At 70.8% G+C, this 55912-nt stretch carries 52 protein-coding genes, 6 pseudogenes and 3 riboswitches (1 of these 61 cut by a window edge); of the genes and pseudogenes, 19 read left to right on the forward strand and 39 right to left on the reverse strand.

The window, feature by feature from the left end:
• Window positions 1-122: 122 nt before the first annotated feature.
• Together ACZ69M_RS34745 and ACZ69M_RS34750 are read right to left on the reverse strand one after the other, a co-directional pair.
• Window positions 123-998 carry a CbtA family protein gene (locus ACZ69M_RS34745; protein WP_470056219.1) on the reverse strand — a complete coding sequence of 292 codons (876 nt, stop codon included), beginning with the start codon at window positions 996-998 and terminating at the stop codon, window positions 123-125.
• Between the two features lie 25 nt (window positions 999-1023).
• Window positions 1024-1239 (reverse strand): CbtB domain-containing protein, encoded by a 216-nt coding sequence (locus tag ACZ69M_RS34750; protein WP_470056221.1) that lies wholly within the window; start codon window positions 1237-1239, stop codon window positions 1024-1026.
• A gap of 39 nt (window positions 1240-1278) precedes the next feature.
• A riboswitch (cobalamin riboswitch) is annotated at window positions 1279-1410 on the reverse strand.
• A 271-nt stretch (window positions 1411-1681) separates the two neighbouring features.
• On the opposite strand from ACZ69M_RS34750, the gene ACZ69M_RS34755 reads away from it, so the two are divergent.
• Window positions 1682-2050 carry a hypothetical protein gene (locus tag ACZ69M_RS34755; RefSeq protein WP_470056223.1) on the forward strand — a complete coding sequence of 123 codons (369 nt, stop codon included), beginning with the start codon at window positions 1682-1684 and terminating at the stop codon, window positions 2048-2050.
• Between the two features lie 43 nt (window positions 2051-2093).
• On the opposite strand, the gene ACZ69M_RS34760 is transcribed toward ACZ69M_RS34755, so the two are convergent.
• From ACZ69M_RS34760 to ACZ69M_RS34785, 6 genes and pseudogenes are all read right to left on the reverse strand, one after another.
• The gene (locus ACZ69M_RS34760) at window positions 2094-2876 is read right to left on the reverse strand and encodes an enoyl-CoA hydratase (RefSeq protein ID WP_470056225.1); all 783 of its coding nucleotides are present in this window, start codon (window positions 2874-2876) and stop codon (window positions 2094-2096) included.
• On the reverse strand, window positions 2873-3754 hold the full coding sequence (mmsB, locus tag ACZ69M_RS34765) for a 3-hydroxyisobutyrate dehydrogenase (protein ID WP_470056227.1): 882 nt from the start codon (window positions 3752-3754) through the stop codon (window positions 2873-2875). Before mmsB ends, ACZ69M_RS34760 begins: the two co-directional genes overlap by 4 nt.
• The gene (locus ACZ69M_RS34770) at window positions 3751-4827 is read right to left on the reverse strand and encodes an enoyl-CoA hydratase/isomerase family protein (protein ID WP_470056229.1); all 1077 of its coding nucleotides are present in this window, start codon (window positions 4825-4827) and stop codon (window positions 3751-3753) included. The genes mmsB and ACZ69M_RS34770 overlap by 4 nt, the downstream gene beginning before the upstream one ends.
• On the reverse strand, window positions 4824-5972 hold the full coding sequence (locus ACZ69M_RS34775) for an acyl-CoA dehydrogenase family protein (RefSeq protein ID WP_470056231.1): 1149 nt from the start codon (window positions 5970-5972) through the stop codon (window positions 4824-4826). The genes ACZ69M_RS34770 and ACZ69M_RS34775 overlap by 4 nt, the downstream gene beginning before the upstream one ends.
• Window positions 5969-7501, reverse strand: coding sequence for a CoA-acylating methylmalonate-semialdehyde dehydrogenase (locus tag ACZ69M_RS34780; protein WP_470056233.1), 1533 nt, complete (start codon window positions 7499-7501; stop codon window positions 5969-5971). The genes ACZ69M_RS34775 and ACZ69M_RS34780 overlap by 4 nt, the downstream gene beginning before the upstream one ends.
• A 216-nt stretch (window positions 7502-7717) precedes the next feature.
• A riboswitch (cobalamin riboswitch) is annotated at window positions 7718-7891 on the reverse strand.
• A 59-nt stretch (window positions 7892-7950) separates the two neighbouring features.
• Window positions 7951-8256: pseudogene (locus ACZ69M_RS34785) on the reverse strand (ECF transporter S component); the annotation flags it as partial.
• Here ACZ69M_RS34785 and cobJ point away from each other — a divergent pair.
• Window positions 8249-9036 (forward strand): annotated as a pseudogene (gene cobJ / locus ACZ69M_RS34790) (precorrin-3B C(17)-methyltransferase); the annotation flags it as partial. The pseudogenes ACZ69M_RS34785 and cobJ overlap by 8 nt on opposite strands.
• Before the next feature lie 47 nt (window positions 9037-9083).
• On the opposite strand, the pseudogene nicT (ACZ69M_RS34795) reads toward cobJ, so the two are convergent.
• From nicT (ACZ69M_RS34795) to cbiE, 3 pseudogenes are all read right to left on the reverse strand, one after another.
• Window positions 9084-10257 (reverse strand): annotated as a pseudogene (gene nicT / locus ACZ69M_RS34795) (Nickel transporter NicT).
• Window positions 10258-10367: 110 nt separating this feature from the next.
• Window positions 10368-10634, reverse strand: a pseudogene (locus ACZ69M_RS34800) (precorrin-6A/cobalt-precorrin-6A reductase); the annotation flags it as partial.
• Between the two features lies 1 nt (window position 10635).
• A pseudogene (gene cbiE, locus ACZ69M_RS34805) lies at window positions 10636-11127 on the reverse strand (precorrin-6y C5,15-methyltransferase (decarboxylating) subunit CbiE); the annotation flags it as partial.
• 161 nt (window positions 11128-11288) lie between these two features.
• Between cbiE and tsaD the strand changes: the two are divergent.
• From tsaD to ACZ69M_RS34855, 10 genes are all read left to right on the forward strand, one after another.
• Complete coding sequence (gene tsaD / locus ACZ69M_RS34810; protein ID WP_470056235.1) at window positions 11289-12341, forward strand: tRNA (adenosine(37)-N6)-threonylcarbamoyltransferase complex transferase subunit TsaD; 1053 nt, start codon at window positions 11289-11291, stop codon at window positions 12339-12341.
• On the forward strand, window positions 12341-12907 hold the full coding sequence (locus tag ACZ69M_RS34815) for a GNAT family N-acetyltransferase (RefSeq protein ID WP_470056237.1): 567 nt from the start codon (window positions 12341-12343) through the stop codon (window positions 12905-12907). Before tsaD ends, ACZ69M_RS34815 begins: the two co-directional genes overlap by 1 nt.
• Window positions 12908-13065: 158 nt before the next feature.
• Window positions 13066-13407 carry an antibiotic biosynthesis monooxygenase family protein gene (locus ACZ69M_RS34820; RefSeq protein ID WP_470056239.1) on the forward strand — a complete coding sequence of 114 codons (342 nt, stop codon included), beginning with the start codon at window positions 13066-13068 and terminating at the stop codon, window positions 13405-13407.
• A gap of 132 nt (window positions 13408-13539) precedes the next feature.
• Window positions 13540-13737 carry a hypothetical protein gene (locus ACZ69M_RS34825; RefSeq protein WP_470056241.1) on the forward strand — a complete coding sequence of 66 codons (198 nt, stop codon included), beginning with the start codon at window positions 13540-13542 and terminating at the stop codon, window positions 13735-13737.
• Window positions 13730-14266, forward strand: coding sequence for a GNAT family N-acetyltransferase (locus tag ACZ69M_RS34830; RefSeq protein WP_470056243.1), 537 nt, complete (start codon window positions 13730-13732; stop codon window positions 14264-14266). The genes ACZ69M_RS34825 and ACZ69M_RS34830 overlap by 8 nt, the downstream gene beginning before the upstream one ends.
• Before the next feature lie 85 nt (window positions 14267-14351).
• Window positions 14352-15857, forward strand: a complete 1506-nt coding sequence (locus tag ACZ69M_RS34835) for an ABC transporter substrate-binding protein (protein ID WP_470056244.1) — start codon at window positions 14352-14354, stop codon at window positions 15855-15857.
• 41 nt (window positions 15858-15898) lie between these two features.
• Window positions 15899-17746 carry an ABC transporter permease subunit gene (locus ACZ69M_RS34840; protein ID WP_470056246.1) on the forward strand — a complete coding sequence of 616 codons (1848 nt, stop codon included), beginning with the start codon at window positions 15899-15901 and terminating at the stop codon, window positions 17744-17746.
• Window positions 17743-19035 (forward strand): MDR family MFS transporter, encoded by a 1293-nt coding sequence (locus tag ACZ69M_RS34845; RefSeq protein ID WP_470056248.1) that lies wholly within the window; start codon window positions 17743-17745, stop codon window positions 19033-19035. The genes ACZ69M_RS34840 and ACZ69M_RS34845 overlap by 4 nt, the downstream gene beginning before the upstream one ends.
• Before the next feature lie 267 nt (window positions 19036-19302).
• A complete protein-coding gene (locus ACZ69M_RS34850) occupies window positions 19303-19932 on the forward strand; it encodes a DUF5134 domain-containing protein (protein ID WP_470056652.1) in 630 nt (209 codons plus the stop codon).
• A 122-nt stretch (window positions 19933-20054) separates the two neighbouring features.
• Window positions 20055-20333 carry a hypothetical protein gene (locus ACZ69M_RS34855; protein WP_470056250.1) on the forward strand — a complete coding sequence of 93 codons (279 nt, stop codon included), beginning with the start codon at window positions 20055-20057 and terminating at the stop codon, window positions 20331-20333.
• Window positions 20334-20446: 113 nt separating this feature from the next.
• On the opposite strand, the gene ACZ69M_RS34860 is transcribed toward ACZ69M_RS34855, so the two are convergent.
• The 6 genes from ACZ69M_RS34860 to ACZ69M_RS34885 all read right to left on the reverse strand — a co-directional run bounded on the left by ACZ69M_RS34860 (window position 20447) and on the right by ACZ69M_RS34885 (window position 24769).
• Window positions 20447-20662, reverse strand: a complete 216-nt coding sequence (locus tag ACZ69M_RS34860) for a heavy-metal-associated domain-containing protein (RefSeq protein ID WP_470056252.1) — start codon at window positions 20660-20662, stop codon at window positions 20447-20449.
• A gap of 199 nt (window positions 20663-20861) precedes the next feature.
• Window positions 20862-22181: a PepSY-associated TM helix domain-containing protein gene (locus tag ACZ69M_RS34865; RefSeq protein ID WP_470056254.1), complete on the reverse strand. Its 1320-nt coding sequence runs from the start codon at window positions 22179-22181 to the stop codon at window positions 20862-20864.
• A gap of 101 nt (window positions 22182-22282) precedes the next feature.
• Window positions 22283-22864 (reverse strand): copper resistance CopC family protein, encoded by a 582-nt coding sequence (locus ACZ69M_RS34870; RefSeq protein WP_470056256.1) that lies wholly within the window; start codon window positions 22862-22864, stop codon window positions 22283-22285.
• The gene (locus ACZ69M_RS34875; RefSeq protein WP_470056258.1) at window positions 22843-23436 is read right to left on the reverse strand and encodes a superoxide dismutase family protein; all 594 of its coding nucleotides are present in this window, start codon (window positions 23434-23436) and stop codon (window positions 22843-22845) included. Before ACZ69M_RS34875 ends, ACZ69M_RS34870 begins: the two co-directional genes overlap by 22 nt.
• 204 nt (window positions 23437-23640) lie before the next feature.
• On the reverse strand, window positions 23641-24408 hold the full coding sequence (locus ACZ69M_RS34880; RefSeq protein ID WP_470056260.1) for a hypothetical protein: 768 nt from the start codon (window positions 24406-24408) through the stop codon (window positions 23641-23643).
• A gap of 145 nt (window positions 24409-24553) precedes the next feature.
• Window positions 24554-24769, reverse strand: coding sequence for a hypothetical protein (locus ACZ69M_RS34885; protein WP_470056262.1), 216 nt, complete (start codon window positions 24767-24769; stop codon window positions 24554-24556).
• A 295-nt stretch (window positions 24770-25064) separates the two neighbouring features.
• Here ACZ69M_RS34885 and ACZ69M_RS34890 point away from each other — a divergent pair, with 295 nt between their 5' ends.
• Window positions 25065-25676, forward strand: coding sequence for a DJ-1/PfpI family protein (locus ACZ69M_RS34890; protein WP_470056264.1), 612 nt, complete (start codon window positions 25065-25067; stop codon window positions 25674-25676).
• A gap of 18 nt (window positions 25677-25694) precedes the next feature.
• On the opposite strand, the gene ACZ69M_RS34895 is transcribed toward ACZ69M_RS34890, so the two are convergent.
• From ACZ69M_RS34895 to nicT (ACZ69M_RS34995), 21 genes are all read right to left on the reverse strand, one after another.
• Window positions 25695-26522: an ABC transporter ATP-binding protein gene (locus ACZ69M_RS34895; protein ID WP_470056266.1), complete on the reverse strand. Its 828-nt coding sequence runs from the start codon at window positions 26520-26522 to the stop codon at window positions 25695-25697.
• Window positions 26523-26525: 3 nt separating this feature from the next.
• Complete coding sequence (locus tag ACZ69M_RS34900) at window positions 26526-27491, reverse strand: FecCD family ABC transporter permease (protein ID WP_470056268.1); 966 nt, start codon at window positions 27489-27491, stop codon at window positions 26526-26528.
• 56 nt (window positions 27492-27547) lie between these two features.
• Window positions 27548-28588 (reverse strand): ABC transporter substrate-binding protein, encoded by a 1041-nt coding sequence (locus tag ACZ69M_RS34905; RefSeq protein WP_470056654.1) that lies wholly within the window; start codon window positions 28586-28588, stop codon window positions 27548-27550.
• Window positions 28589-28680: 92 nt separating this feature from the next.
• Complete coding sequence (locus tag ACZ69M_RS34910) at window positions 28681-33021, reverse strand: amino acid adenylation domain-containing protein (RefSeq protein ID WP_470056270.1); 4341 nt, start codon at window positions 33019-33021, stop codon at window positions 28681-28683.
• Window positions 33008-33265, reverse strand: a complete 258-nt coding sequence (locus tag ACZ69M_RS34915) for a phosphopantetheine-binding protein (RefSeq protein ID WP_470056272.1) — start codon at window positions 33263-33265, stop codon at window positions 33008-33010. Before ACZ69M_RS34915 ends, ACZ69M_RS34910 begins: the two co-directional genes overlap by 14 nt.
• Before the next feature lie 114 nt (window positions 33266-33379).
• A complete protein-coding gene (locus ACZ69M_RS34920) occupies window positions 33380-34966 on the reverse strand; it encodes a long-chain-fatty-acid--CoA ligase (protein WP_470056274.1) in 1587 nt (528 codons plus the stop codon).
• Window positions 34967-34987: 21 nt separating this feature from the next.
• On the reverse strand, window positions 34988-35536 hold the full coding sequence (gene scoD, locus ACZ69M_RS34925; protein WP_470056276.1) for a (2E)-enoyl-ACP glycyltransferase: 549 nt from the start codon (window positions 35534-35536) through the stop codon (window positions 34988-34990).
• The gene (scoE, locus tag ACZ69M_RS34930) at window positions 35533-36423 is read right to left on the reverse strand and encodes a (3R)-3-[(carboxymethyl)amino]fatty acid oxygenase/decarboxylase (RefSeq protein ID WP_470056278.1); all 891 of its coding nucleotides are present in this window, start codon (window positions 36421-36423) and stop codon (window positions 35533-35535) included. Before scoE ends, scoD begins: the two co-directional genes overlap by 4 nt.
• A gap of 22 nt (window positions 36424-36445) precedes the next feature.
• Complete coding sequence (locus tag ACZ69M_RS34935; RefSeq protein WP_470056280.1) at window positions 36446-36685, reverse strand: acyl carrier protein; 240 nt, start codon at window positions 36683-36685, stop codon at window positions 36446-36448.
• Window positions 36682-37731 (reverse strand): beta-ketoacyl-ACP synthase III, encoded by a 1050-nt coding sequence (locus ACZ69M_RS34940; protein ID WP_470056282.1) that lies wholly within the window; start codon window positions 37729-37731, stop codon window positions 36682-36684. The genes ACZ69M_RS34935 and ACZ69M_RS34940 overlap by 4 nt, the downstream gene beginning before the upstream one ends.
• Before the next feature lie 58 nt (window positions 37732-37789).
• On the reverse strand, window positions 37790-39163 hold the full coding sequence (locus ACZ69M_RS34945; RefSeq protein ID WP_470056284.1) for an MFS transporter: 1374 nt from the start codon (window positions 39161-39163) through the stop codon (window positions 37790-37792).
• 220 nt (window positions 39164-39383) lie between these two features.
• Window positions 39384-40139, reverse strand: a complete 756-nt coding sequence (locus ACZ69M_RS34950; protein WP_470056286.1) for an aspartyl/asparaginyl beta-hydroxylase domain-containing protein — start codon at window positions 40137-40139, stop codon at window positions 39384-39386.
• A 126-nt stretch (window positions 40140-40265) separates the two neighbouring features.
• A complete protein-coding gene (locus ACZ69M_RS34955) occupies window positions 40266-40463 on the reverse strand; it encodes a hypothetical protein (protein ID WP_470056288.1) in 198 nt (65 codons plus the stop codon).
• A 204-nt stretch (window positions 40464-40667) separates the two neighbouring features.
• Window positions 40668-41270, reverse strand: coding sequence for a sigma-70 family RNA polymerase sigma factor (locus ACZ69M_RS34960; protein WP_470056656.1), 603 nt, complete (start codon window positions 41268-41270; stop codon window positions 40668-40670).
• Between the two features lie 227 nt (window positions 41271-41497).
• On the reverse strand, window positions 41498-42247 hold the full coding sequence (locus tag ACZ69M_RS34965) for a hypothetical protein (protein WP_470056290.1): 750 nt from the start codon (window positions 42245-42247) through the stop codon (window positions 41498-41500).
• 134 nt (window positions 42248-42381) lie between these two features.
• Complete coding sequence (locus ACZ69M_RS34970) at window positions 42382-42924, reverse strand: copper chaperone PCu(A)C (protein WP_470056291.1); 543 nt, start codon at window positions 42922-42924, stop codon at window positions 42382-42384.
• Window positions 42921-45224, reverse strand: a complete 2304-nt coding sequence (locus ACZ69M_RS34975) for a heavy metal translocating P-type ATPase (RefSeq protein ID WP_470056293.1) — start codon at window positions 45222-45224, stop codon at window positions 42921-42923. Before ACZ69M_RS34975 ends, ACZ69M_RS34970 begins: the two co-directional genes overlap by 4 nt.
• Window positions 45224-45511: a hypothetical protein gene (locus tag ACZ69M_RS34980; protein ID WP_470056295.1), complete on the reverse strand. Its 288-nt coding sequence runs from the start codon at window positions 45509-45511 to the stop codon at window positions 45224-45226. The genes ACZ69M_RS34975 and ACZ69M_RS34980 overlap by 1 nt, the downstream gene beginning before the upstream one ends.
• Window positions 45512-46032: 521 nt before the next feature.
• Window positions 46033-46776 carry a YcnI family copper-binding membrane protein gene (locus ACZ69M_RS34985; RefSeq protein WP_470056297.1) on the reverse strand — a complete coding sequence of 248 codons (744 nt, stop codon included), beginning with the start codon at window positions 46774-46776 and terminating at the stop codon, window positions 46033-46035.
• A gap of 37 nt (window positions 46777-46813) precedes the next feature.
• Entirely contained in the window at window positions 46814-47407 is a 594-nt protein-coding gene (locus tag ACZ69M_RS34990) for a hypothetical protein (RefSeq protein WP_470056299.1), read from the reverse strand.
• Between the two features lie 162 nt (window positions 47408-47569).
• A complete protein-coding gene (gene nicT / locus ACZ69M_RS34995; protein ID WP_470056301.1) occupies window positions 47570-48661 on the reverse strand; it encodes a Nickel transporter NicT in 1092 nt (363 codons plus the stop codon).
• Window positions 48662-48689: 28 nt separating this feature from the next.
• A riboswitch (cobalamin riboswitch) is annotated at window positions 48690-48899 on the reverse strand.
• An 80-nt stretch (window positions 48900-48979) separates the two neighbouring features.
• On the opposite strand from nicT (ACZ69M_RS34995), the gene ACZ69M_RS35000 reads away from it, so the two are divergent.
• The 3 genes and pseudogenes from ACZ69M_RS35000 to ACZ69M_RS35010 all read left to right on the forward strand — a co-directional run bounded on the left by ACZ69M_RS35000 (window position 48980) and on the right by ACZ69M_RS35010 (window position 51115).
• Complete coding sequence (locus ACZ69M_RS35000; RefSeq protein WP_470056303.1) at window positions 48980-49339, forward strand: ArsR/SmtB family transcription factor; 360 nt, start codon at window positions 48980-48982, stop codon at window positions 49337-49339.
• A gap of 860 nt (window positions 49340-50199) precedes the next feature.
• Window positions 50200-50397 (forward strand): annotated as a pseudogene (locus ACZ69M_RS35005) (CorA family divalent cation transporter); the annotation flags it as partial.
• Window positions 50398-50515: 118 nt separating this feature from the next.
• The gene (locus ACZ69M_RS35010) at window positions 50516-51115 is read left to right on the forward strand and encodes a GNAT family N-acetyltransferase (RefSeq protein ID WP_470056305.1); all 600 of its coding nucleotides are present in this window, start codon (window positions 50516-50518) and stop codon (window positions 51113-51115) included.
• A 447-nt stretch (window positions 51116-51562) separates the two neighbouring features.
• Here the strand turns inward: ACZ69M_RS35010 and ACZ69M_RS35015 are convergent, their stop codons facing one another.
• Window positions 51563-54334: an FAD-dependent oxidoreductase gene (locus ACZ69M_RS35015; protein WP_470056307.1), complete on the reverse strand. Its 2772-nt coding sequence runs from the start codon at window positions 54332-54334 to the stop codon at window positions 51563-51565.
• A gap of 258 nt (window positions 54335-54592) precedes the next feature.
• Between ACZ69M_RS35015 and ACZ69M_RS35020 the strand changes: the two genes are divergently transcribed.
• The 3 genes in view from ACZ69M_RS35020 to ACZ69M_RS35030 are tightly spaced (at most 50 nt apart) and all read left to right on the forward strand, a layout consistent with a single transcriptional unit that may run on beyond the window.
• Window positions 54593-55312 carry an alpha/beta fold hydrolase gene (locus ACZ69M_RS35020; RefSeq protein WP_470056309.1) on the forward strand — a complete coding sequence of 240 codons (720 nt, stop codon included), beginning with the start codon at window positions 54593-54595 and terminating at the stop codon, window positions 55310-55312.
• 50 nt (window positions 55313-55362) lie between these two features.
• Window positions 55363-55572: a 2TM domain-containing protein gene (locus tag ACZ69M_RS35025; protein ID WP_470056311.1), complete on the forward strand. Its 210-nt coding sequence runs from the start codon at window positions 55363-55365 to the stop codon at window positions 55570-55572.
• Window positions 55573-55606: 34 nt separating this feature from the next.
• Window positions 55607-55912, forward strand: partial view of a DUF4188 domain-containing protein gene (locus ACZ69M_RS35030; protein WP_470056312.1) — the 5' portion only. Its footprint extends 186 nt past the window's final position; the window shows 306 of its 492 coding nt (coding positions 1-306); the start codon lies at window positions 55607-55609; its stop codon lies off the right edge, out of view.

A 55912-nucleotide genomic window follows, 5' to 3' on the forward strand; every position in this document is an offset into this window, starting at 1 on the left:
CGGCTCGCCGTCGACCCCGACCGGCGCACGTACGTTCCCTATCCTGTCGAGACCCGCAACCCCTGACAGAACAGCGGCGAGGCCGCGCCCTGTTCCAGCGGCGCGGCCCTCGGGAGAGTCGGTCAGGCCGCGGCGACCGGCTCCGGGTGTCCGCCCGGTGCGGGCGCGGCGGCGGCCCTGGTCGCCGGGTCGAGGAGCCGCTCGGCCATGGGGCCGAAGACCAGCCCCACGGCGGCCCACAGCAGGGCCTGGGCGGCGACGGAGTAGAAGCGGAAGGAGAACAGGACGTCCGCCGGGAAGCCCGGGTAGACGATGGTGCCCTTGGAGTTGGTCAGGGGCAGCGGGGTCTCCGTGGCGTGGTGGCCGTACTGCTGGACGTTGACGGAGAGTTCGCCGAGCTGCGGCAGCAGTGCCATGACGATGCCGATCGCGACGACGTACGCACCGGCGCCCAGGAGGGTGGCGTTCCAGTTGCCGAAGCGCGGCTGGAGGCGTTTTCCCAGCCAGACGGCCCCGACGAGGAAGACCACCGAGCACAGGACCATGACGAGGTAGAGGTTGCCGCGGTCCCTGATGGTGTCCGGGTGGCCGATGGAGGGCGGGTTGGCCGGGTACTTCAGGAACGGCACGCAGTACATGCCGAGGAACCCGCCGAGGGCCACCAGCAGGGCCAGGGCGCGGGGGCGCAGCTTGCCGACCCGGCCGAGGCAGATGGTGTAGGCGACGGCGAACAGGGCGCCCATCGCGATGCCGAAGAAGACCATGCCGACGCCGATGCCCACGTTGGCCTGGATGGTCCGGCTGAAGATGTCGGGGCCGGCGGCCTCGGGGGTCAGTCCGGCGGCCTTGTCGAGGGCGGACTGTGCGGCGTCGCGTCCGCTCTCGTAGTCGATGGCCTTGGCGATCTGGGGCTCGGCGAAGATACGGGCGAAGACGAAGGCGAGCAGACCAGCGAGTGCGCCGGCGATGACGCCGCGCAGGATCAGTTTCTTTTCCATGTTCGGATGTCCGGGCCGGTTCTCGTCAGTGGCAAGGGAAGCCGAGGAAGTGACGGGCGTCGTGCACGAACTCGTGGACGTGCATGTCCTTGCCGAACACCGAGTAGGCGCCCTGGTCGACACCGATGAAGTAGTAGATGGCCAGCGCGATCAGCGCGGTGCCGACCAGCCAGAGCACCGCCTTCGTGGCGGGCAGGACGACCGGGGTGGGAAGCGCGGCGTGCGCGGACATGCTGCTCATGGGGTGAGCCTCCTTCGGGGATCGTGCGTCCCTCGGTTCCATGGGGCGTCATGACGGCCAAGTGTCTGACTCCAGCCCCATCTCCACAGGGGCTGTCACAGTGGCGCGACCGCGCTGGACTCTCACCAGCTTCCTTATGCCGTCACTACAAGCCGAGCGTACGAACACCCTGGAAGTGTGGTCAATCAAGCAATGACCAAGGGAAGGTCTGCACGACCCCTATCCCCTTGTCCTGGGCGACTCAGGTCAACGAATGTTGCCGGAAGGCCGCCGAAGCCACGTCCAGGCGAGGGATTTCGGTCGCGGTCTGCATCGTTCAGGACAGCGCCGAGCCGCCTGGAACCAACCGCCGCCTCTGTCGCGTTTTCCGGACACCACAGGCATCGCGTGAGCAACCGGCCGGTGACATACGGACCACCCAGGGGACGAGCGAAGGAATCCAGTGGCCAGACGTCTCAATCCACGCCGGATCACCCTCGGCGGCAACGAGGCGGTCGCCCTCACCCTTCAGGAGTACGAGCAGCTCGTGGCCACCCGGCGGCAGATCGGAGGGCAGAGCGCCCGGGTGCGGGTGCTCGCCGCGGAGGCCAAGCGCACCGAGCAGCTTCTCCAGGACCTGGAGAAGCTGGTGGCGACGCCGGGGAACGAGTGCCTGGGGCAGTCCGGTACGGCATCCGGTACGCCGGCGGTCGCATGCTCGGTGTCATGTCCCGACGGTGCACCGGCCGAGGACAGCGCCGACTCCGACTCCGAGTGCCTGCGGTGTGCGGTCGCGGCGCTGCTGCGCCGGCACAGGCACACCGCCGCCTGAACCGGAGATCCTTTCTCCGGCCCGGCGGCCATGCCCATCGAGGTCAGCGGTGCCGGAACTCGGCGGCCCGCTTCTCGGTGAAGGCGCTCATGCCCTCCTTCTGGTCGGCGGTGGCGAACACCGCGTGGAAGAGCCGCCGTTCGAAGCGGACACCCTCGGCGAGCGTGGTCTCGAAGGCCCGGCCGACCGCCTCCTTCGCCATCATCGCGACCGGCAGCGACATACTCGCCACCGTCTCGGCTACCGCGAGGGCCTCAGCAAGCAGTTCGTCGGCGGGCAGCACCCGGGAGACGAGCCCGGCCCGCTCCGCCTCCTCGGCGTCCATGGTGCGTCCGGTCAGGCACATCTCCATGGCCTTGGCCTTGCCGACCGCCCGGGTCAGCCGCTGCGAGCCGCCGATACCGGGGATCACCCCGAGTTTGATCTCGGGCTGGCCGAAGACGGCGGTGTCGGCGGCCAGTGCAATGTCACACAGCATGGCAAGTTCGCAGCCGCCGCCCAGTGCGTACCCGGCGACAGCGGCAACCGTGGGCGTGCGCAACTGCCCCAGCCGGTCCCAGGCCGCGAACCAGTCGGCGAGGTACATGTCCAGGTAGCCCTGCGGCTGCATCTCCTTGATGTCGGCGCCCGCCGCGAACGCCTTCGCCGACCCGGTGATCACGATGCAGCCGCAGTCCGGATCGCGGTCGAGAGCCTCGGTGGCGGCGACCACCTCGCTCATCACCTGGAGATTGAGCGCGTTGAGGGCCTTGGGCCGGTTGAGGGTGAGCAGGGCGGTACGCCCCTTGCGCTGGACGAGGATCGTCTCGAACTCGGTCTCGGTCATGCCTGCCCCTCGCTCTGCTCCCGGATGGTTCGCACGATTCCGGAGAAGTCCTCCGTCGTGCCGACCTGTTCGGCGTAGGTGGCGTACAACTCGGCTGCCTTTAGCCCGAGTTCCGCGTGGACACCGCCCGCACGGACCGCGTTCGCGGCGAGCCCCAGGTCCTTGGCCATGAGGGACGCGGCGAAGCCCGGCCGGTAGTCACGGTTGGCGGGGCTGGCCGGAACCGGGCCGGGCACGGGGCAGTTGACGCTCAGCGCCCAGCACTGGCCGGAGGCGGTGGAGGCGACGTCGTACAGCGCCTGGTGAGACAGTCCGAGGCTCTCGCCGAGGACGAACGCCTCGCTCACGGCGATCATGGAGACCCCGAGGATCATGTTGTTGCAGATCTTGGCCGCCTGCCCGGCACCCGGGCCGCCGCAGTGCACGGCCTTCTTCCCCATGGCCTCCAGCAGCGGCCGGGCCTCGGCGAACTCGGTCTCTCCCCCGCCTGCCATGAAGGTGAGGGTGGCGGCCTCGGCTCCGACGACACCGCCGGAGACCGGGGCGTCCAGCGCCCGCATCCCGGCCGTGACGGCGCGCTCGTGTGCCGTGCGGGCGTCGGCGACGTCGATGGTGGAGCAGTCGACGAAGAGGGTGCCGGGGCGGGCGGCGGGCAGGATCTCGTCGTAGAGGCCGAGGACGTGGCGGCCTGCGGGCAGCATGCTGATCACGACGTCCGCGTCCGCGACGGCCTCCGGGGCGGAGGCGGTCGCCTCCAGGCCGGGGCCGGGGGTGACGACGAGGTCGTGGCCGCGCACCCGGTGGCCGGCCTTGGCGAGGTTGGCGGCCATGGGGGCGCCCATGTGTCCGAGTCCAATGAACGCGACGGTACTGCTCACCAGGCCACCTCCTCGGTGGTATCGGGTCCGGCGAGCCCGAGTTCGCGCTCGCCGAGGGGGGTGAAGAAGCGCTTCACGTCGGTGTCGGTGACCTCGGCGAGGGTGGCCGGGGCCCAGTGCGGGTCGCGGTCCTTGTCGATGACCTGGGCGCGGATGCCCTCCACCAGGTCGGGGGAGGTCAGGGTCCGGCAGGAGACGCGGTACTCCTGGTCCAGGACCCGCTCCAGCGGGCCGAGGTGCCGGGCGCGGCGCAGGGCGGCGAGGGTGACCTTGAGGGCGGTGGGCGACTTGGTGAGCAGGGTCTCCGCCGCCTCCTTCGCCGCCGGGTCGCCGTGGGCGAGCAGCCGCTGGACGGTCTCCTCGACGGTGTCGGACGCGTAGCAGGTGTCGATCCACTCCCGGTGGCGGGCCAGTTCCCCTTCCGGCGCGGGGCGCACGTGCCAGGTGAGCACCTCGTGAACGGGCAGTTCGGCGAGGTCGGAGATCAGCCGCGGGATCTCGTCCGACGGAACGTAGTGGTCGGCAAGGCCGCACAACAGCGCATCCGCGGAGCCGATCTGAGTTCCCGTCAGGGCGAGATGGGTACCCAGTTCGCCCGGCGCCAGGGCGAGCAGATAGGTGCCGCCGACGTCGGGGACGAATCCGATACCGGTCTCCGGCATGGCGATCCGGGAGCGCTCGGTGACGATACGGACGCTGCCGTGTGCGGAGACGCCGACGCCGCCGCCCATCACGATGCCGTCCATGAGGGCGACGTAGGGCTTGGGGTAGCGGGCGATGCGGGCGTTGAGGCGGTACTCGTCGCGCCAGAAGGCGGCCGAGGCGGTGCCGTCTCCGTCGCGGGCGTCGTCGTGGATGGCGCGGATGTCGCCGCCCGCGCACAGGCCGCGTTCCCCCGCGCCATTGATGACGACGGTCTCGACGGCCGGGTCGTCCTCCCAGGCGGTGAGTGCCTCGTCGATGCGGTGCACCATGGCGTGAGTGAGGGAGTTGAGGGCCTTGGGACGGTTGAGGGTGATACGGCCCGCCCGCCCGTTGGTGCGGAGCAGGACCGTCGGATCGGTGTCGGTCATCCGAACGCCTCCGTCAGACCGCGGGCCACGATGACGCGCATGATCTCGTTGGTTCCTTCCAGGATCTGGTGGACCCGCAGGTCACGGACGATCTTCTCGATGCCGTACTCGCTCAGGTAGCCGTAGCCGCCGTGCAGTTGAAGGGCCCGGTCGGCGACCGAGTAGCCGGTGTCGGTGGCGAAGCGCTTGGCCATGGCGCACAGGTACGGCGCCTGCGGGTCACCCCGGTCGAGGGCCTGGGCGGCCTGCTGGACCAGGGCCCTGGCGGCGGCGAGTTCGGTGGCCATGTCGGCGAGTCGGTGGCGCAGCGCCGGTTCGTCGAGGAGCCGCCCGCCGAACGCCTGACGGTCGGCGAGGTGGGCCAGGCTGCGGTCGAGGGCGCTGCGGGCGCCGCCGAGCGAGCAGGCGGCGATGCCGAGCCGGCCGCCGTTCAGGCCGTTCATCGCGATGCGGAAGCCCTCCCCCTCCCGGCCGAGGAGCCGGTCGGCGGGCACGCGGACACCGTCGAGGACGACCTGACGGGTGGGCTGCGCGTTCCAGCCCATCTTGCGTTCGTTCGGGCCGAAGGCGACGCCTTGGTCGTCCTTGTCGACGACCAACGCGGAGATCCCCTCGGGTCCGGGGCCGCCGGTACGGGCCATCACCACGTACAGCTGGGAGACGCCCGCGCCGGAGATGAACTGCTTGACCCCGGTGAGGATCCAGTCGTCGCCGTCGCTGACGGCCCGGGTGGTGAGGGCCGCCGCGTCGGAGCCCGCGCCGGGTTCGGTCAGGCAGTAGCTGGCGAGGTCCTCCATGGCGCACAGGCGGGGCAGCCAGCGGTCGCGCTGGGCGTCGTCGCCATAGCGGTCGATCATCCAGGCGACCATGTTATGGATGGAGAGGTATCCGGCGATGGACGGGCAGCCGGAGGCGAGGGTCTCGAAGACGAGGACGCCGTCGGCGCGGCTGAGGCCCGAGCCGCCGGACTCCTCCCGGACGTAGACACCGCCGAGGCCGAGCCCGGCCGCCTTGCGCAGGACGTCGACGGGGAAGTGCTTGTCGCGGTCCCAGTCGAGGGCGTGCGGGGCGAGGTGGTCCTGGGCGAAGTCGAGTGTGGTCTCTACGAGGGCCTGCTGGTCCTGGGTGAGGAGCATGGCGCTCACCCCATGGTGGGGATCGTGAAGCTGGCGCCCTCGCGCAGACCGGCGGGCCAGCGTGAGGTGACCGTCTTCGTACGGGTGTAGAAGCGGATCGCGTCCGGGCCGTGCTGGTTGAGGTCACCGAAGCCGGACCGCTTCCAGCCGCCGAAGGTGTGGTACGCCACCGGTACCGGGATGGGTACGTTGACGCCGACCATGCCGGTGTTCACGCGCCGGGTGAAGTCGCGGGCGGTGTCGCCGTCCCGGGTGAAGATCGCGACGCCGTTGCCGTAGACGTGCTCGCTGGGCAGGCGCAGCGCCTCCGCGTAGTCGGCGGCGCGGACGACGGCCAGGACCGGGCCGAAGATCTCCTCCTGGTAGATCCGCATCGCCGGGGTGACCCGGTCGAAGAGGGAGGCACCGGCGAAGAAGCCGTTCTCGTGCCCGGGGAGGGTGAAGTCCCGTCCGTCGACGACGAGTTCGGCGCCCTCCTCGACACCGAGGTCGACGTACGAGCGGACCCGGTCGAGGGCGTCGCGGCCGACCAGCGGGCCGAAGTCGGCCTCGGGGTCGTCGCTGCGGCCGATGCGCAGGCTGCCGATGCGCTCCTTCAGGCGGGCCACCAGCGCGTCGGCGGTGTCCTCGCCGACCGGGACGGCGACCGAGATCGCCATGCAGCGTTCGCCGGCCGACCCGTATCCGGCGCCGATCAGGGCGTCCACGGCCTGGTCGAGGTCGGCGTCCGGCATCACGATCATGTGGTTCTTGGCACCGCCGAAGCACTGGGCGCGCTTGCCGTGCGCGGCGGCGGTGGCGTAGATGTGCGCGGCGACCGGCGTGGAGCCGACGAAGCCGAGGGCTTCGACCCGCGGGTCTTCGAGGAGGGTGTCGACGCTGTCACGGGCACCGTTGACGACGTTGAGGACGCCGGGCGGCAGTCCCGCCTCCAAGAACAGCTCGGCGAGCCGCAGCGGCACGGACGGGTCGCGCTCGGACGGCTTGAGGATGAAGGCGTTGCCGCAGGCCAGCGCCGGGGCGGCCTTCCAGAGCGGGATCATCGCGGGGAAGTTGAACGGGGTGATGCCGGCGACCACGCCGAGGGGGGAGCGCAGCGAGTGGACGTCGATGCCGGTGCCGGCGTTGTCGGTGAACTCACCCTTGAGCAGATGCGGGATGCCGGCGGCGAACTCCACGACCTCCAGGCCGCGTTGGAGATCGCCGTGCGCGTCGGCGACGGTCTTGCCGTGCTCGGAGGAGAGGAGCCGGGCAAGGGAGTCCTTCTCCCGCTCGGCCAGGTCGAGGAAGCGCAGCAGGACACGGGCGCGGCGCTGCGGGTTCCACTCGCCCCACTCGCGCTGGGCCTCGGCGGCGACGGTGATCGCCGCCTCGGTCTCGGCGCGGTTCGCCAGCGGCACGAGGGCCTGGACCTCGCCGGTGTTGGGGTCGAAGACGTCGCCGTAGGCCCCCGAGGTGCCCGGGGTGTGCTTGCCTCCGACGAAATGGGTCAGTTCTCTAACAGGTCGGACAGGGGTGTGTTCTTGTGCGCGGACCATGGGTGCCTGCTCTCGTCAGGTGATCCGAGGATGGCGCGACGGCCCGGCACCCGGGCGGACGCGGTGGCGTGCGCGGGCGTGACGGGGTCACGTGAGAACGCGTGGGGCGTGGGACCTCAGGCGGTGCCGCTCGGGCACCCGACAGGACGTGGCGCCGGCCGGGCGGGGTCGTGAACGCACATCGGTGCCATGCGTGTCAGCTCCATCCTCGTGGAAAACACGGAACATCCCACGGCCGGTATCCTGACTCCCGGATCAGCGCGCGCCGTCCGCCTTCCCGACTTCCAGCTCGTCAGTGGCGTCCTGCTCGACGGCGTACTCCCCGGTCACAGTGGCGGGACCGTGCCGGAATCACACCGGCTTCCCTGCACCGCGGGCTTACCCCACGAATATATACTTGGACGTCCTAGTAAATCCAGTGAGACGCACCGGATGGCGCAATCCGTGGCCTACCGGCGTTCCGCGAAGCGCACCGGCGCCCGGAATCGCGCCCGGCGGGCGGCCCGCCGGAAGGTCGTCAGCACGGCGGGCCCTGCCAGCAGGACGCACACGAAGTTGGTGACGGCCCGCCCGGTGTCCCAGCCCAGCGAGGTGGCCAGGTCGAAGGCGACGTAGCGGTGCCACTGCTCGGTGAAGGGCAGGCCCGGCAGGTAGGCGATGGAGCTGTTCGGGTCGAGGGAGAACGGCCAGAAGGAGAGGTTGAGGAGGAAGCCGAAGAGGTAGCCGGAGAGCGAGCCGTAGCCGGCCAGCATCACCGTGCTGCCCAGCCAGGCCGACGCCGAGCGGCCCGTGCCCCGGCAGCGGGGCGAGGTGGTCGTGGTCGGGACCGGGCCCGCCGGTCCGCTCTGGCTGACGCCCGAGACGCGGGGTGCGCTGGCCGCCGCGGACGACCTGGTCGGCTACACCACCTACCTGGACCGGGTGCCCCGGCGCGGCACGGCTCGGACAACCGTGTCGAGGCCGAGCGCGCCGAGTTCGCACTGCAACTGGCCCAGCGGGGACGGCGGGTGGCCGTGGTCTCGGGCGGCGACCCCGGCGTCTTCGCCATGGCGACCGCCGTGCTGGAGGCCGCGTCGATGAAGTACCTGGACGTCCCGGTGCGGGTGCTGCCGGGCGTGACCGCCGCCAACGCGGCAGCCGCCCGCGTCGGCGCCCCGCTCGGCCACGACTACGCCGCCATCTCCCTCTCCGACCGGCTCAAGCCCTGGGAGGTCGTTGCCGGGCGACTGCGTGCCGCGGCCTCGGCGGATCTGGTTCTGGCGCTGTACAACCCCGTTTCGAGCAGCCGTACTTGGCAGGTGGGCAAGGCCCGGGAGCTGCTGCTGGAGCTCCGGTCGCCGGAGACTCCGGTCGTGGTCGCCCGGGACGTGGGCGGCCCCGGCGAGCGCGTGCGGATCGTGCGCCTGGCCGACCTCGACCCGGCCGAGGTCGACATGCGCACGATCCTGCTGGTCGGCTCCTCGCAGACACAGGCCGTGCCGCGGGCGGGCGGCGAGGAGATCGTCTGGACGCCTCGCCGGTATCCGGAGGGGTGAGCATGTGCGGCGCCTCTTCGTCGGCCGAGGAGGCGCCGCAACCGGATCTACTCGGCGCCCTGCTCGGCGGGGGCGGGCCCCTGTGCCAGCCCCGCCGTCCACTTCTCCTCGATGCGGCCGACCTTCCACACCAGCAGGGCCACCGCCCAGGTGGCGAAGAACAGGCCGACGATGACGTAGCCGATGACGTTCAGGTCCAGGCCCGACACCCAGTCCCAGAACGGGCCGTGCAGGTCCGCCTTCTCGGCGATCAGACCGAGGAGTTCGACCGTGCCGATGATGAGGGCGACGGCGACGGACAGGCCGGTGATGGTGAGGTTGTAGTAGACCTTGCGGACGGGCTTGGAGAAGGCCCAGCCGTAGGCGAAGTTCATGAACGAGCCGTCGATGGTGTCGAGCAGGGACATGCCGGCGGCGAACAGGATCGGCAGGCAGAGGATCGCGTACCAGGGCAGGCCGGAGGCGGCGCCCGAGCCGGCGAGCACGAGGAGCGCGATCTCGGTGGCGGTGTCGAAGCCGAGGCCGAAGAGGACGCCCAGGGGGGTACATCTGCCACGGCTTGGTGATCGACTTCATCAGGCGGCCGAGGATGCGGTTCATGAAGCCGCGGTTGTTGAGCTGCTCCTCCAGGGCGGCCTCGTCGAAGTGGCCGGAGCGCATGTCGCGGAAGACCTTCCAGATACCGGCCATGATCACGATGTTGATGATCGCGATGGCGTAGAGGAAGGTGCCCGAGACCGTCGTACCGATCCAGCCGGTGACGCTGTGCAGTGTGGAGTCGTCGTTCTCGACCGGTCCGGCCAGCGCCTTGACGCCGAGGGAGAGCAGGAAGGCGAGGGCGAAGACGATGGTGGAGTGGCCGAGGGAGAACCAGAAGCCGACCGAGAGCGGGCGCTGGCCGTCGTTCATCAGCTTCCGGGTGGTGTTGTCGATGGCGGCGATGTGGTCGGCGTCGAAGGCGTGCCGCATGCCGAGGGTGTAGGCGGTGACGCCGATGCCGATACCGAAGGTCTTGGTACCCAGGCTGTAGTGCTCAGGAGCGACGATCGCCACGAGCGTGAACCAGCCGATGACATGCAGCGCCAGGATGAACGCGGCCATTCCGCCGAGGCTCGCCCATTCCTTGCGGGTCATGGACGTGCGTATGCGGTGCCACGAGAAACCGCCTTCCGTGCCCGGAGCGGCCGGGCGTGCGGAGGCGGAATCGGGAGCGGAGGTCATGGGGACGTGGGCCTTACTGCTGGGCGAGTGGCTGTTTTCAGCTGCACCCTTCAGGTTTCTGCCAATGAGTTGCAAGAACAAGTCATGTGCAGTAAAGCCCATGTCAGGATTCAGTCAGGGACACGGAAAATGCGCAGGTCGAGGCGTTCCCCGAGCCAGCGGGCCGCCCGCTCCGGGCCGGGCACGGACGGAACGCCCCCGGGAACCGCGGGCCGCCGGACCACGACCACCGGCACTCCTGCCTCCCGGGCGGCGACCAGCTTCGGCGCGGTCGCCGCTCCCCCGCTGTCCTTCGTCACCACGACGTCGACGCGATGCCGGCGCAGCAACTCGCGCTCGCCGTCGAGGGTGAAGGGGCCCCGGCCGAGCAGCACCTCCGGCGACCTCGTCGGGCGTGCTGGCGTCCGCGCTGAGCACAAGGAGCCGTCTGCCGTGGTGCAGGGCGGCGGCCAGGCCGGCCGTGGGGCGGCCGACGAGGGTGACGACCTCGATGTCCTCCAGGGGCCAGCCGAGTCGGGCGGAGGCGTAGGAGACGGAGGAGGGGGGCGGGAGGACGTGCAGGGTGCCGAGTTCCTCGGCGAGGGCGCGTCCGATGCCGTAGAACATCGGATCCCCGCCGGCCAGGACCGCGATGCGGCGTCCGGCGTGGGCGGCCGGCAGACCGGGGACGGCGGGCCGCAGAGGTGAGGGCCAGGTGATCCGCTTCCCGGCACACTGCGGCGGCAGCAGGTCCAGCTGGCGTGAGCCGCCGATCAGGACCTCGGCATCGCGCAGCGCGCTGCGGACGGTGTCGGGGAGTGCTTCCCAACCGTCGGCCCCGATCCCGACGACGGTGACAGCAGGGGTCGTTCCTGGTCGTGCGGGGTTCACTGCTCGGTACCTCGGGATTCAGGGCGGCTGCCGGGACGGCAGGGGCGCACTCTACTGGCCGGGGGCCTGGAACATTCACGCGCGGGTACACACCGACCTCGACCTTATTGCACACTACTTGCAATAACTTACTCAGTGCAGCAAGTAGGAAAGGGGTGGGCATGGGCTCTCCGATCGTGCTGGGCATCGAGTCGTCGTGCGACGAGACCGGTGCCGGGCTGGTCCGGGACGGACGGCTGCTCGGCCACGTGGTTGCGTCGAGCATGGACGAGCACGCCCGCTACGGCGGTGTCGTGCCGGAGATCGCCGCCCGGGCGCACGTGCACGCCCTGCGCCCGGTGATCCGGCAGGCCCTGGACGAGGCCGGGCTCGCCCTCTCCGACATCGGCGCGGTCGCCGTCACCACCGGGCCGGGCCTGTCCGGCGCGCTCCAGGTGGGACTGGCCGGGGCGAAGGGCATCGCGTACGCGCTGGGCGTCCCGCTGTACGGCGTCCACCACCTCGCCGGCCATGTCGCCGCCGACACCCTGGAACACGGCCCGCTCCCCAACCCCTGCATGGTGCTGATCGTCTCCGGCGGCCACACCTCGCTCCTGCTCGTGCGTGATCTCGCCCGCGACCCGATCCGCCATCTCGGCGACACCCTCGACGACGCCGCCGGGGAGTGCTTCGACAAGGTCGCGCGGGTCTTCGGGCTGCCGTATCCCGGCGGTCCGTCCATCGACCGGGCAGCGCGTGTGGGGGATCCGCGCGCTGTCCCCTTTCCCCGTCCCCTGCCCGGCTCGTACGACTTCTCCTTTTCGGGCCTGAAGACGGCCGCCGCCCGCTGGGCGGAGGGGCACGCGGGCCGCGAGGTGCCGGTGGCGGACGGTGCGGCCTCGCTCCAGGAGGCGGTGGCGGACGTACTGACCCGTAAAGCGGTTGCAGCCTGCCGCGAGCACGGCGTCGGCACGCTGGTCGTGGTCGGCGGAGTGGCCGCCAACTCACGGGTGCGGTCGCTCGCCGAGGAGCGGTGCCGGGCCGCCGGCGTGGAGCTGCGCGTCCCACCGCTCAGGCTGTGCACGGACAACGGCGCGATGATCGCCGCGGTCGGCGACCTCCTGGTCCGTGCCGGGGCCGAACCCGCCCCGCTGGACGTGTCGATCGACCCGTCGGCGCCTCTGGACCACGCGGCGCTGCACCCCGTCGCGGCGGCACGGGCGGTGGCGGCCTGATGGACATCCGGATCTTCAGGGACGACAGACTGTGCGCCCACACCGCCGCCCTGCACTCCGTGTACGTGGACGCCTTCTGCGACCCGCCCTGGAACGAGGACGAGGAGAAAGCGGTCGAGTTCGTCGGGCAGCTGACGACAAACGTACGACGGCCGGGCTTCACCGCCGCCCTCGCCTTCGCCGGCGAGGGGCTCGTCGGCTTCACCACCGCGTGGACCACCCTCGCCCCCTTCCCCACCGACCGCTGCTACCCCCAAGCAGCCGCCGGCCTCGGCCCGGACCGCACGGTGGAGTGGCTGTGCGGCGCCCGCGAGATCGACGAACTAGCCGTCCGTCCCGAGGCTCGTGGCACCGGCCTCGCCGCCGACCTCCTCGAAGCGGTCACCGCCGACGCCCCCGAGGGCCGTTCGTGGCTGCTCACCTCGGTCCAGTCGGGCCGGGCCATGTCCTTCTACCGCCGCCAGGGCTGGACCCAGGCCACGCACCCCTCTCCCGAAGGCAAGGGCATCGTCGTCTTCCTCGGCCCCCGCCACCCGGCCAAGGCCCTCGCCTCCCAGCCCCTGTAAGCATCCGAACCCTTCGTGCGCACCGCCGAGATCCGTCGCCGCTTCCTCGACTCGGCATCGTCACCGGCACACAGGGCCGAGCGCGGGCTCGCGTCCGATCAGGGGAATGCGGACGCTTGCCCGCTGTCTACACCGCCCGTAAGGGGAGGATGGGAAGTATGACCGTTACCGCACAGATCAACAACGCTCGCCCGGTGGCGACGCTCATCAACGTCTTCACCGTCTCCCCGGAGCGCCAGATCGAGCTCATCGAACTGCTCGCCCGCGCCACCGAGGAGACGATGAAGCATCAACCCGGCTTCATCTGCGCCAACTTCCATGCCTCCCAGGACGGCGAGCGTGTCATCAACTACGCCCAGTGGGAGTCCGAGGAGCACTACCGGGCGATGCTCGCCAACCCCGAGGCCCGTGTCCACATGGACCAGGCAGCGACGATCGCAACCGACGTGCAGCCGCGGCTGTTCCAGGTGCGGTCGACGCACGGCAAGGGCACGCGGTGACCGGTCCGAACATAGGCGAGGGCGACCGGTACGGGTCGGCATCCCGACTTCGGTCGCCTGATCCACGACGAGGCAGCGGACACCGTGGTCTGCCATGTGTGCGGGCGGGCCTTCCACTCGCTGGGCGCTCATGTGAAGGTGCACGACTTGACTGCGGCGGAGTACTGGCAGGAGTTCGGACTGCTGCGCACCCGGGCCCTGAGTGCGCGGTCCTTCGCCTGCTCCACTGACCGGAATCACGCCGCTGTCAGCGCCCCGCCTCGTGCCAGTCCGATCTGTGCAACCACGCCGCCACACAGAGACTATTGCATATGCTTTGCAGGTGCTTGACTATCGCATCAGAACAGCCACCACGGCCCACCTCGACGAGGCGCGGGCCGTGATGCTCGACACCGTCTACCGGGACTTCGGGACCGGCTACGTGCCGCGCTGGCACGCGGACATCGTCGATCCGGAGTCGTTCTACGTCACCCCGCCCCGGCACACGCTGCTGGTCGCGGTGGACGAGAAGGACGGGACGGTGGCCGCCACGGCCGCGCTCGACGCACGGGGGCCCGCCCATCCGCCCAACCCCCGGTGGCTGGCTGAGCGCTATCCGTCGGGCGCGACCGCGCAGTTGCGGCGGGTGTACGTGCGCCCCGAGCACCGGCGGCGCGGGCTGGCCCGGCGGCTCGTGAACGGGTTGCTGGACTTCGCACGGGCGGACGGGAGTTACCAGGCCGCGTATCTGCACACCTATCCGCACTCGCCCGGCGCGATGGGGCTGTGGCAGGCGCTCGGTGAGGTCGTCTGCGACGAGCGAGAAGAGGCGCCCGGCGGCGGCAGCGGTGTCGTGCACTTCGAGATCCCGCTTGCTTGAATGAAAATCATGTTCATATGATGCCGGTCGGTGTCGGCCTAGACGCCCGCCCTGGGAAAGGGCCCCGAAAGACAGAACGAGGACCATGAGATCTCCCCGCCTTCGGCTGATAGCCGGTCTGCTGCTCGCCCCCCTGCTCTCCGGCTGTTTCTCCTCCTCCGGCGACGACTCGTCCTCGGACTCCTCCGACTCCGGCGAGGGCGGGCGCCTACGGGTGGCGCTCGCCTTCCCGCCCGCCGAGAACTACTCCTCCTACGGCCAGGACGCCATCGCTCTGTCCCGGCTCGGTGTCGTCGAGGGACTGACCCGGCTGGACGCCAACGGCACCGCCGTACCCGCGCTCGCCGCGTCCTGGAGCAGCGAACAGGGTGCAAAGAGCTGGCTGTTCACCCTGCGGGACGCCAAGTTCCAGGACGGCACCGACGTCACCCCGAAGGCCGTCGCCGCCGCGCTCACCCACGCCGCCGCGGCCGACCCCGCCCCGGCCGCCATCTCCGGTGTGAAGCTGAGCGCCGAGGCCGTCGGCGACGACCAGGTGAAGGTCAGCACCGCCACCGCCGACCCGGTGCTGCCGCTGCGGCTGACCAACCCCAACCTGGCGGTGTTCTCCCCGAAGGCGTATGGCAAGAACGGCAAGGTCAACCCCGTCGGTACCGCCACCGGCCCCTTCGAGCTCACCAGGATCACCGGCGACACCGCGGCCGCCCTGGACCGTTTCGACGACTACTGGGGCGGTCGCGCCCAGGCGTCCGGCATCGACGCGAAGTACGTCTCCGACGGCACCGCCCGCGCCAACGCCCTGCGCACCGGTGACGTGGACATCGCCGAGGCGCTCCCTGTCGCCCAGGTCGCCTCTCTGGACAAGGACACCGTCCACGAGAACAACACCGCCCGGAACACCAGCCTGTACCTCAACACCCGGACCGGCGTGTTCAAGGACGCCGGCCTGCGTGCCGCCGCCCGCCAGGCGATCGACACTTCCGCGGTCGCCAAGGGCGTGTACGAGGGATACGCCAAGCCCGCCCAGGGTCTGTTCGGCCCCGCCTTGACCTGGGCGTCCGGCAAACGGACCGAGCCGACCGGCCGGGCAAAGGCCGCCGACGCCAACGGAAAGAGCATCACCATCGCCACCTACAACGACCGGCCCGAGCTGGCAGAGGCCGCCCAGGTGCTCCAGCAGCAGCTGGAGAAGGCCGGCTTCACTGTGAAGCTGGAGGTGCGCGCCTACGCCCGTCTCGAAAGCGACCTGCTGGCAGGGAAGTTCGACGCCTCCGTCGTCTCCCGCAACATGATGCTGGACACCGGCGACCCAGTCACCGTCCTGGCCGGCGACTACACCTGCGACGGATCCTTCAACCTGTCGCTCCTGTGCGACAAGAACGTCGACAAGCTGGTCGCCGACGCCCAGGCCGAGTCCAACCCCGCCAAGCGCCAGGACGCCGCGATGAAGGCGGAGGCCGCAATCCTCGGCACCGACGCGGTGGTCCCCCTCGTCCACCTCAAGGTCGTCACCGGCATCGGAACGTCCGTCAAGGGCGCCGTACTCGACCCTTACGAGCGGGAGTTCGTCGGCACCGGGACCCGGCACTGAAGCCCGCAGCCGCACCCGTAGCGACCAAAGGCGCCGCCGCCTTGCGCGGCTTCGCGCGAGGCGGCGGCCCCACGCTGCTGTGGCGGGCTCTGCTCACGGCCGCCCTCGTCGGCGCGATCGGCCTGCTGCCCTGGCTCTCACGCACCGACCCGGCGCTCACCGTGCTCAAGGCCCGCTCGGCCGAACGGACCCCAACCCCCGAAACGCTTCGCGCCATTCGTAACGGAATCGGCCTGGACGACGGTCCGTTGGCACTTCTCGGGCGCTGGCTCGGTGGGCTGCTGCGTGGTGACGCGGGCCGGTCCTGGGTGTCGGACACCGAGGTGCTGCCCGCCACTGTGCAGGCCCTCGGTGTGTCCCTGCTACTGATGGCCGGTGCCCTCGTCGTCGCCCTGGCCACGGTCGCGGTGGTGTGTGCCCGCACCCTGTGGCTGGGCTCACGGCGCCGCCCCGGCGCTCGCGGCCCCGGCGGCACCGGGGCGGCGGTCCTGGCCGCGCTGCCCGAGTTCCTCGTCGCCTCCGTACTGGCCTCGGTCATCGGCGTGCAACTCGGCTGGCTGCCCGCGCTCGGCTGGTACGGCCCGCAGTGGATGATCCTGCCCTCCCTCGCGCTCGGCCTGCCCGCCGGGGCGGTCCTCGGGCGGATGCTGGACGACCTGCTGCCCGCCGCGTTCGCCGAGCCGTGGGCGCTGGCCGCCGCCGCGCGCGGCATCCCGCCCACACCGATCGCCCGGCAGGCGCTGCACCGCTGTGTGCCCGGACTCCTGCCCAACCTGGGCCTGTTCGTGGTCGGCCTGACCGGCGGATCGGTCGCCGTCGAGCAGATCTTCGACATCCCCGGCCTCGGACGGCTCACCCTGCGCTCCGCCCTCGCACAGGACCTGCCCGTCCTGCAGACCGGCAGCCTCGCCCTCGTCGTGCTCGCGGCCGTGACCGCGCTGCTCGCCCGGCTCGGTGTGCGGTGGCTGACCGGGCCCGCGCTGCGCGACGGCGCCCTGCACTCCCTGCACCGCCCCGCCCCGCCCGCACCACGTGTCGTACCCCTCGTCTACGGCCTGCTGCTCGCCGCCGTCATCACGCTCGGCATACCCCGCGACCCGCTCGCCCTCGACACCACCGCCCGGCTTCAAGCCCCGTCCTGGGCACATCCGTTCGGCACCGACTCGCTCGGCCGGGACGTGCTGGCCCGTATCTCGCACGGCGCTCTCAGCACCCTCGGCATCGCTCTGGCGGTGAGCGCCGCCGCCCTGGTGACCGGCGTCCTGCTGGGTCTGCTGCCCCGCCTGTCCGGGCCGCTGGTCGACACGGTGAACGCCGTACCGCCCGTGCTGGCCGCCCTCCTCGTCACCGGCATCGCGGGCAGCGGCCCGTGGACGCCGACCCTGGCGGTGGCCGTCGTGGCCTGGTCGCCGCTGGCCACCCATACCTCGGCCCTGCTGCGGCAGGAACGCGCCACCCTCCATCTGACCGCGACCCGGGCACTGGGCGCCAGCCGTGGTTACCTGCTCCGGCACGAACTGCTCCCAGCGGTCCTGCCGCCCGTGGTCCGGCACGCCCTGCTCCGGCTGCCCGGCATCACGCTGAGCCTGGCCGCGCTCGGCTTTCTCGGCCTGGGCGCACAGCCGCCGTCCCCCGAGTGGGGCCTGCTGCTCGCGGAGAACCGGCCCTACGTCGAACGGGCCCCGTGGGCCGTGCTGGCCCCTGCCGCCGTCCTCGCCCTCCTCGGCGCGCTGGCGGTGACGGCGGCAGGAGGGATGCGCCTGCCCCGGCGGAAGCGGACACCGGCGCCGCCACCCGCGACGCGCCGCGGTCCAACACCGCCAAACGCGCCCGAGCCGCCCCGTCCCGCCATCACCGCCGCACTCACCGCCCCGACGGACACCGCATGACAGAACCCACCTCCGGCAGCCCGACGCGCCCGGTCACCCCCGCCGCGAAACGCCCACGCGAGCGCGTCTGGAAGCATCTCTCGCCGCTGCTGCGCCTGCTGATCCTGACCCAGCTCGCCTTCAACATCGGCTTCTTCGCCGTGCTGCCGTTCCTCGCCGAACACCTCGGCACCGCCATCGGCATGGCCGGCTGGCTGGTCGGGTTCGTGCTCGGCCTGCGCACCTTCAGCCAGCAGGGACTGTTCGTGGTCGGTGGCTGGCTCGTCGACCGGTACGGCGTACGCCCGGTCGTCCTGACCGGATGCGCGCTGCGGATCGCCGGGTTCGCCTGGCTCGGGTACGCGCAGGCCCCCTGGGCGGTGATCGGCTCGGTGCTGTGCATCGGCTTCGCCGCCGCGCTGTTCTCCCCCGCGGTGGAGTCCGAGGTGGCCCGACAGGCGGTGCTGTGGGAGGAGCAGGGCCACGGTCCCCGCACCCGGGTCCTGGCCCTGTTCTCCGCCGCGGGCCAGGCAGGCGCGTTCGTGGGCCCCCTCGTGGGCGGTCTGCTGCTCGCCGTGGACTTCCGCGCCGCCTGCCTCGCCGGGGCCGCGGTATTTGTACTCGTCCTCGCCGGGCACGCCCGGCTGATGCCGCGGCACATCCCTGGCCGGGAACGGATCCGGGACCGGGGCGGCCTGCGCGCGCTGCTGCGCAACCGCCGCTTCCTCGCCCTGTGCTGCGCCTACGGCAGCTACCTGCTCGCCTACAACCAGCTCTACCTCGCCCTCCCCGCCGAGGTGGAACGGGTAACCGGCTCCCAGGCGGCCCTGTCCTGGCTGTTCGCCCTGTCCTCCCTCCTGGTCGTCTCGGCCCAACTGCCCGTCACCCGGTGGGCCGGCGAACGGCTCGACCTGCGCCGCTCCATGGCATGGGGACTGCTACTGGTAGCCGCCGGGTTCGCGGTCGTTGCAGCGGCGCGCCCCGCCAACTGGACCGGCCTCGCGGGACTGCTGCCCGCCGCCGGCTACGTCGTCCTGCTCACCCTCGGCCAGATGCTCATCATCCCGGCCGCCCGCGCCTGGGTGCCCGACCTCGCCGAGGACGGCCGCCTCGGCCTCTACACCGGCGCCCTTTCCTCCGTCTCCGGCCTCATCGTCCTCGCCGGCAGCTCGGCCACCGGCACCCTCCTCGACCTCGGCCTCCCGCCCGCCGTGCCCTGGCTGGTCCTGGCCGCAGTCCCCGCCCTGGCGGTGACGCTGCTGCCCCGCCGGCCCGCTCGACCCGCTCGACCCGCTCGACCCGCGAACTGAACACCGCCGTTCTCCCGGCCCGGACACTCGGCCAGGACCTCGATACCTCAGACCGAAGAGGCCCTCGTCGCCACCGGTGTGATCGCGCTCATATCGAACGCCCGGAACTCACACAGGTACCGCCCCGACCCCTGTTGGGGCCGTTCGTCAGGTCCACTTCTCACCTGGTGCGTCGGCCGTGGTTCTGTTCGTCGGCGCCGTGTGGCGTCCTGGAGTGGGGGTGGTCCGGTGATTGCCGCGAGCGGGCTGCGCTGGGTTCTCAGTCTGATGTTCGCCGTGCCTGTCGCATACGGCGTGTGGAGGCTTGTTCTGCCCGGAACGGGCGTCGCGCAGCGGGTGGATCACGCGCTGCACGCGGCCATGGGGGTGCTGATGATCGCGATGGCCTGGCCGTGGGGAATGGACCTGCCGGTCGTTCCGCAGGTCGTGCTCTTCTCCGCGGGCGCACTGTGGTTCATGGCCGCAGTTCCATTCCGCGCGCAGGGCGGATCCCGGGGCCGGGCGGTGGTGGCCGCCCTGCCGCACGCCGTGATGATGGGGGCCATGGCCTGGATGGTGTCGGCGATGGACTCCCCCGGGACGACGTCCGGCAGGGCGGGCTCGGGCGGGATGCACGACATGGCCGGAATGGACATGTCGGGTGGTTCGGGTCTCGCCGCCATGAGCCTGACGGGGACGGGCCCCGTCGCGACGACGGTGCTGCTCGCAATCGTCCTTGGCGTGCTGGGACTTGCCTGGCTGACGCGTGCGCTCGACCGGGCGCGGGGCAGGAACGGAGACGGTCTTCCTCCGGAGGACGACCGGGATACGGAGGCGGACGTCGTCGCTGTCCTGGCCCCCGCGTGTCATGCGGCGATGGCACTGGGGATGGCCGTCATGTTCGCCGTGCTCGCGTGACGCGGCCGGCTCACAGGAGAAACCTGTCGGTCAGCTGTTTGCCGCGCCTCCCGGTGGGGAGTTGACGGTCGAGCCGTCCATTGCCCGGCACACGGTGGGCGGGGAAACAGGGGTGAGGCGCCATGCCCGGAACTCTCGGCAAACAGGTGACCGTCGTTGACAAGGCGTGGCCCTGGGAACGGCCGGTCACCCGGGTGCGCGGGTGGACGGCAGTGGGCGAACACCTGGGCCGGGTCTGGTCCTTGGCCGTGCTGACGACGGTGGTCCTCATCGGGGGCTACGCCTGGCTGGGTTTCTTCGTCGGGCACGTGCCCGGGGCCCTGATCGGGGCCGCCGCGGGGCTGGTGACGAGCGGGGGCCTGCACCTGGTGGTGAACCGGGCCGTGTCCGGCCCGCGTTGACACCGTCCCGTTTCCGGGGCAGGGATGCCCTGGCACGTTGTGACGACAAGCTCTTCCCCCTCTCGGCCACCGAGGCCGAAACCTCCCCGGCGGCCGAGAGCGGAGCGGGTCCGTCAAGCCGCGACCGACTCCGTGACCTCGTATCCCGCCTCCACGATCGCCGCGCGCAGCCGCGCGTCGTCGAACTCCGTGCCGCTGACGGAGACCGATCCGGCCGTGACGTCGACGTCCACCTCGGTGACACCGGGGACCTGGGAGACCTCCTCGGTGATGCTCGCCGCGCAGTGCTCACAGCTCATGCCGGTGACGAGGTACTGCTTCTGTGTCATCGCGCAACTCCTGGGTGTCGGTGAGGCGTTCGTACGCCTCTTGGTACGGATGCACCGGTTCATGCGTTCATCCGGTGCCGTCCACCACTGCGTGGTGGCGCCGACGGGGCGAGTTCCCGGCTGTGGCGCGTGTCACGCTTCCGGAGCATTACCTACAGGGGCCGGGGCGCGGACGTTCCCGCCCCGGCCCTGTACACGGTCAGCCCACGATGGCGGATCCGGCCGTGCGGCGTTTCCGGAGTACGCCCACGGCCAAGTCGACGGCGAGGAACGCGGCCAGCGGTATGCCGAACAGGGGAATCACCCAGCCGACCACGGCAACCGCGACGATGCCCACGGCGACGGCCCAGGACGGCAGGGCGCGCCAGGCTCCGCGGGCGGGCGGGGTACCAAGGAGGGCACGGCGGTCGGAGCGGGTGGGGCGGCGCTGCCACCACATGCGGTAGCCCCAGACGATCACACAGATCAGGCCGATGGCGAGAAGGGCAAGGAGGATCTGGTTGACCAGACCGAAGAGGGTGCCCATGTGGGCGTTGATGCCCCAGCGGGTCAGCTTGGCCATCACCGGCCAGTCGGCGAAGTCGACACGGTCGGTCACGCGGTCGCCGGCGTCGACGGCGACGCTGTCGCGTCCGACCGGCCACAGGTTGCGGTTCTGTGTCACGGTCCAGGCGGTGGTGCTGTCCTCGGGTACCGCGATCTCCACCGGCCCGCCCATGCCGTCGGCACGGGCCGCCTTGAGGACGCCGTCTATCGCGGCCGGGTCGACGCTCTTCGCGGCGCCAGAACTTCCCGTGCCGGTCGTCAGGGAGGTGGCCACCGAGGGTGTGTGGGAGTGCAGCGCGTCCACTGCTTCGCCGAAGTTGGCGCCGGCGTAGCGCGACCATGTCAGGCCGGTGACCGAGAGGCCCAGCAGGCCGACCGCCAGCCAGAGTCCGGTGGCCGCGTGCCAGCTGCGGGTGCGCCGTACCCCCTTGTTCCCGGCCCGGTCCGGCAACAGCAGTCGGCGCGCGGTCCGCTTGCCGTGCCAGCGGCGCCACCACAGGACCAGACCACCCAGGACGAGCACCCACAGCCAACTGGCGGCGGTCTCCGAGTAGTACCGGCCGACGGTGCCGAGGTGCAGGTTGCGGTGCAGGGCGTCCAGCCACGTGGTGAGCGGGGTCTCGGCGTACCAGGTGGTCAGCTGTCCCTTGGCCCTGCCCGTGTACGGGTCGACGTAGACGGTGTGGGTCTTCTCGCCGAGTTCGGGCAGGGCGAAGTCCACCTGGGCCGTGTCGTCGCCGCTTCCCGGGCGTACGGCGATCAGCGTGCCTTTCGGGTACTCCACCCATGCGGCGGCCACGTGATCTGACAGTGGCACAGTGCTGCCACCGGTGTGGGGGACATGGAGTTCCTTGCCGTAGACGAGCGGATCCAGTTGGGGCGTGACGATGCCGCCACGTCGCCACTTCCCGTCCCGGTGCGGGCGGCGGGCTCGGCCGGACAGTCGCCACGACGCGGAGAGACCTCCGGTCACGTGCCGGGGGCGAACACCGCTGCTCCGGGCGCGGCCTGACCGCTACCGCACGACCGGACCGTCCGGACTTCCGCCTCGGGGACGGAAGTCCGGACAACGGGTCACTCCTCGGCGCCTCCTTCCGGTGTTCCGCGGCGCCGCACCGTGCGGGCGGCGAGGAATCCGCCGCCCGCGACCACGGCGACCGTCCCCGCGAGAGCTGCGATCGCCGTGGTCCGGCCGAGGCCCAGGACGGTGTACGAACCCGCGCCCGGAGCAGGCAGGCTCAGCTCCGCGCAGGCCGACGGGGTGCCGACGGGCTCGGTGCCGTCCGCCGCCTCGAACTGGTAGGCGTTGGTCTGGGCGTCCCCGTCGCCCGCGGTGATCGAGTAGGTGAGGGTGATGACGCCTGCGGGCAGCGGGGACACGGCGGCGCAGGCCGTGGTGTCGGTGAGGACGGGCCGTCCGACCGAGATGTTCTCGCCGCGCGGTCCGACCATCCTGATCTTCGGTGCCACGCCGGAGGCCAGGCTGCCGAACGTCAGCGCCACCACGTCGGTTCCGGCGCCGACCGTGGCGCCGGGAGCGGGCGTGGCGGTCTGGAGCGCGGTGTGGGCATGTGCGGGCGCGCCGGCCAGGAGCAGCAGCGCGCCCGCACAGCCGAGCGGTCCGGCCAGTGCCGTCAGAAGTCGAAGTCGGCGCATGCGATCCGGTTGTCCTGTGCCTCGTTGGGGTGGACGACGACCGCGACCGCGTCCTTGCCGGTCTTGCGGGAGTTGGTCACCGTGGTCATGCCCATACCGGACTTGTCGGCGGTGAACATCAGGTGGATCTCGTTGGGCGGCATGGTCGGGCCGCCCTTGTCGAACTGGAAGTGCCCGCCTCCGTTGTCGTCCGAGCAGTGCTGGGCGTGCAGATGCGCCATGTACACCTGCCCCGGCTTCAGCCCGGTCAGGGAGACGGTGACGGTGGTGCCCTTGGAGCCCTGTGCCAGCCAGGTCGTGCCCTTGACGTCGTTCATGCCCGGCGGGCGGGTGTCGAGCATCTTGAAGGTGCCCTTCACCACGGTCGCTCCGGACATCTTGTAGGCGGGAGTGGCCGAAGGGTCCCCCATCGCCTTGTCGGACATGCCCTGCATGCCGTGGGCGGAGGACGAGGCGGAGGCTCCGCTGTGGGGGGAGGCGTCGTCGGCCGAGTCGCCGCCGCAGCCGGTGAGAAGAACCGTCAGGGCGGTGGCGAGGACGGCGCCGAGGGCCGGGCGGAACCTTCGGCGCACGAGTCCGGGTGCCGGCGGACGGCAGGTTGTGGACGCGTGCGTGAACATGACGTGATGCATGGGAATCCCGATCGATGCATGGGAACACGCGCCGTCGTCCGCGGGCGGAGGGGCGCGTGCCGGGCCGAGGTGGACACGAACGCACGGAGCGCGCGGCAGCAGCGCACGTGCATCGTCCCTGTCTGCCCCGGCGGATCGAGGGGTTCAGAAACGCAGGGCGAAAAGCGGGCCGAAGGACGTGCGAAGGGCTGCCGAGCGACCCCGTGGCGGCCCTCTGCGGACGACGGCGTGTCTGAGCACGGCGACAGCCGTCGGCGAGGCCGGGGCGTCGTCCCGTGCCGGCCGGCCCGCGTGAGACCGCGGATCGGGTATGGGACGCCCGAGCAGACGGCGGACCCGCCGCAGAGGCGCGAACAGTAGGAGGGCCAGAGCCCGGCCCAGCCGGTACACCGCCGTCTCGCCGCGCCACAGCCACACCCCGCACACGACGGCGGCGAGCAGGTGTGCCAGGAACATCGCGGCGGCGCCCTGGCCGGCCGGGGTGGACAGCATCGGCAGGACGTGAGAGGTGCCTGCCGTCCCGCTGTGGGTCGTGGTCATGCCCGCTCCGGAGTGGTCCATGTGCATGACCATTCCGGAGTGGGAGAACATCGCGTGGTACATGCCGGAGGCGGATCCGGCCGCCGCGCGGGCCGGCCCGTGGACCATCTCGTGTGCCAGGTCGAACAACAGGTGCAGCAGCCCTTGCACGACGGTCGTGACACCGACCACGGTCACGGGGCCGCGTTCCCGGCCGCTGATCCACCAGCCGGCCGAGGCCGTCCCCGTGAACGCCACGCCCATGGCCCACCAGGGCAGCAGATCCCCGGACATCAGGGCGTGCCCCAGCGCGGTCATCACCACGCAGACGGCCGCGAAGACCGCCGCCGACAGCGCGCGCGGACAACCGGCGCGTTCTCCGGCGAAGGTCACGCGGCTCGCCCGGCGCGTTGCGCCGCGGCAGCTCCGGGACACCAGTCAACTCCTCGTACCGATGGGCTCATTGCCTCTTACGGACGGGAGCGCTCATTCATTCAGCTGCGCGGGGGTTCATCGTGATCTGTCGGAGGGACGGCGGTCAGGGGGTGGCTATGCCATCCAGCTTTCCGGCCTTCGCCTCCGCCACCAGGGAGGCGAACTGGTCGGCGCTCATCTGGACGCGCTGTCCGAAGTCGTCGGTGAGCAGGACGCGGCGGTCGGCGGAGGCACTGGGGTCGACGAACAGTTGCGGACAGCCGCAGTTGCAGTCTCCGCAGAAGGTCGCCAAGGGCTCCAGACCGGTGATGTCGTTCATCGTGCACTGCCTTTCGAGGGGAAGTGGGCAGCCAGGTACTCGCTGTCTCCTGGCCTCCGGTGGTGGCCGAGACATACCCGCGGGCGCGTTCGGACACGCCCCGGCGTGCGGGACAGTCGGGGCACGGTCCGGCGCGCCTGTGCGCCGTTTCGCACCTCGTGCTTCGCGTATCCCGTGTCCCGCCGGAACCAGCCGGGACTTGCGGACGACTACTTGGGGAGGCGTCAGCATTCGCGCGGCAGCGCGGCCCAGGAAGCCTGTCCCGGCGGCGGGACCCGCGCGCTAGGGTGTCGCCATGGCCGACGCGCTGACCATCGGTGTACTGCTCTTCGACGACGTCGAGGAACTCGACGTGGTGGGACCGTGGGAGGTGCTCGGGTTCTGGGCCTCCCACATCGCGACGGCGTCGGTGCGCATGCTGGCCGTCGGCCCGCACGTGGGCGTGGTGCGCGGTTCGAAGGGTCTCGGCCTGCTCGCCGACCACACGGTGGACGAGGCGCCGCCGCTCGATCTGCTCGTCCATCCCGGTGGCAACGGCACCCGTGCTCTGGTCAAGGACACGGCACACCTCGAGTGGCTGCGTGGCCTGCACGACCGGGGTACCGTCCTGGCGAGCGTGTGCACGGGTTCGCTGGTGCTGGCCGCCGCCGGGCTGCTGGCAGGCCGCCCCGCCACCACCCACCGCAACTATCTCGACAACCTCGCGCAGATCGACCCCTCGGTCGACGTGCGGCGCGGGGAGCGGTTCGTCGACGACGGGGCTGTTGTCACGAGTGCCGGGGTGTCGGCCGGGATCGACATGGCCCTGCACCTGGTGGCCCGTTACGACGGGCCCGAGGCGGCCGAGTCCACACGGTCGGGGATCCAGTACGAGGCCCCGGAACCCGTCCGGGATTCCGGGGCCTGACGCCGACTCACCGCCCGTTCAGCGGTCGGTGGTTCCGGCAAGGCGGACACGGTCGTCCTCCGGGCTCTCACCGTTCGCGAGGGGCCGGGCCGCGTAGGTGATGCGGATGACACCGTCGGCGTGCCGATCGGTGCTCGCGCGGACGCCGAAGACGTCGGCGAAGAGGTCCGGGGTCAGCACCTCCAGGACCGGCCCTGCCGCCGCCACGACTCCGTCCCGCAGCACGACCAGATGATCGCAGAGGCGGGCGGCGAGGTCGAGGTCGTGGAGCACGGCGAGCGTGGTGACGCCGGTGGCGCGGATCAGGTCCAGAACTTCGAACCGGGCCCGGATGTCGAGGTGGTTGGTGAGCTCGTCCAGCACGAGGAGCCTGGGGTTCTGAGCCAGCGCCCGTGCCAGCAGGACGCGTTGGCGTTCGCCTCCGGAGAGGGAGGCGTAGTCGCGGTCCGCGAAGGGCCGTACCCCGCAGCGGTCGATGGCGTCGGACACGGCTCCGTGGTCCTCCGGTCCGTCACGGCCGAGCAGACCGTGGTGTGGAGCGCGGCCGAGAGCCACGATCTCGCCGACGGTCAGGCCGGTGGTGTTGCCGCCGGCGTCCTGGAGAACGGCGGCCGTACGACGGGCCGCGGCGCGCGGAGACAGTTGCCACACGTCGTCCTCGCCCACCCGGACCGCCCCGTCCGCCGGGCGGAGTGAGCGGTAGACGGTGCGCAGCAGTGTGGACTTGCCGCTGCCGTTGGGCCCGACGAGGCCGACGATGTCGCCCTTGCGGGCCTCAAGGCTCACGTCACGCAGGATCGGATTGCGGTCCAGCGTGACGTGGAGCCGGTCGACGATGAGTTTCATGCTTCAGTCCAGGCCCTTGTTGCGGCGCAGCAGCCACAGGAAGAAGGGAGCGCCGAGCAGGGCGGTGAGGATGCCCAGAGGCAGTTCGTTGGGGCGGGTGAGGGTGCGGGAGAGCAGGTCCACGAGGACCAGGTAGACGGCACCCAGCAAGGCCGTCAGAGGCAGCAGCCGGCGATGGTCGGCGCCGATGGTCAGCCGTACCAGGTGCGGGATCATCAGGCCGACGAAGCCGATGCTGCCCGCGACCGCGATGACCGTGCCGGTCAGCAGCGCGCTGAGGACCAGCAGGACGGCGCGCAGCCGGTTGACGTCGACGCCGAGCGCGGTGGCGGACTCGTCCCCGGCGAGCAACACGTTGAGCCGGCGGCCGAACAGGGAAAGCAGCACGGTCGTGACGAGCACCACGACGGTGACCGTGGGCACTTGGTCCCACTGGGCGCCCGCGACGCTGCCCAGCATCCAGAACATCACCGTCCGCAACTCGTTCGGGGTCGCCTGGAGTTGGACGAAGCTGGTAGCGGAGAGGAAGACATAGCCGACGGCGACGCCCGCGAGGACCAGCCGGGTCGGGGCCATCCGTCCTCGGCGCTGTCCGAGCGCGAACACGAGGGCGCCGGAGGCCACCGCGCCGAGGAAGGCCGCCGCCGACACCCCGAGCCCGGCGAGCGCCACTCCCCCGCCCAGGGTGATGACGAGGACGGCGCCGAGCGTGGCGCCGTAGGAGAAGCCCAGCACGATGGGGTCGGCGAGCGGGTTGGAGACCACGCTCTGCAGGACCGCGCCGGAGACGGCCAGGCCCGCGCCGACCAGGGCCGCCAGGACCACCCGCGGGGTGCGGAAGTTCCAGACGATCTGGTCGAGCGCCGGGTCGGAGGGTGCCGACCCCGCGCCGGTGACGTGGTGGAGGACGATCCCCCATACGTCACCGACGGGGACGTTGACCGCGCCGATGCTGATCGCCACGATCATGGTGGCGGCCAGCGCGACGGGCAGCAGCGTGAAAGCCAGCGGGACCTTGAGCCGGGTCAGAAGGCTTGCGGGTGCAGCATCTTGGCGACCTTCTGAACGGCCAGGTCGTTGCTGGGGCCGAGGTACATCGAGTCGGACAGCGTCACGTACGTGTTGTTCTTGGCGGCCGGCCACTGGGGGAACTCCTTGAGCAGCTTCTTGGCGTATGCCGCCGGGTTGGGGTCGTTGTAGCTGATGACGACGAGAGCGTCGACGTCGGTGGCGGCCACCTTCTCCTTGCTCAGGTCGGCGAAGGTGGTCTTGGTGGCGGTCGCGAAGGCGTTGGCGCCGCCGGCCTTGGTGAGGATGTCGTTGATGATGCCGTTGGCGACGACCGAGCTGAAGTCGTTGCCGCCCATGGACATGTTGGAGAAGAGCACCATGACCTTCGGTTTCTTCTCGCCCTTCACCTTCTGCGAGACGGCCGCGACGCTCTTCTCGGAGGCGGCGATCAGCTTCTCGGCCCTGTCGCTCACGTTGAAGACCTTGCCCATGTCGCGCAGCAGCTGGTAGCTGTCGGCGACGGTCATCTTGGAGGGGTCATCGGCGCAGCCCTGTGGGGAGACGTAGCTGTTGGCTCCTACCTGCTTCAGCTGCTCGCGGGTGGCGAAGCCGTTCTTCTGGTCGAAGCCGTACGTGGTGACGGACAGCACGAGGTCGGGGCGCAGGCCGAGCATGGCCTCGCGGGGGATGTCGTAAGCCTCGTTGAGCTTGATGTCGCCGGTGGGCAGCTTCTTGATGGCGGCGGCCCGGCCCGGCACCTCGGACATGCCGTAGCTCTGCTCGTTGGCGACGATCTTGTCCCCAAGACCGAGGGCGAGCAAGGTGGAGACCTCGGCGACGGAGGCGCCGTTCATCACGACGACCCGGCTGGGGGCCTTCTCGAAGGTCTCCTTCTCACCGCAGTTGTCCAGCGTGACCGGGTAGCCGCTCTTCGAGGCCGCGGCCTCGGTCGTCGTGTCGCTCGCCTTGCCGTCGGACGATGAGCCACATCCTGCAGTGAGCAGACAGAAGGCCGTGGCCAGGGCGGCGGCAGCGGCCGGCCGGTTCATCGACATGCGGGCTCCTTGCGTGAGGGATGTGCTCATGGGCTGAAGGTTCTGTTGCAGTAGTCGGGTCGAAGTGGCCGTGAGTTCCTGGCAGTTGTGGGCTATTTCGTGGGAACCCGGGAGCGGGGCCCGTACCGTCGGGCGGGGGCGGGCAGCACACCGGCCGCCACGCAGTGGTCCAGGTAGCGGAAGAACAGGTCGCGGTCGACGGGCGAGCAGGTGATGCCGCTGCCGTCCAGGCTCGCGCGGACCCGCTCGGCGCGGACGTGGCCGAGGCGCAGGTCCGTCGGAGCGGCCTGTTCGTCGGCGCCCTCATGAGTGGAATCGAAGAAGGCGAGCGTGGTGGCCGCCACGTCGGCCGAGCGGGGCAGCTGCTTCCGCCAGCCCGTGAGCGGCAGGGTTCGTACCGGATAGCCGTACTCCCGCACCCAGTCGTAGACGTCCGCGAGCCGTACGCGTGGCAGGGTGGCGTGGTTGAAGACCGGGCCTGCGGCCGTTGCCTCCTCCTGACTCAGACACAGGTGGACGAGGGAACGCGCGACGAAGTCCACCGGAGTCCAGACCTCGTCCTCGAAGAGCTCCGGGACGATCCCCTCCGGTATGCCCGCCCGCAGCACACTCCACAGGAAGTCCCGCTCGTTGACGTATCCGGTGTCGGCGGGCCCGACCACCCGCCCCAGCCGGTGGACGGTGACGGGCAGACCGCGCTCCGCCGCCTGTTCCAAGAGCCGCTCGGAGGCCCACTTGGACTGCTGGTAGCCGTAACGCAGTCCCTCATGAGGCGGCAGGAACGCCTCCGGCACCTCGGGACTGCGGCTCGCGGGCGGCGCCACGGACAGGGTGGAAACGTAGTGCAGGGGCGTCGTGTTCACTGCCGCAAGGCGGAGCAGTTGCCGGGTGGACTCGGTGTTGGCGGCGCGCAGGGTGGCGTAGTCGCGCATGATGCTGACGGTCGCCGCGTTGTGGAAGATCGCGTCGCAGCTCGCGGCGAGGTCGGACAGGGTTTCCCGGGACAGTCCGAGGTCGGGTCGGGCCAGGTCCGCGGGCAGGGCCGCGAGGCGGGCCGAAGCACGTTCGTCGAGCGTGATGCCGCGCTGCTCGAGGGTCGCGTGGACGCGGACGGCGGCTTCGGTCATGTCCGCTGCCCGTACCGTGCAGACGATCTCGGCCTCCGTGGTGGCCAGGAGCCGCGACAGCAGATGCGCGCCCACGAAGCCGGTGGCGCCGGTGAGCAGGATGCGCCGGGGGGTGTCATGTGGAGTGCGACTGATGCCGGGCCGGATGCCCGGATCCAGTTCGGTGTCGGCCAGGAGGTTCGCCGGCGCGAGTGCGGCCGGGGCAGGGCTCGGCCGCTCGGCGTCGGCGTCCGCCTCGGCGAGGAAGCGGGCCAGGGTGGCGGCGGTGGGGTGCTGGAAGAGCCAGGCGACCTTCACGTCCCGGCCGAGTGCCACGCCGAGCCGGTTGGCGACCTGGATGGCCTGGAGGGACTGGGCGCCGAGGTCGAACACGTCGTCGTCCACGGTGACGGCGTCAGTGCCGAGGATCTGCCCCCAGATGCCGGTGATGGTCTGTTCCAGGGCGCTTCCAGCGGTGGGCGCCGCCCGGTGAGCGGGTATCTCGGCGAGCGCGGCCCGGTCGATCTTGCCAGCCCCGGTACGGGGCAGCCGGTCGACGAACTCGACGGCGGAGGGGATCATCGCGGCGGGCAGCCTCGCCCGCAGGTGCTCCCTGACCTCGGCGGCGGACGGCTCCGGGGCCTGGGCCGCCAGGTGGGCGACCAGAAGCCTGGTGCCGTCCGGCAGGACCTGTCCGGCGACGGCCGCCTCCCGGATCCGGGGATGGGTGAGCAGGGCGCTCTCGACCTCGGCGGGCTGCACCCGATGCCCGCTGATCTTGAACTCGGTGTCGGCCCGGCCGAGATAGCGCAGTTGCCCGTCCTCGCCGACACGAACCAGGTCCCCGGTGCGGTAGGCGCGGGGGGCGTCTGGCAGTGCGGTGAGCGGGGCGAAGCGTGCGCCGTCCGGCACCTCTGGCCGGTAGCCGTCGGCGAGGGCGGGACCCAGCAGATAGAGCTCTCCGTCGAGCACGGCGGCCCGGCTGCCGGGCAGGGGCAGGCCGATGGGGACGTCACCGGCGGCAAGAGCGGGGTCGTGCAGGTCGGCGACGCTGGCGACCACGGTCGCCTCGGTCGGCCCGTAGGTGTTCAGCAGCGCGACCGAGGTGCCGACCGCCTTGCGCCAGCGCTCGACCCGTTCGGGCAGGGCCGCCTCGCCGCCGATGACGACGGTCCGCACGGCCTCGGGCAGCGCGGCGGCGCCGGTCGATACCGCGTAGGCGAGCTCGTGCCAGTAGGCGGTGGGAAGGTCGAGGACGCTCACCCGCAGCCGTGCGCAGATATCAAGGAAGCGCGGCACCGACTCCGTCATGTCGTCGGTCCGGATCACCAGGGTGGCGCCTGCGCACAGGGTCAGGAAGATCTCCTCCACGCTGGCGTCGAAGTGCAGCGGCGCGAACTGGAGGACACGGTCCTCGCGCCGCAGCCCGTACCGGTGCGTGGCCGCGGCGACGAAGTGGGCCAGCGCGCCATGGCCGATCGCCACGCCCTTGGGCCGGCCGGTGGAACCCGAGGTGTGCAGGACGTACGCCAGGTCCGTGAGCTGTGGCGCCGAGGGCGTGCCGATGGTGTCGGTCCGGGAGTCCGGCCCCTCCAGCAGGAGTACGGCGTGGTCCGGGAAGTCGGCCGCGCGGTCGCCGGTGGTCAGTACGAGTGCCGGATCGGCGTCGGCCAGCAGCCGGGCCGTGCGGTCGGCGGGGGCCTGCGGGTCGAGGGGGCAGTAGGCGGCGCCCGACAGAAGGACGCCGAGAAGGGCGGTGACGGCGTCCGCTCCCCGGGGAAGGGCGACGGCCACCAGGTCGCCGTTGCCGACGCCACGCGCGGTGAGCCTGCGGGCGATGTGCCGTGCGGTGCCGAAGAGTTCGGCGTAGGTCAGGGTCGTTCCGGCGTGCTCGACGGCGACGGCCCCGCCCCGGCGGGCGGCCTGGTCGGCAATCAGGCTCAGCACCGGGCGGGCGGGGGCCTGAAGCGGGCCGCCGTCCAGGACGGGAACGGTCCGGTGCGCCCACTGGCCACCCAGCGGCCGGTCAAGATCGGCGAGAGCCTCCTCCAGCAGCGCGAGCAGGCCCTCCTGGAAGGCGGCCGTCTCGATCGCCGTGTACAGGTCGGGGTTGGCGTCGACGGCGACGCGCAGGCCGGTGCCGTCGCCGCGGTCGTAGACGTTGACCGCCAAGTCGTCGACGGGGCCCGCGGACACGTTGTGGACGGTGCTCCGATGCCCGGCGAACTTCAGGTCGTACTCGAACGGCATGATGTTCACACCCGGACCGGACAGTCGGCGCTGCCCGCCCACCAGCTTCAGGTCACGGCGCAGTTGCTCGTAGCGGTAGCGCTGGTGGGGCAGTCCGGCGCGCAGTTCGCGCGAGACCCGCGGGACGAGGACGCGGAGGCTGTCGTCGGGGGTGACGGGGACCCGCAGGGGCAGGATGTTGCGCACCATGGCGGGCACCCGCAGGGACACCGAGCCGAGGCGGCCCATCGCCGGCAGGCTCAGGACGATCTCCGGGACCCGGGTGAGCCGATGCAGGTGGGCGGCGGTCACCGCGAGCAGCACCTCGGACCAGGTGACCGAGAGCTCGCGGGCAACGGTACGCAGTTGGCCGGCCGCGGCCGGGTCGAGGTCGGTGACGTGACGGTGGAAGGTACGGGCGGGCAGGGCGGACCGGCCCGCCGGGGTGGCCACCGACGGGTGGTCGGCATAGCGGTCGGTCCAGTAGGCCCGGTCCTTGGTGTGGCGGGCGGACTCGCGGTAGGCGTGTTCCTCGGCGCGGACGGACTCCAGGGTGCCGAAGCCGCTCTCCGGTACGGGTTCGCCGGCCATCAGGGCGGTGTAGACCTGGGCGACACGCCGGGCCACGAGCGAGAGGCCGAAGCCGTCGAGGGCGATGTGGTGGACGCGGTGGTACCAGAGGAATTCCTCCGGTGCGGTCCGCAGCAGGGCATGGCCGAAGACCGGGCCCCGGGTGAGGTCGACGGGGCGTGCCATGTCCTGGTCCATCCAGGCCAGTGCGGCGGATTGCGGATCGGATTCGGCGGTCAGGTCGGCGATGTGGGTGTGCCAGTCGCCGGCCGGGGTGCTGGTCTGCCAGGGGCGGCCGGTGTCGTCGGTGTCGAAGGTGACGTTCAGGGCCTCGGTCTCGGCGACGACATGGTGCAGGGCTCGGTCGAAGACGGCCGGGTCCAGCGGACCGGTGATGCGCAGGTACTCGGCGGTGTTGTACGCCGGGCTGTCCGCGTCGAGTTGCTGTCCGGCCCAGATGCCCTCCTGGGCGGCCAGCAGCGGACGGCGCTTGGGCGCGGGCGTGGTCCGGCGCTCAGGCGTCGGCATGGTCCGCTCCTCGCGTGCGTTCGGTGAGCAGCTGCCACCACTGGGCGAAGGAGGTGCGCTCGGCGAGGTCGACGAAGGTCACGTCCGCACCTGCCGCCCGCCAGCGCTCCAGCAGGGTGGCGATGCGCAGTGAGTCCATCCCCGCGTCGAACGGGCCGTCCTCCAGGTCGACTTCGTCGGGCTCAAGGAACAGGCACTCCGCCAGGTCCGCGCGGAAACCGTCCAGAGTGAGGGCATCAGGCATGGGGTTCTCTCTCGGTGGCTCGTCCGGTGATGTGTTCTCGGTGGCTTGTCCGGTGTTGTGCCGTTGGCGCGCCGGTCCGCCCGTGCAGGAGGCGGAACGGCACGGGCGGATTGGTCAGTTGACCTTGCGCGCGCAGTCGCTCCAGAAGCGGTCGCGCAGCGCGCGGCGGAGGATCTTGCCGCTGGGGTTGCGCGGGATGTGGTCCGTGAACTCGTAGCTGGCCGGCAGTTTGAACGCGGCCAGCCGCGGGACGAGGAAGGTGTGCAGGTCCCGCGGGCTGGGCCGCTCACCGGCCGCGGGTACGACGAAGGCGTGTACCTTCTCGCCCCATCGCTCGTCGGGTATTCCGACCACGACGGCCTCGCCCACCCCGGGGTGGTGTTCCAGTACGTTCTCGATCTCGGCGGGGTAGACGTTCTCGCCGGCCACGAGGATGGCGTCCTTGATGCGGTCGCGGATGAACACGTAGCCGTCCTCGTCGAGGTAGCCGGCGTCACCCGTGTGGATCCAGCCGTCGACGAGCGTCTCCGCCGTCCTGTCCGGCAGTCCCCAGTACTCGACCATCCGGGCCGGGGTGTGCAGGCAGACCTCGCCGACCTCACCCGGCGGCAGTTCACGGCCTTGGTCGTCGATCACCTTGGCCCGCACCCCCGGGTAGGGATGCCCGGCTGCCTGCATGAGCGGGCCGCCGGGGACATGGGCGGCCGGCGGCAGGCACACGGCGGTGTTGCCGGTCTCGGTCAGGCCGTAGATCTGGGCGAACTCGCAGTCCAGGACCGCGAGACTCTCCTCCAGGAGTGCCTGGGAGATCGGGGAGCCGCCGTACACCGTCTTGCGCAGGGTGGTGAAGTCCTTCGCGCTCACCCCGGGTTCGGTGAGCATCATGCGGAGCATGGCCGGCACCACGCAGGCGGTGGTGATGCCGAGGTCGCGGATGAGGTCCACGGCCTGCCGGGCGGCGAAGGCGCGCATCGCCACCACCGTCGTACCGGCGTTGAAGTTCTGGGTGGCCCACCACAGCCCGCCCACGTGGAACCCGGGGATGCCGATCAGCGCGATGTCGCCCACCCGCCAGTCGATCCAGTCCAGCCCCTCGCTCGCGAGACCGTCGCGGACCGCGAAGAAGCTGCGGTGGGCGAGCACGACGCCTTTGGGCAGGCCGGTGGTGCCGCTGGTGTAGAGCTGGGCGACCGGAGTGTCGGGTGTGGCCTCGAACTCCGTGTCGTTGTCGGGGTATTCGGCACGCCAGGTCGCGATCGAGCGCACCGGAACAACGGTCTCGGGGGGTTCGGTGGGCATGCCCTCGACGATCGGGGCGAACTCGTCCTCCAGGAACAGCAACCGGGTGCCGGAGTCCTGGAGGATGTGGCTCACCTCGGGCGCGGTGAGCCGCCAGTTGACCGGGACCAGCACGGTGCCGGTCTTCGCGCAGGCGAAGAGGGCCTCGTAGTAGTGCTCGGACTCCTTGCCCAGGTAGGCCACCCGGTCGCCCTCGGCGAGTCCCGCGGCGCGCAGGGCGTGCGCCATGCGGTCGCTGGCGCGGTGCAGGTCCGCGTACGTCAGGGTGCGGTCCTCGCAGATCACAGCGGTTGCCTCGGGCTGCCGGCCGGCGTGGAAGCGAGTGGTGTGGACGAGGGTGCTCAGTTCGGGGTGATGGAGCCTGGCGCCCTTCTGCTGCCGCTCCGGCGTCGATGTCTCCATGAGGGGACTCCCTTCGGTGGGTCAGGGGACGTTGACGAACGCGAGGGTCGCCTCGCCGTCGCACCGGCCGCCGTGGGCGTCCTGGTAGCGGAACGCGGTCTGCGCGTGCAGGAAGGGGCGGGCGCCGGCAGGGGTACGCCGGATCACGGAGCGAAACTCCATCTGCCCCGTGAAGTGGCGGGGGTTGACGGGCCGCCGGAAGTTCGACGCGAAGCGGGCGATGAGGATGTCCGGGAGCTGGTGACGCCAGAAGTCGTCGAGGGTCCAGTCCTCGAACCCGGTCAGCAGTCCTTCCCGCACGGACTTGGCGACCAGGTAGTACATCATCTGGTTGTAGGCGATGTTGACCTCGACCGAGTTCAGATGGCCGGTGTCCTCGATGTAGCAGGACTCCGGGATCGCGAACGCGCCGCGTACGCAGGAGAGTCCGGCGGCGGCCGTGACCTCTGCGGACTTCAGGTATTTGCAGTGCGGCTTGTAGGGCACCAGGACCCGGGTCAGCAGTTCCTCGTCGGTGGGGTACGACCGCAGGGGCGGGGCGGAGGTGCGGTCGGTGGCGGGCGCGGTCACGCGGCGCGCATCCCGTCGTACAGCCTGCGCTCGTCGTGAACGGTGACGCGGTACGAGACAGTGGGCTCCGGTGTGGTGGTGTGGCGGGCCCGGTGGATGAGGCTGCGGTTGTCCCAGACCAGCAGGTCGCCCTTCTCGAAGCTCTGGAGGTGGATGTTGGGGTGCTCGAAGGTGTCGTCGAGCTGGCCGGTGGCCTCGAAGAGGCGCTTGAGCACTTCCTCGTCGAGCGGTTCGCCGTCCTCGTTCTCGATGCCGACGGTGAAGCCCTCGCTGATGTAGAGGACCGTTTCGCCGGTCATCGGGTGGGTGAAGGTGGTGGGCTGCACGACCGGCGGGGTCTTCGTCTCGACCTCCTCGATGATCTCGGAGATCGGGCGGTAGACGTCGTGCGGGCGGATCTTGAAGTACTTGCGGACGGAGTGCCGGCAGCGCGTTCCGGTGACTTCCTTCTTCAGCTCCTCGGGCAGCCGCTCGTACGCCGTGCCCATGTCGATGAAGTACGTGCCGCGGTTCTTCTCCGGGACGACCTGGGGGTAGATCAGGGTGATGCCGAAGGGATCAGGCATGAACTGGTAGTCGGCGTGCCAGAACTTGCCGGTCTTCGGCACACCTATCTGCTTGCCGTTCTCCGGGACGTTCGAGGAGACGAAGATCTCGGGGACCTCCGGGTGCTTGTACATCGGCTCGTAGTAGATCTCGGGGCGGCCGAGGCGCTCGCCCAGAGCGAGGAACCCCTGTGGGGAGAGGTCCTGGCCCTTCAGGACGGCGATCTTCTTGGCGTAGACGGTCTCCTTGAGGGCCCGGACGTCCGCGTCGGAGGCCATGGTGTGATCGAAGTCCTCGACGGTGACGCCGAGCATGGCGCCCGGCTGGTCCGTGATCCGCATGGCTGTCGGTCCTTCCGTGGGTTCAGACGTTGGTGGCGCGGCGGGAGTCGACGAGATCGGCGATCCGGCCGAGGGTGAGGTCGGGCTGGAGTTCGTCGTCGCCGACCGTGACGCCCAGGTCGCGTTCGATGCGGATACTGATCTCGACCGTGGTGAGGGAGTCGACGTCCAGTGCGCCGAGGGTGGCCTCGGGGCGGATGAGGTCGGCGGGTACGTCGTGCAGCCGCAGGATGATGCCGGCGATCTGCTCGTAGGTGGTCATGGTGTCGTCCGTTCCGGTTGCGGATATGGGGCGAGCTCGGGCCAGGTCAGGCAGCAGGAGCCCCAGGTGAGGCCGCCGCCGAAGGCGGTGAGCAGGAGCCGGTCGCCAGGGCGGATCCGTTTCCTCGCCACGGCGTCGGCCAGGGCGAGCGGGATCGAGGCGGCTCCGGTGTTACCGACGGCGTCGATGTTGGCCACGCAACGCTCCCGGGGCAGGCCCAGGTCGTCGGCGACGGAATGCAGGATGCGCAGGTTGGCCTGGTGGGGGACGAAGTGGTCGACGTCGTCGGTCTTCCAGGCCGCCTTGTCCAGGGTCGCCCTCGCCGACGCGGCCATCCGGGTCACCGCGTGCCGGTAGACCTCCTTGCCGCGCATCGCGAAGTGCCGTTCGGCATGGGTGGGTTCGCCGCCGGTGGCACGCTGCCTGGAACCGCCCGCGGCGACCGTGATCAGGTCCTCGTGGGCGCCGTCGCTGCCGAGGTCGAAGTGGCCGACCCTGCCGGGCTCGTCCGCGTCTCCCGCGCGCAGGACTAACGCTCCGGCACCGTCCCCGAAGATGATCGCGTTGGTCCGGTCCAGCGGGTCGACGATGGTGGAGTACGTGTCCGCGCCGATCAGCAGGACCCGGCGGGCCGCACCGGAGGCGATCAGCCCGGCGGCGGTGGCGAGGCCGTACACGAACCCGGTGCACACCGCTCCGACGTCGAACGCCGCGGCGCCCGCCAGGCCGAGGCGGGCGGCCACTACGGGCGCGGTGGCGGGGCAGGGGCGGTCCGGGGTGGTCGTGGTGACGATCACCGTGTCGGCGGGGGTGCCGCCGGCCGAGCGCAGGGCGAGTCGCCCGGCCTCGACTGCGAGGTCCGAGGTGGCCTGACCGGGCTCGGCGAAATGCCTCTGGCGGATCCCGGTGCGGGTGCGGATCCAGGTGTCGTCGGTGTCCAGCCGTGCGGCGAGTTCGTCGTTGGTGACGACACGGGGCGGTACCCATCCGGCCAGTCCGCACAGGACGGCCGCCGGTCCGGGCGGGCTGGGGGTGTTGCTGGGCACGGCTGTTCTCCTCGTCGGGTGAGAACTCTTGGGTGGGTCGGGAAGCGGGGTGAGGTGTCTACGCGGCGACGGGCACGGTTCTGCGCAGCGCCAGGGCGAGCGGCACCCCGCATCCGAGACCGGCCGCTATGGCGAACACGGCGGCGCGGATACCGGTGAGCAGGGCATCGCCGGCCGGACCGTGGCCGACGCCCGACGACAGGGCGACCAGCAGGGCGAGGCCGACCGCGCCGCCCACCTGGAGCGTGGTGGAGGCCATGCCGGAGGCCACGCCCTGGTCCTCGGCGGCGACTCCGGCGGCCGCGACGATCCACATGCCGGTCCAGGCGGCGCCCTGACCGAGCCCCAGCAGCACGATGCCGGGCAGGAGCAGGGGGTACGAACCGTTCCCGGTGAGCGCGAGCCCGAGGGCGGCTGCTCCTCCCGCGCCCAGCATCATGCCGCCGGCCAGCATGCGCCGTACCCCGACGCGGGCGACGGCCCGTTCGCCGGCCTGGGTACCCAAGGCGGTGACCACCGCGGGGACGAGGAACGCCAGTCCGGTCGCGAACGCGCTGTAGCCGCGCACGTTCTGGAAGTAGAGGGTCATGAAATAGGGCAGCGAGCTGAAGGTGGCGCTGTAGAGAGCGGTGACCGCCATTGCGGCGAGCAGCCCACGGTGGGCGAACAGCCGCGCCGGCACCAGCGGGTCGCGCGCACGGGTCTCGACGACCGCGAAAACGGTCAGCGAGATGACCGCTAGTGCGGCACTGAGCAGGGCGGACGGGCTGGTCCAGCCCGCCTCGGGGGCATGCACCAGCAGGAAGACCAGGAGCGTGATCCCGCCGGTGGCGGCCAGCGCGCCGGTGACGTCGAACCGGCGGGTGCCGGTGCGCGGGCCGTCCGCCGGGAAGAGCCGTCGGCCCGACCACGCCAGCGCCGCGGCCACGGGCACGTTGACGAAGAAGACGGACGGCCAGCCAAACGCCTCGACGAGCAGCCCGCCCAGCAGCGATCCGAAGCACAGGCCCCCGGCCCCCGCGGCGCCCCACACCGCCAGGGCCCGGTTCCGGGCAGGCCCCTCCTCGTAGATCGTGTTGATCAGGGCGAGGGTGGCCGGGAACAGCAGCGAGCCGCCGATGCCCTGCACCGCACGGACCGCAACCAGGACATCCGCCGACCGGGACAGCCCGCCCAGCAGCGAGGACCCCGCGTACACGAGCGCCGCGGCTACGAAGGTCCGGCGCCGGCCCAGCAGATCGGCCGTCCGGCCGCCCAGCAGGAGGAAGCCGCCCGTCGTGACGACGTAGGCGCTGACCACCCACTGGAGGTCGTGCGGAGAGAAGCCCAGACCGGTGCCTATGTCGGGAAGGGCGACGTAGACGATGTTGTAGTCGAGCGCGATGACCAGCTGGGCCAGCGCCAGAACGAGAAGGGACAGTCGTGCCCGCACCGGTCAACACCCCCTCATCCCATCAACGGAAAACAATAAATAATTCCGATCGGATAACCCGAACGGGTCGATCATTTTCAGTCACCATAACACCGGGGGGAAGGCTTGAGAACGGCCCACAGAAGAACATTTACCGCGAGAGTGAATTGAATTTCCAGGCAGCACTGAAATCCGACAGTGGCACACTGCCGGATGGTTTTTCGCTGCTTATTTCAGTCGGTCATCCATCTCCCATGAGGCGCCTGATCTCCGTGATGAGCGCGGTGAGCGCCTGACGTTCCGGAATGGTCGTCTCCGGGTGCCAGAGGTCTACGAGCAGACAGGTCCGCGGGCGGTCGCCGGCATTACGTGCCTCGTGTTCGAAGGAGTAGTCGAAGAGGAGACATTTCCCCTCCACCCAGGAACGGGTTTCACCCGCCACCGTGATACCGCATCCGTCCGGAATGTCCACGGCGAGATGCAGATTGATACTGAAGTTCCACAGGTCGCAATGCGGGGCGATGGCCGCGCCCGGCAGCAGGGTGGAGAAATGACATTCCAGAAGGGGGCATATTTTACCCGTCTCGACGGCGAACTCCTTGAGTATCTTGTATGCCGTGGGCACGGCGTCCGCCGATTCCTCGACCAGACCCCCTCCCCGGTACAGGTACAGGGCCTGCCAGTCCTCTTGTCGGCTCAGATAGTGCTCGTAGTCCGAGAACGCCTCCCGACGCCCCGCCCAGGCCGCGGTCACCTCCTCTCTGATCGCCGGATGCGCGGCTTCGAACGCCTCGACGACCGGGATCAGTTCAGGATGGCCGTGGGGATCGTGCCACGGTGTCGGGGACAGCCCCGGCAGGATCCACTTGGCTCCCTTCTGGAGCGGGTGACGCGGCCCCCCTCCCGCGGGCTCCAGCATCCGTTCCACACGCCTGACGGAGTCCGCGCCGTGCTCGCCTCTGACCGCCGCGAAGGCGTTCTCTATCTCGGGTGTCATACAGGCCCCTCCCCGCCGCTACCTCCGTGGCCGACCGCTGTGCCGGCATCGCGGTAGTAGTCGGGTGAAGAGGCCGGGGAGTTCCCGTGATGTTCCGTCAATTACCAAACCTCTAGAGGCACTTGGTCACTCCGGAATCGCCGCAGATGAACGGGGCACACCGGGGCGGTCCGGGGTCGTGCGCGCCCATCGGTCGCGCAGCGCGACGAACGCTGGATCGGCGGTAGACACCGGCACGATCACCGGCACTTCGACGAGGAGGTGGACGAGAGCGTCCCGGTCGGCCGGTTCCAGGCCGTCGGTGGGATAGTCGGCCGGCAGCACACTGACACCCGCTGCCACACAGCCGACCACTCGCGCCAGGTGCAGGCGCCCCTTTCACCCCAAGGGGCTGCCACATGCTGTTGACCCTTATGCCCCAGTAGTCGCCCGCCCCCGCCGTCGGGTTCCCGGCGGCACGGCCCCTTCCGGGGACCGCGCCGCCGAGAGCGCCGGCACTGGCGCTTCCGGCACGCGAAGGCGCCCGGATCAGGCCGCCAGGACGTCTGGCCCGTCGGCCTCCTGGAGCAGCCGTTCCAGGGTGGCGCGGGCTCGGGACACCCGGGAGCGGACCGTACCGACGGGGCAGCCGACAAAGCCTGCCGCCTCCTCGTACGACAGTCCGACCACCTGGGTCAGCAGAAACGCCTCTCTGCGTTCGGCGGGCAGGGCCTCCAGCAGGTCGAGCAGGGCCACGCCTTCGTCGAAGGCCGGCAAGCCGAACGGCTGGTTGCGTTCCACTGCCGTCTGCCAGTCGGTGACATCCGAGATCCGGGGGCGGGCCGCGGCGCGGCGCAGGCTGTCGGCGACCGCGCGACGGGCGATCGACAGCAGCCAAATACGGGCCGAGGCGCGGCCTTCGTAGCGGTGCAGGCTGCCGAACGCCCGCGCGAAGGTGTCCTGGGTCAGGTCGTGGGCGGTCTGGGGATCGCCGCTGAGGTAGGTGACATAGCGCAGCACGTCACCGTGGAGGGCACGGACGAAGTGGTCGGCCGCGTCGGGGTCGCCGCCGCGGGCGGCCAGCGCCCAGGCGGTCGCGGCCTCGTCGGTGGAGGCGCGCTCCGCCCGGGGAGCGGGCAGGACAGAGATCATCACGTGATGTCCTTCTCAGGTCTTCCGGGGCCGGCCCGCACGGGGGCATGGCTCACCGGCACAGGGGTGCGGCCGTACGCGAGAGGTACGGCGATGCCCGGGGCCCGTCAGGACTGTCCGCTCACGGCGGCGCGTTGGCGCGCCGAGGCGAGGAGCCCGCCGGCGGACCCGCACACGCGAGCGCCGCAGAACGAGAGGCGAAGTGGGCCCCGGTGGATCCGGCTGTCTCAGACGACAGCGGCACCCGCGGGCGGCCCGCGGAAGGTGAGGGAACAGCACAGCAGCAGACGCACCAAAGCCGGGCAGGCGGCAACACGGCGCCTGCGCACGGACGGACGGCGGAACGGCGTGGGCAGCGCCAACAGCAGCCGCAGGGGCGCCGCCAGCCAGGCCGCCGCCGCCCGCAGGACACGGAAGACGGCCCGCTCGCCGTAGGCAAGCCACAGCCCGCACAGGACCGCGGCCAGAAGGTGCGCGGCGAACATGCCGACCGAGGTGGCACCGCTCATGGCGGCCATGTCATGCATGCCATGCATGCCGTCCATGTAGTCGAGGCCGGCCATGCCGTGCACCGTGTGCACGGTGGACCCCATGTCCATCCCGCCCATGGAGCCCATGTCCATCGAACCCATCGAACCCATCGAACCCATGCCCATGGCGCTCGTGCCCGCCGAGGAACCGGCGTGGGACAGGGCGGTGGGGGTGGATGCCGACGCGGACGCGAGTGTCTGCGCCAGGGAGAAGGTCTCGTGGAGCACCGCCTGAGCGGCGGTCACGACCGCGACGATCAGGGTCCGGCCGCGCTCCCGGCCGGCCAGCAGCCAGCCCGCCGTGGCGGTCCCGGCCGCGCCCGCGGCCATGGTCCACCAGGGGACGGGAGTTCCCGACATGGTCGCGTGAGCGAGGGCGGCGAGCAGCACGCAGACAGCGGCGAACACGCCGGCCCGCGCTGCGCGGCACCACCCTCGGACAGTCATAGCCCGCCCATCCTCGCACCCGGCGTCCGGTCGTCAGCAAGGGGTACGTATGAACCCCCACCCTCCGACTCACCGACCGGGAAGTGACACAACTCACAGCAGACACACGGGAACTCAAGGACCTCAGGACACGACTACTGCAACGACACCGACCCAGGCCGCACCACCACGGCCAGGACCTTGACCCGTCCACTACGCCGGAACTCCAGAGTGAACGGCACGAGATCGCCCGAACGCCACCTGTCCGAGGGCACGGGCACCGTCAGGTCGACCCCGCTCGGCGACATGGCGAGGCTGTCGCCCGCCGCGACGGACACGGAGTCGACGGCGGACCGGTAGGCCGCGTTGCCCTGCTGCATACGGTGCCGGGACAGCGTCACATCGCCGGGGACGTCACGCGCCGTGATCCGGACCAGGGTGTCGGCCGAGCCGCCTTCGTTGGCGATGTGGAAGAACGCCGCCGTCTCGGGGACTCCGGCGGACGGCACCAGCACCCGCCCCTCCGTGACCCGGATGCGTGCCGGACCGCCGGCCCTGCCCGTGCCGACCCAGGCGGTCAGACCCGCCAGCGCCACGCTGCACGCCGCGACGGGCACCAGGGCGGCGAGCGCCCCGTCCCGCAGCCGCCGCCGGTCCAGGCCGGCCAGGGAGGACAGCAGGTCCGTGATCCGCCTCATCGGGCACCACCCTTACCGCTCCGCGTCCCCTGCCCCTGCCCCTGCCGCCGCCCCCGGCCGGGGGACGGCTGCCAGCTGCGCAGCCGCAGGCTGTTGGCCACCACCAGCACGGAACTCACCGACATCGCCGCGGCGGCCACCATGGGATCGAGCAGGCCGACCATGGCGAGCGGCACGGTGACGACGTTGTAGCCGAACGCCCACACCAGGTTGGCCCGGATCGTGCCCAGGGTGCGCCGGGCCAGCAGGACGGCGTCGACGAGCGCCTCGATGTCCCCGCGCGCCAGGGTCAGGTCGGCCGCACCGATGGCCGCGTCGGTGCCGCTGCCCATGGCGATGCCCAGGTCGGCAGCGGCGAGCGCTGCGGCGTCGTTCACCCCGTCGCCGACCACCGCGACCCGGGCGCCCTCCTCCTTCAGCTCCCGCACGAGGGCGGCCTTGCCCTCGGGGGAGCAGCGGGCGTGCACCTCGTCGATGTTCAGCGCACCGGCGACGGCTTCGGCGGGCGCCGGGCGGTCACCGGTGGCGAGCACCGCTCGTATGCCGAGGCAGCGAAGCCGCTCCACGGCTCGGTAGCTGCCGGGGCGTACCAGGTCGCCGACGGCGATCAGCGCCTCGACCCGGCCGTCGACCCGCACCACGACCGGTGTGTGCGCGGCGTCCTCCGCCGCTGCCAGCGCGTCGGCCAGCGCGCCCGGCACCTCGCCGTCCGGCGCGCCCACCTCGACCGTACGGCCGTCCACGCGACCGCTGACCCCGTGTCCCGGCACCGCGGCGAAGTCCGTCACGTCCGGCAGCGGTTCGGCGTCTCCCGCACGGCGCGCGTACGCGGTGACCGCCCGTCCGATCGGATGCTCGGAGCCCCGCTCCACCGCCCCGGCCAGCCGTATCACCGCGTCCTGCCCGAGTCGGCCCGGCACAGCGGTGACCCGGGCGACGGTCATATGACCGGTGGTCAGCGTGCCGGTCTTGTCCAGGACGACCGTGTCCACGTGCTGCAGGGCCTCCAGCGTCTGCGGTCCGCTCACCAGCACACCCAGCTGGGCCCCGCGCCCGGTGGCGGCCATCAGGGCGGTCGGGGTCGCCAGACCCAGCGCGCAGGGGCAGGCCACGACGAGGACGGCCACGCAGGCGGTGAGCGCCGCCTGGGGGTCGGCCCCGGCGCCCAGCCAGAACCCGAGGACTGTCACCGCGATGGCCATGACGACGGGTACGAACACCCCCGCGACCGCGTCGGCCAGTCGCTGCGCCCGCGCCTTGCCGGCCTGGGCCTCCGTGACGAGGCGCGTGATCCGGGCCAGCTGAGTGTCCGCGCCGACCGCTGTGGCCCGGACGAGCAGCAGCCCGCCGGCGTTGACGGCCCCGCCGACGAGGGCCGAGCCGGGCCCCACCTCCACGGGTTCACTCTCGCCGGTGACCAAGGACAGGTCCACGGCCGAACTGCCCTCCGTCACCCGTCCGTCGGTGGCGACCCGCTCACCGGGACGCACCACGAAGACCTGCCCCACGCGCAGCTGCTCGATGGGGATCGACCGCTCGCCGTGCCCGTCCCGTACGGACACATTTTTGGCCGCCAGCTCGGCCAGCGATCGCAGCGCCTCACCAGTCCCCCGGCGGGCCCTGCCCTCCAGGTACCGGCCGGTCAGCACGAACAGCGGGACACTCACGGCGGCTTCGAGATAGAGGTGCGCCATGCCCTCCGACGCGGAGGGCACCAGGCTGAACGACATCCGCATCCCGGGCTCGCCGGCTCCCCCGAGGAACAGTGCGTACGCCGACCAGGCGAACGACGCAACGACCCCTAACGAGACCAGGGTGTCCATGGTGGCCGCGGAGTGACGCAGCCCCCTCAGCGCCCTGACGTGGAAGGGCCAGGCGCTCCACACCGCCACCGGGGCGGCCAGCACGAAGCACAGCCACTGCCAGTTGCGGAACTGGAGGGCCGGCGCCATCGACAGGGCCAGGACCGGTACAGCCAACAGGGCGGTGACCAGGAGCCGTTCTCGCTCGCGACGAGCCTCGTCGGTGCCGGTCTCGTCCGCGTCCCCGATCCCCTCGTCATCCTCACGCACGGGCAGAGCGGCCTGGTATCCGGCCTGCTCGACGGCGGTGACGAGGTCCTCGGGCGCGACACCGGCCGGATGACTGACCCGCGCGAGCCCCGTGGCCAGGTTGACCGTGGCCGTGACGCCCTCCAACTTGCCGAGCTTCTTCTCCACCCGGCGGACACAGGCCGCGCACGTCATCCCGCCCACGGTGATGTCCGTGACCACGAGGCTCGCGGTCGGTTCACCCGCCATCACTCACCGCTCCCGTGACCCATCCCCGGCATGTCGTCCACGCTCCCGTCCGTCCCGGACATGTCGTCCATGCCGCCGCTCCCGCCTCCGCCCCCGCTCCCACCGCTGCTTCCGCCTCTCCCGGTGCCGTGCATGCCCGGCGCCACCGGCCCCGCCGCCGATCCGACGGCGTAGGACACCGAGAACACCAGCACCAGCAGAAGCAGGAAGCCGCAGAGCGCGGGAGGAGGCAGCAGTCTGCGGAGGGCCACACCGGCGGGGCGGGGTGACAACGGAATATCGGCCATGCCTGGCCTTTCCTGGTCGCATCGAACCGTCTTGCAGAAGATGGCAGTTGTAGCCGTACCGCTGCAGTAGTCGAGTCGGCAGGACGTCGAGTTCCGGGATTCAATCGTGACGTGTGTCACATCCGCGACGGGGGGAGACAGTCCGCAGGAACGAACGATGCCGGGGCCGGCCAGCCACACCGCCGGGGCCGAGGCCACCTGCCCTCGGCCTCGGTACGCGCCCAGGAGCAGCGCTGCCGGATTGCGGGCGGTGTGGGGCCCGCACCCGAAGGAAGGCGTGGCACCTTGTAGCCTCTGCGCCCAATCCAGCCTCCTCCGCGACAACTTCGGGGCCGCTTCCACGAACGGGCAGGCAGGAAGGCGCGCCCGGCGCGACCTTTGATGTCGGCCGGACCAGGGCGCCGATCGCCGCGGCGGTCCCCCCGTCGGCGGCCGGGTGTGCGCGCGGCATACGAGAGGCGGCTGTCGCTCTGACGGGCGGGTGCCCTGCCGACGACTCGCCGCCGGCAGGGCAGGTCACCTCACTCGGGCCGGGAACCAGCGGAGCGCCCGCGCACCAGGGCGAAGGCCGCCGCGGCCAGGCCCAGCACGCCCACCACCAGCCCGGCGATCCCGAGTCCACGTGCGGTGGAGTCACTGCTGGCCGCGGTTGTTCCGGAGGCGTCGGAAGCCTTCGCAGTCGAGGCGGAGGCGCTCGGTGCGGCGCCCTCGTCCGTCGCTCCCTTGGCCGTCAGCTTGAGGACCGGCGCCGGGTTCTCCGGCTCTTTGCCGCCGCTCTCGGCCTCCTCGATCCAGCGGACGACCTTGCCGTCGGAGTAGGTCTGGAGGGCCTTGAAGGTGAGCTGGTCGGTGTCCTCCGGCAGCTGGCCGAAGGCGACATCGAAGTCTTCGTAGTGCCCCGGTTCGATCTTCCCGCCGGTCCAGGTGATCTCGGACACGGCGTCGGTGATGGTGCCGTCGTCGGTCTTGACGGGCGTCTTGAGCTTCGTGTTCGTCACCTTGGCGGTCCAGCCGTCCCGCGGGGAGACGAGAACGCCGAGGACGGGGTGGTCGGTGGGCAGGAAGACCTGCACTTCGGTGGTGCTCGCGGTGTCCTCCTCGTCGGGGACCCGGAAGGTCAGAACGCCGTCGGTGGCGCCCTTGGCGTAGCTCTCGGGGTGGACGGTGACGTGGGCCGAGGCGATGCCCGCGGCGGTGAGGACGCCGACGGCGGCCAGGGTGGTGACCGCGGCGGCGCGGCGCAGGGTGGTGCTTGCTCGGGACATGGGTGGGCGATCTCCGTACGGGGAAGGTGTGTCAGGGTCAGATGGGGTACGGAGTCCCCGGCGGCCCGCGTCGCGGCATCGCGTGCCGGAGCAGCGGACGTCCGGGCGGCCGTGAGCCGTCGGCGCGCCGCCGCAGTCGTACGGCATCGAGCGCGTCCGGCACCAGCCGTGCCCCGCCGCTCACCCGCCACCAGGCCGGCAGGCCCGGTACCAGCGCGGCGGCCCGGCGCAACAGCGACCACAGCGCGGCCTCTCCGCGCCGCAGCCACCAGGTCAGCACCAGGGCTGCCGCGACGTGCGCGGCGGTGGCATGTGGGGTGACCGCGTGAGTGTGGGACATGCGCATGCCGTGCATGACCATAGTGGCGTGCGGGCGCGCTGCCTCGAACCCGAGGTGCAGCCCGCCCTGGGTGGTGAACGTCCCGGCGCCGATGGCCGCAGATGACCGCTCTCGGCCGCCCAGCAGACACCCGGCCCCGAAGACCGGCACGAACCCGGCGGCCTGCACCCACACCGGGGGCGCCGCGCCCGTGGCCAGCGCGTGACCCCCGGCGGCAAGCAGCACGCAGAGCGCGGCGAACACCGCCGCGCGCAGGCTCCGTACCGCCGGGGACACGCTCACACCCCGCATGCTGTCATGGGGAGAGCGGGCCCCGCTCCCCGCCCGCGCACGAGCACCACTGCCGCCTCCTGCCCCGCCGAGCTCGGCCTCCTCTCATGAGCCGGACGCGGACACCGTCCGGTTCACGGCTCTCACCCACGGACCGAGACAGCGAGGTTCCGCCGTCCGCGGTCAGCCGCCGTCTGCAAGACGGTCCGCCCATCGCTGCTCGACCCTGGCCAGCCGCCAGTACGCCAACGCCGCCGCCCAGACGACCACGAACAGGCCGACGATGAGGTAACCGACGTTGTCCAGGTCCAGGCCGGCGATCCAACCGGTCACGGCATCGCGCAGATCGAGCTTCTCGTGCAGCACCCCGACCAGTTCGATGGTGCCGATGAGGAAGGCGACCGCGATGGACAGGCCGGTGATGGTGAGGTTGTAGAACACCTTGCGCACCGGGTTCGAGAACGCCCACTGGTAGGCGAAGTTCATGAAGGTGCCGTCGAGCGTGTCGAACAGGCTCATCCCCGCGGCGAACAGCAGCGGCAGGCACAGGATCGCGTACCACGGCAGTCCGGCCGCGGCGCCGCTGCCCGCCATCACCATCAGGGTGACCTCAGTGGCGGTGTCGAACCCGAGGCCGAACAGGAAGCCGAGCGGGAACATCTGCCCGGGCCGCGTGATCGACTTGGTGAAGCGGCCCAGGACACGGTTCATCAGCCCCCGCGAGTCCAGGTGCTGTTCGAGGGCGGCCTCGTCGTACGTACCGGAGCGCATCGCCCGGAAGACCCGCAGGATGCCGGCGAGCGCCACGAGATTGAGGGCGGCGATGAGATAGAGGAAGGTCCCGGAGACGGTCGTGCCGACGACACCGAGGGTCTGGTGGGTGCGGGAGTCGTCGTTGAGCAGCGTGCCGGCGAGCTGTGCGCCTCCCGCGACCAGGGCGGCCATGACGACCACCACACTGGAGTGGCCGAGTGCGAACCAGAACCCGACCGACACCGGCCGCTTGCCGTCGGCCATCAGCTTGCGGGTGGTGTTGTCGATCGCGGCGATGTGATCGGCGTCGAACGCGTGCCGCATGCCGAGCGTGTACGCGGTCACCCCGAGGCCGACCCCGAACGCCTTGGAGCCGACCTCGTAGTGCCCGGGGGCGACGAGCAGGAACAGGACGCCGAACGCCACTACGTGCAGCGCGGCGATCACCGCCAGGAGCCCGGCGGTACGGACGGTGTCCTCGCGTCGCCAGCGAAAGGTGGTGGGCACGGTGGGCAGGGTCATACGGTCACGCTCCAGCACCTCGTGGATCACTTCGTGAAGTGCCGTGGCCGGTCTCCTGGCTTACGGGTGTGTGCGTGTCCGTCCCGGCCTTCCCGTCCGCCGGGCGGCGGACAGTGACCATGCACAACTGGGACGGAAACTCCCCGATCACAGTGGCGAGGGCCGCTCCGGCCTGAACCCCTCGAACCTCGAAGGGCTGTCACCGGTCTTCCCGAACACCACGGCCCGCCCACCGTAGGGGGGACCACTCATCACTGCATAGCTGCGCAGCCGCGCAGGTATGCAAGATCACATCCGGCTACCTGCGAGGATGTCCCCATGCACCTCGTCCCCGCCGAGCGGGCCGACCGCCGCACCATCGACGGCCACCGGGTCTGCGATGCCATCGCGGCCATCGGCGAGCCCGGCCATGTCCGCGCCTGGGCCGAGCGGTTCTCCCTGCTCTCCGACCCCGGACGCCTGGCCCTCCTCATGACCCTGCACCGGGCAGGCCCCCTCGCCGTCTCGGACCTCGCGATCGCGACCGGCATGAACGACCCCGCCGTGTCCCAGGCCCTGCGGCTGCTGCGCGCCGCCGGTGTCGTGGCGGGCGAGAAGGACGGGCGGGTGGTCCGCTACCGGATCGTCGACCCGATCGCCGCCGCCCTGTTGAGTCACTGCGTCCCCGAGGACAGCTGAGCCGGGCGGGCGATCCGGCCGAGCCGTCGGCCCTGAGGCCGGCTATGGCACCGTGACCGTCAACGCAGGGACCCACCAGGTCCTTGACCTCCCAGGTGGTCCCAAACGGCGCCACCGTAGCCAGCAAAAACGCCCTATCTCCTCATCGGATGCCCGCAGCGTGCTTGAAGGCGGCTGTCCGCTCCTTCTCTTCCTTCTCTGCGGCAGTCTTGCCTATGTCCGTGCAGAGTGCGCCGCAGTGCCATGGCGACGTCGGGTGCGGGCCGTAGCCGTACCGCATAGCCGAGTGCATTGACGCTGATGACGGTCGCTTCGCGGAGCACAGGAGCGATCTCGTCAACGAGATTGAGGGGAACGCTGTCGGACGTGCTTGTGAGTAGCGCCGCGACGATCGGGCCGACGCGCTCGATGGCGCCTTGGCCCTTGGAAAGGGCCGCGAGGGGTACCTTCCACAAGGGCGCGGGATCGGGACCTACTCCACTGACAACCGGAGCCCATGCCGAGGCCACACGGACCACCGGCGCCTGCCGCACAAGTCGTCTTCCGGCGTCACGCCCTTTGAGATGTACATCGAGTTCGGCTGTGGCGAAGCCGCCCATCGACCAGCACGCAGTCAGAGGGCGCGGGTCCGTCGATAACGTACTGTGCGCAGGGACCCCTGCACCGCAAACAACACAACACCGTCTCCTGCACTCTGCGACGAGCCGCTCCTCTGGGGAGAATCTGGGGAGTTTGAGCGGCCCTGGGGAGCGCGTGGGGAGAATCGACTGCACAACGCGGCATGAGCCCGAAAGGCCGCGAAAGACACGTCGACGCAGGTCATAGACAGCGAATGCGGCATCGCCGCAGGTCAGCGCCCCCAGGTAGACGACTTCAAGAAGATCTCTTCCTGGGCGGCGATCCTCTTCGCCCCGACCCTCGTCGGCACGATCTACGGCATGAACTTCAGGGAGATGCCGGAGTTGCACTGGGTGCTCGGATACCCCTTCGCAATCGCCCTGATGGCGGTCGTATGCACCAGTTTGTACTTCATTTTCAAGCGGAAGGACTGGCTCTGAGTAACCGGCTGCCGAAGGCTGGGCCGGGGACTCATCCGGTCGTGAAGGTCAGGGTCGGCTGCGACCCGGACCAGATGCTGTTCAAGCCGACCGGGCGCGGTTGTTCGGGCAGGACGGTATGCGGGCCAAGGCGGTGTTCAGCGCCCGCACCGGGGTGGCGGGGTGCGGAGCGTGGTGGGTGTGGGGCCGCGTTGCGGTGATGACGGCGGCGGCCGGACGACCGCACAATGCGCGGGTGGACAACAACGTCGTCATCCGTCCGGTCGTCTCCGATGAACTGGACGTCGTCGCTGAACTCCGATGGCAGTGGGTCCTGGAGAACCAAGACGCTCCCGTCACCGGGCGCGCGGAGTTCGTGGGGCATTTCGTCACGTGGGCGAGGGAGAACACGTCGTCGCATCGCTGCATGGTCGTGGTCCGCGATGAGGTGATCATCGGCATGGCCTGGCTGGCGGTCCTCCCGCGGGTGCCCAGCCCGCGTGCCCTGCAGCGGGCATCGGGCGACCTGCAGTGCGTGTATGTCGTTCCCGGCGAACGCGATGGCGGCCTGGGCGGCCGGCTCATCGACGCGGTCCTGGATCGCGCTCGGGAGCTCGGGCTCGAACGCGTCACCGTGCACTCCAGCCCCCGCGCGGTCCCGGCCTACTCCCGCCACGGTTTCGAATCATCGCCCCGTCTGCTTCACGCCCGTGTCGCCCGCGCCACCTCCTATCCGTGATGCCTACCGAGAGGCTGCTTCGCCCCGTCAGCCCTCGGCCGGTGTCATGGACGACGGCTGGTTGGAGATGGTCTGGCACCTCTGAACGGGGTGGACCGCCGAGGGCCCACCCGCCTGCTCGACACCACCGGCCGGCTGCCCATTATTGAAAGACGTCGGCGGCAGCCCGGCTCCGAGGCTGTCGCCCCCCGGGCAAGTTCACCGTCCACACTCCGAACGGCGCGTTCGTCACCCTCGGAGCCGCCGAAGTCGCCACCCGCGCGAGAGTGGTCGGCAGCGCGGCACGAGGACATGCGGCGACCGTCAGCGACCGCCCCGGTGTCAGCTCTCCTCGGGAGGCCTCGCGGCAGCGGTGGCAGGCGACCGGTACGAGGTGTCCCTCCGGGCGCCGACTCGGCCCCTCGGTATCAACAGAGGTGAAACCCCCGGCGGCCGCCGAGGGGCGAGTCAGTCGCCGGCGAGTGCCTCGTGGACGGAGGAGACAGCGCCGGCGCCGTCGCCGACGGCGGTGGCCACTCTTTTCGTCGAGCCCGCCCGGAGGTCGCCGACCGCGAAGACCCGGGGTGCGCTGGTCTGGAACGGCAGGGCCGTACCGAACGGTTCGGCAGGCAGGCGGCTGTCCGTGAGGACGAAGCCGCTCTGGGCCTTGGCCACGCCGTCCAGCCAGCCCGACACCGGGTCGGCGCCGATGAAGCAGAACAGGGCGCGGCAAACCAGCCGGTTCCGCCGCCCGTCGGACCTCTCGGCCACGATCGACGCGAGGGTGTCGTCGCCACCCAGTTCGCGGATCGTGCTGCTGGTGTGGACCTGGATCCGCGCATGCGCTCGGATCCGGTCGGTCAGGTAGGACGACATCCGGGCTCCGAGATCGGCGCCGCGGACGATCAGATCCACCGTCGCACCACGGGCGGCGAGGGACAGGGCCGCTTGTCCGGCCGAGTTGGCGCCGCCGACGACCGTCACCGGCTGGTCTTCGTAGCCTCGGACGTCCAGCTCGGTCGCGGCGTACCGGACGCAACCGGACTTCTCGAAAGTCGTCCATTGCGGCAGGTCGAGGTGCCGGTAGTGGGCCCCGGTCGCGGCGATCACCGCGCGGCACCGCATGCGTGTGCCGTCCTCCAGCAGGACGGCCGGCCGTCGCTCCTCGGAGAGGTCCAGGCCGGCCACCGCGCAGGGCGAGTGGATCCGTACACCGAACTTGAGCGCCTGGACCATCGCCAGACGGGTCAGGCTTTCGCCGCTGACTCCATGCGGGAAGCCCAGATAGTTCTCGATGCGGGCGCTCTTGGCGGCCTGGCCGCCGAGCCCGGCGCGGTCCAGCAGTATGGTGACGAGACCCTCGGACGCCCCGTACACGGCGGCGGCCAGACCCGCCGGGCCGGCGCCCACCACGACGAGATCGACGGGACGCGCGTCGGCTCGATAGGTGAGACCGAGCACCTCGGCAACAGCCCCGGGCGTCGCGCGCCTCAGCAGCGAACCGTTGACCATCGCGGCCGGGAGGTCGTCCTCGCCGAGCCCCGCCCGTCTCATCAGCGAGCGTCCGGGGTGCGAGGCCGCGTCGAACCAGGAATGTGGCAGGAGCATCTGTGTCACATAGGTGCGTAGTTCCAGCGTCTCCGCGGCGTACGACCGGCCGACGAGCTCCAGGGCGTTGCCCGCCGCACCGCGGATCACCTCGCGCCGTTCCCTGAACGCCTCGATCAGCGTGTCGGCGATGTCGGCCTGCTCGGCGAGGGCCCGGCGCAACATCACCGCCCGGATCCGGACGACTGTCCCGGCGGACACCACGCGGGCGGTCAGGTAGACGTGCTGACCGGTCAGCAGGTTGAGCTCGCCGAGGAAGTCTCCGGGGCCGCCCCGGTAGATCAGCCGCTCCGGCTCGATCGCCGTCGCGTCCCGGACGATGTCCACGGTCGCCGACCGGAGCAGGAAGAAGTCGTAGGTGTCGTCGCCGGTCGTGAACAGGTCCCGGCCGGGCTCGGCGTGCTCCACCTCACCGTACTCGGCGAGCCGGCGGAACTGCTCGTCGTCCAGGACCGGCCCGCGCTCCGGCCGCTCGTTCTCGGGCGTCCCACGCCACTCGTCGACCACCTTCGGATCGACGAGTTCCAGCAGCTCCACCGTGTGGAACCGGGCGGCCGGGTTGTTGAGCGAGGCGAACGACACGTACAGCGTGCCTTCCCCCGGAAGGCGCTGAACGCCGTCGTTGTCGTCGAGATCCGGCATGAACCAGTGGTTCTCGCCGCGCAGCCCGAACTCGGCCGGCGACCGATCCAGTCCGAGAAACAGCATGACCGCCGACCGTTCCTCAGGCAGATCCGCCAGTTCGTGACTCTTCCCGATCAGGGCGTACGTGTTACGCACTCCGGCCGCCGAGACCACGGTGTCCGTCCGCACTCGGTAACGACGGCCGGTGGCGGTGTCCTCGACATCGACGCCGACCACCCTGCCTCTCTCGACAACGACCTCATGGACCCTCTGCCGGGAGCGCAGCACCACGCCGTACCGCTGCAGGATCTCCAGAACGACCCGGTTGAGTTCCTGCGGGCCGCCCACGGGATGTGCGGTGCCTTCCATGAAGAAGGTCAGCGGGACCGCCGCGTGATAGCCGAACGCGCTCGATGCCGGCGGAGTGCCGTACAGCCCCCACCGCGCGGCCAGAACGGCCCGCAGACGCGGATCGCGGAAACTGCGGGAAACCTGATCCCGCAACGATCGGAACGCCGACGGGAACAGCCGCTCGACGACGGGCGCACCCGCTCTGCGTAGCCCGGCGGGGAACGATGCGATGACATTGCGCGCGGCCAGCCCGGCCATGGCCCAGCGCGTGGTCCGGAAGAATCGGTCGATCGCGTCGGCCTCGGCGGGGAACTGTTCCTTCAAGCGCGTGCGGAACCGCTCCTTCGTGCCGGGAACGACGAAATCGAACCCCGGGAAGTGCAGTGCGTCGTACTCGTCCGGCAGCGGCGAGAGCTGCGCCCGTCCGTCCGTCATGAACCCGAGGAACGGACCGGCGTTCGCGCTCATGTAATGCAGCCCGGTGCCGAACCGGTATCGCCCGGCGCGGGAGAACTCGTGCGTCATCCCGCCGAGCGTGTAGTGCTGTTCGAGGACGAGAACACGCTTCCCGCCGAACTGCGCGATCGTGCGCGCCGCCGCGAGACCCCCCATGCCCGACCCGATCACCACCACGTCGGCTTCGTCGTCCGACCCCATCTGCAACCCCCAGTCATCCGTCCCCCGCGGGCTCAGATTGGCCGAACCGGCTTGACGTCGACTGAATGATCAGGGAAGGCCCTCCGGAACCAGGCCCCGGTCTCATTCAATTCCCGTCCAGTGCGACGCCATAGCTTTGCGCCGAGCGTGAGGGTGTGGAGGTGCGGCGTTCTCGCTGAATTCATCGGCACACCCGCCACGGTCACCGCGGTCGCGCCTCCCGTGCCGGCCGTCATCCGAAGGAGAGGTTGGTCCACGGTGAGCGGGAATCCGACGATCGTGCTCGTGCACGGAGCCTTTGCCGACAGCAGCGGCTTCAACGCCGTCGCCAAGCGGCTTGTCGCCGACGGTCATCCGGTGGTCGCCGCGCCGAATCCGCTGCGGGGACTCACCTTTGACGCGGCCAACGTCAAGGCACTGCTGGACAGCATCGAGGGACCGATCGTGCTGGTCGGGCACTCGTACGGCGGTGCGGTCATCTCCGCCGCCGCTGCGGGAAACGCGAACGTGAAGGCGCTGGTCTACCTGGCGGCGTTCGTGCCGGAGACGGGCGAGAGCGCGCAATCACTGGTCGAGAAGTTCCCGGGCAGCACCGTGGGCGAGTCCCTGAAGCCTGTGCCACTGCCCGACGGACAGGTAGACCTTTACATCGACCCCAAGGTCTTCCACCCTCATTTCGCGGCCGACGTGTCCGCGGAGGAAGCTGCCCTCTACTCGATCACGCAACGCCCGGCCACCGGCGCCGCCCTGGGCGAGCCCGCCACCGGTCCGCAGGCATGGCACACGATTCCGAACTACAACCTGATCAGCGGCGCCGACAGGATCATCCCACCGGCGACACAGGAGTTCATGGCCCAGCGCTCCGGCGCGAAGACCCAGGTGGTCGAGGGTGCTTCGCACATGGTGTTCGTCTCCCGGCCGGGTGCGACGGTGGCCCTCATCGAGACAGCAGTGCAGGAACAGGTGCTCCCGCGATAGCACCGCTGGTCACCGCAAGTGCATCGATCCGACGAGCCGCGGGAGGGAACATGCATAAGAGCGAAAAGGCCATGAGGTGGGGCCTGCGGATCCACCTTCTCTGGTACATCATCGCCAATGCGGCCCAGGTGGTGCTGTGGGCGATTCTCACACCCGACCACTTCTTCTGGCCCTTGTGGTCGATTCTGGGCTGGGGTATCGGGCTGGTGATCCACTTCTGGGCGATTCGTTCGAAGTCCCGGTCATTCGCCCGGCCATGACCTGAACCATCACAACGAGGACCAGAGGAGGACCATGTCCGAGAAAGTGATTCCGGGCCGCAACACCGCCGCCGCCGAAGGTGACGTCGTAGTCTTCCACATCGGGCTACGGATCAACCGGATGCGAGCATTCTCCAGCTGGTTGCCGGCATTCATGTCGATGCCGCGCATGCTGCGCGAGCTGTCACAGGAAAAGAGCAGCGGGCTCCTCGGCTACAAGGTGCTCTACGGCAGCCTCCGAGACTTCTACGTCATCCAGTACTGGTCCGACAAGGAACGGCTCCTCGCCTACGCCCACCAGCAGGACAAGGAGCACCGGCCCGCTTGGGCAGCGTTCAAC

It is taken from the genome of Streptomyces sp. NPDC107454 (assembly GCF_055582885.1).

Bases quoted from the DNA above. Each gene is read 5' to 3' on its own strand.
- ACZ69M_RS35000 (WP_470056303.1), top strand. From the start codon at position 48,980: ATGCACCTCGTCCCCGCCGAGCGGGCCGACCGCCGCACCATCGACGGC.
- ACZ69M_RS34885 (WP_470056262.1), bottom strand. From the start codon at position 24,769: ATGAACGACATCACCGGTCTGGAGCCCTTGGCGACCTTCTGCGGAGAC.
- ACZ69M_RS35015 (WP_470056307.1), bottom strand. From the start codon at position 54,334: ATGGGGTCGGACGACGAAGCCGACGTGGTGGTGATCGGGTCGGGCATG.
- ACZ69M_RS34970 (WP_470056291.1), bottom strand. From the start codon at position 42,924: ATGAGGCGGATCACGGACCTGCTGTCCTCCCTGGCCGGCCTGGACCGG.
- tsaD (WP_470056235.1), top strand. From the start codon at position 11,289: ATGGGCTCTCCGATCGTGCTGGGCATCGAGTCGTCGTGCGACGAGACC.
- ACZ69M_RS34845 (WP_470056248.1), top strand. From the start codon at position 17,743: ATGACAGAACCCACCTCCGGCAGCCCGACGCGCCCGGTCACCCCCGCC.
- ACZ69M_RS34750 (WP_470056221.1), bottom strand. From the start codon at position 1,239: ATGAGCAGCATGTCCGCGCACGCCGCGCTTCCCACCCCGGTCGTCCTG.
- ACZ69M_RS34780 (WP_470056233.1), bottom strand. From the start codon at position 7,501: ATGGTCCGCGCACAAGAACACACCCCTGTCCGACCTGTTAGAGAACTG.
- scoE (WP_470056278.1), bottom strand. From the start codon at position 36,423: ATGCGGATCACGGACCAGCCGGGCGCCATGCTCGGCGTCACCGTCGAG.
- ACZ69M_RS34900 (WP_470056268.1), bottom strand. From the start codon at position 27,491: ATGATCGTGGCGATCAGCATCGGCGCGGTCAACGTCCCCGTCGGTGAC.
- ACZ69M_RS34760 (WP_470056225.1), bottom strand. From the start codon at position 2,876: ATGACCGAGACCGAGTTCGAGACGATCCTCGTCCAGCGCAAGGGGCGT.
- ACZ69M_RS34915 (WP_470056272.1), bottom strand. From the start codon at position 33,265: ATGCCTGATGCCCTCACTCTGGACGGTTTCCGCGCGGACCTGGCGGAG.
- ACZ69M_RS34770 (WP_470056229.1), bottom strand. From the start codon at position 4,827: ATGACCGACACCGATCCGACGGTCCTGCTCCGCACCAACGGGCGGGCG.
- ACZ69M_RS35025 (WP_470056311.1), top strand. From the start codon at position 55,363: ATGCATAAGAGCGAAAAGGCCATGAGGTGGGGCCTGCGGATCCACCTT.
- ACZ69M_RS34975 (WP_470056293.1), bottom strand. From the start codon at position 45,224: ATGGCGGGTGAACCGACCGCGAGCCTCGTGGTCACGGACATCACCGTG.
- ACZ69M_RS34870 (WP_470056256.1), bottom strand. From the start codon at position 22,864: ATGCGCCGACTTCGACTTCTGACGGCACTGGCCGGACCGCTCGGCTGT.
- ACZ69M_RS34890 (WP_470056264.1), top strand. From the start codon at position 25,065: ATGGCCGACGCGCTGACCATCGGTGTACTGCTCTTCGACGACGTCGAG.
- ACZ69M_RS34950 (WP_470056286.1), bottom strand. From the start codon at position 40,139: ATGACACCCGAGATAGAGAACGCCTTCGCGGCGGTCAGAGGCGAGCAC.
- ACZ69M_RS34835 (WP_470056244.1), top strand. From the start codon at position 14,352: ATGAGATCTCCCCGCCTTCGGCTGATAGCCGGTCTGCTGCTCGCCCCC.
- ACZ69M_RS34965 (WP_470056290.1), bottom strand. From the start codon at position 42,247: ATGACTGTCCGAGGGTGGTGCCGCGCAGCGCGGGCCGGCGTGTTCGCC.
- ACZ69M_RS34920 (WP_470056274.1), bottom strand. From the start codon at position 34,966: ATGGAGACATCGACGCCGGAGCGGCAGCAGAAGGGCGCCAGGCTCCAT.
- ACZ69M_RS35010 (WP_470056305.1), top strand. From the start codon at position 50,516: ATGCGGGCCAAGGCGGTGTTCAGCGCCCGCACCGGGGTGGCGGGGTGC.
- ACZ69M_RS34985 (WP_470056297.1), bottom strand. From the start codon at position 46,776: ATGTCCCGAGCAAGCACCACCCTGCGCCGCGCCGCCGCGGTCACCACC.
- ACZ69M_RS34990 (WP_470056299.1), bottom strand. From the start codon at position 47,407: ATGCGGGGTGTGAGCGTGTCCCCGGCGGTACGGAGCCTGCGCGCGGCG.
- ACZ69M_RS34960 (WP_470056656.1), bottom strand. From the start codon at position 41,270: ATGATCTCTGTCCTGCCCGCTCCCCGGGCGGAGCGCGCCTCCACCGAC.
- ACZ69M_RS34815 (WP_470056237.1), top strand. From the start codon at position 12,341: ATGGACATCCGGATCTTCAGGGACGACAGACTGTGCGCCCACACCGCC.
- ACZ69M_RS34910 (WP_470056270.1), bottom strand. From the start codon at position 33,021: ATGCCGACGCCTGAGCGCCGGACCACGCCCGCGCCCAAGCGCCGTCCG.
- ACZ69M_RS34980 (WP_470056295.1), bottom strand. From the start codon at position 45,511: ATGGCCGATATTCCGTTGTCACCCCGCCCCGCCGGTGTGGCCCTCCGC.
- ACZ69M_RS34935 (WP_470056280.1), bottom strand. From the start codon at position 36,685: ATGACCACCTACGAGCAGATCGCCGGCATCATCCTGCGGCTGCACGAC.
- ACZ69M_RS34860 (WP_470056252.1), bottom strand. From the start codon at position 20,662: ATGACACAGAAGCAGTACCTCGTCACCGGCATGAGCTGTGAGCACTGC.
- ACZ69M_RS34895 (WP_470056266.1), bottom strand. From the start codon at position 26,522: ATGAAACTCATCGTCGACCGGCTCCACGTCACGCTGGACCGCAATCCG.
- ACZ69M_RS34745 (WP_470056219.1), bottom strand. From the start codon at position 998: ATGGAAAAGAAACTGATCCTGCGCGGCGTCATCGCCGGCGCACTCGCT.
- ACZ69M_RS34820 (WP_470056239.1), top strand. From the start codon at position 13,066: ATGACCGTTACCGCACAGATCAACAACGCTCGCCCGGTGGCGACGCTC.
- ACZ69M_RS34855 (WP_470056250.1), top strand. From the start codon at position 20,055: ATGCCCGGAACTCTCGGCAAACAGGTGACCGTCGTTGACAAGGCGTGG.
- nicT (WP_470056301.1), bottom strand. From the start codon at position 48,661: ATGACCCTGCCCACCGTGCCCACCACCTTTCGCTGGCGACGCGAGGAC.
- ACZ69M_RS34905 (WP_470056654.1), bottom strand. From the start codon at position 28,588: ATGTCGATGAACCGGCCGGCCGCTGCCGCCGCCCTGGCCACGGCCTTC.
- ACZ69M_RS34850 (WP_470056652.1), top strand. From the start codon at position 19,303: ATGTTCGCCGTGCCTGTCGCATACGGCGTGTGGAGGCTTGTTCTGCCC.